Here is a 55,678-nt window from a genome sequence, read left to right as displayed (position 1 = left end):
CCGCCATTGTGGGCCCTTTCCCTTGACACGAACTCTGTGCGTGGCACTGTTGACGCCACGGGCACCGGGGGGTGCTTCCAACGGCCGGGACACTGCCGGCCGTCATCGCATCTGGGAGGACAAAGCTGTGAGGTACACAAGTGCGGGAAATATCGCAATGAGGGCAGTGACGACGGCGGCGGTAGCCGCCGTCGTCGTGTCCGGAACGGTTTCGGGCGCAGGACCGCAACCGTCAAACCGGATACCGGCTACCAGCACCGTAGAGGGCGGAGACCACGGCGGCGGGAATGGAAACGGAAACGGCGGCGGAGAGGATTCTCCGTCCGCCCAAAACGTCATCCTGATGGTCGGCGACGGAATGGGCCCGGGGCAGCGGGAAGCCATCCGGTTGGGGCTGGTGGGTTTGACCGGAGAGCTGGAGATGGATTCCATGCCGTCCGTCGGCAGGGTGCACACCAACTCGGCGGACCCGGAAACCTTTGTGACAGATTCCGCCGCGGCCGCCACAGCCATGGCCACGGGAGTGAAAACCTACAACGGCGCCATCGGCGTCGACCTCAATGAGCAGCCCGTCACCACCGTCCTTGAGGTCGCAGAAGGGCTGGGCAAGGCCACCGGCTTGGTCACCACCAGCACCGTCACGGATGCCACACCGGCCGCAATGGGCTCCCACGTCCTGGACCGTGACGAACAAAGCGCCATTGCCCGGCAGTTCCTGGAGAGCAGCCGGCCGGAAGTGATCCTGGGCGGCGGTGAGGACTACTGGTATCCCGCCGGAAACGCAGGCCGGCACCCGGACAACCCCGCAGAAGATCCCGCAGAGGAAAGCGCCGGCACTGAAGGAAACCTGGTGGAGCGGGCCCAGTCCCTTGGCTATGAATACGTGTCAGATTTGCAGGGGCTGCAGGACGCCGGTTCCGGAAAACTGCTGGGCCTGTTCGCCAATGAGGAAATGTTCCAGTACGGCGACGACGTCGAGGAACGGTACCAGCCCACAGTCCCGCTGACGGCAATGACCGCCAAAGCCCTGGACACCCTCGAACCCTCGGAGAACGGCTTCTTCCTGCTGGTTGAGGAAGAAGGAATCGACTCGTTCAGCCACGTCAACGACGCCGAGCTGACTATCACGTCCGGAATCGAGTTCGACCGTTCAGTGGGACTGGCCAAAGACTTTGCGGAGGAGAACGGCGACACCCTGCTGATCGTCGTCGGAGACCATCAGACCGGCGGAATGACCATCGAATCCGTAGATGTTCCGGAACCGGGTGAAGAGCCTGATGAGTCAGGCGACGGCCAGTCGGCCGAAGACGGTCCGCTGCCGGTTGCCAATTCGGACCAGAAATTCATGGTGGATTGGAGCACCGGAGGACACACCGCCCTGGACGTTCCGCTCACGGCCATGGGACCGGGCTCCGAACTGCTGACGGGAGTCTATGAGAACACGCACATCTTTGACACCATGGTTCAACTCATGCGGGCAGGAGACAACTCCGGAGACGGCACTCCCCCTAAGGGACATCCCCGCAAACACGGCTTTGACCTGCAGGCTCACCGCGGAGGCCGGGGCGAGTACACGGAAGAGTCCCTGGCCGGTTTTGCCCATGCACTGGAGCTGGGCGTCACCACGCTGGAACTGGACCTGCACCTGAGTAAAGACGGCAAAGTGGTGGTCTGGCACGATGACACCATCGTTCCCGAGAAGTGCCGGGACACTGTACCGGTCCGGAAGGGCGATCGCAGGTTCCCGTACGTCGGTGACCGCGTAGCGGACCTGACCCTGGCCCAGTTGAAAACCCTCGACTGCGGGTTCCAGCAGCTGCCCGGCTTCCCGGAGCAGGAAGTGGTTGAGGGCAACCGCATTGCCGAACTCCGTGATGTCTACAAGCTGGCCGACTCCTATGACGCCCGGAAAATCCGGTTCAACGCGGAAACCAAGGTTGAGGACGGCCAGCCCGGCGGCCCGGGAATGGAAGCCCTGACGCGTGCCGTGGTCAGCGAGGTCCAGCGCTCTGGCCGGGCACGGTACACCACCATCCAGTCCTTCGACTGGTCCTCCCTGAACCTGGTGAAGAAGATCGCACCGAATCTGACGCTGGTGGCCCTGACCTCAGATGCTGCAGATCTCGGTGTGGGCCAGCCGGGAGCTGCACCCCAGCTGGGCGGGATCGACATCGACGACTACAACGGTTCCGTTGCCCGGGCCGCCGCTGCCGCCGGATATGACGTCCTGTCCCCCATTGCCACCACGGTCACCCCTGAAATGGTCCGGGACGCCCATAAGGCCCGCCTGTTGGTTATTCCGTGGACGGTGAACACCGCCGCAGATATGAATGCCCTGATGGATATGGGCGTTGACGGCATCATCACGGACTATCCGACGGTCCTGCGGTCAGTGATGGAGGAACGCGGACTGAAACTTCCGCGCGCATACAGCCGCACCTAGCCGGAGGAGGACGACGACGGCGGGCGCCTCCCGCCGTCGTCGTCCGGCCGACTGTCACTGACAGCTTTCCCCTGACATCTTGCCACTGAGAGCCAGGCGGGACAGCCGCCCCGCAGCAGCGATGCACAGCAGCGATTCACCAGCACCGAGGAGCCGCATGGAGAAGAGCCCCGACAACCAGGATCCGGCAGCACTGGCCGCGTTGAGCCCTTTCGAGCTGAAGGACCGGCTGATAGCTCTCGCGTCCTCGGACACGGAACGGCTGATGCTGAACGCGGGCCGGGGGAACCCGAACTTCCTGGCAACTCTTCCGCGCCGGGCGTTCCTCGCGCTGGGAGACTTTGCCGTCTCCGAATCCGAGCGTTCGTACTCCTATCTGGACAGCGGGTTTGGCGGGCTGCCGGAGCAGGACGGCATGCTGGGGCGGTTCAACGCGTTCGTGGTGAATGATCCGCAGCGCGTGGGGCTGCAGTTCCTCCGCTCTGCGGTGAGCTACGTCCACGATCAGCTGGGCCTGGACCGGGAAGAGTTCCTTGCCGAAATGGTCTCCGCGTATCTCGGATGCTTCTACCCCACCCCGCCGCGGGTGCTGCCCAAGACCCAGGAGGTGCTGCGGGCTTACCTGGGCGAGGAACTCTTTGGCGGCGAGGTCCCGGCGGGAACGTTCGATGTCTTCCCCACCGAAGGCGGCACGGCCGCCATGACCTACCTTTTCTCCAGCCTTGCCGTGAACGGACTGGTGGTTCCCGGCGACAAAGTCGCACTGGCCACGCCCATCTTCTCGCCGTACCTGGAGATTCCGCTCCTGCCGGATTACGGGCTGGAAGTGGTCTCCATCGTGATGGACGAATCACAGGACTGGCAGCTTCCCGAGTCGGAACTGGAGAAGCTTCTGGATCCGGACGTCAAAGTGTTCTGCCTGGTCAATCCCAGCAACCCTCCCTCGGCCAAACAGCCGCACGCGGTCCTGGACCGGCTGTCACGCCTGGTGGCGCAGCAGCGTCCGGACCTGATCATCATCACCGACGACGTCTACGCCACCTTTGCCGATGACTTCGTCTCGGTCTTTGCCGTCTGCCCGCGAAACACGATCTGCGTGTACTCATTCTCGAAGTACTTCGGTGCCACCGGCTGGCGGCTCGGAACCATCGCCCTGCACCGGGAGAACGTCATCGATGAACTGCTGGCAACCCTGCCGGAGGCTGAAAAGCAGCGGCTGGACACCCGCTACTCGTCCCTGACCACAGACGTCCCCGGACTCAAATTCATCGACCGCATCGTCGCGGACAGCAGATCGGTGGCACTGAACCACACCGCAGGACTGTCCGGTCCGCAACAGCTGCAGATGGTGCTCTTTGCACTGCACGGCCTCATGGACCGGCTGGACCGGTACCAGGATGCCGCCAAGGCACTGATCCGCGGCCGGTACGCCACCCTGTACCGGAGCATGGGGATTCCTCCCACTCCGCAGCCCGACGACGTGGGGTACTACAGCCTGATCGACCTGCAGAAACTCGGGGCACGCCTGTACGGATCCGAATTCGCCTCCTGGCTGGGGACGCAGGAGGATCTCGGGCTGCGGTTCCTGCAGCGGCTGGCCTCGGAAACCTCAGTAGTGCTGCTTCCGGGGAAGGGGTTCGACGTCGTCGGCCCCTCGGCCCGCGTGTCCCTGGCCAATCTCACGGACTTTGAGTACCGGGCCATCGGTGCCGCAACCCGGCGCATCGTGGAGGATTACCACAACATGTTTTCAGCGCAGGGTTCGGAGACGTCAGACGGTCCCTGAAGCAGGGATAAACCGGTAGCCCATGCCGTGTTCGGTCAGCAGGTGCACGGGAGCCGCCGGATCTGCTTCCAGCTTGCGCCGCAGCTGGGCCATGTACAGGCGCAGGTAGCCGGTGTCCGTGGTTCCGGGTCCCCACACATCCGTGAGCAGGGCAGGCTGGGTGATGAGGCGGCCCGGATGCTGCAGCAGGGCTTCGAGCAGCCGCCACTCGGTGGGAGTCAGCCGGATGGCCGAGCCGTCCGAGACGCGGGCCACGGCCTTGGCGGCCAAATCCACCCGGACGTCGCCGAAGACTACCTCGGACTGCTCGGGGGCGGCTTGGGCACGGCGGGTCAGGGCGCGGATCCGGGCCATCAGTTCTTCAGTGGAGAAGGGCTTGGTGACATAGTCATCGGCCCCCAGGTCCAGGGCGCGGACCTTGTCGGAGGAATCGGTCCGGCCCGAGATCACCAGGATGGGTGCGTGGCTCCAACCCCGCACCGCTTCAATGACTTCCATGCCGCTGAGCCGGGGCATGCCCAAATCCAGGACAATGAGGTCCGGATGGGTCTCCACCGCCTTGCGCACGGCCGCTGCGCCGTCGGCCGCCGTCACCACCTCATATCCGTATGCGGAAAGGGTGATGCGCAGGGCACGGAGGATCTGGACATCGTCGTCGGCCACGAGGATTTTCATGCTGCACCGGATCCATGGGCGGCGGCTGCAGGCGCTGTGGATTCGGGCCCGGCAGACGCCGGGGCAGCTGCTCCGGATTCTCCGCCGGCGGGAGCCTCCGGCAGGGAAAGCACCATGGTCAGCCCGCCTCCGGGTGTGTCCTCGGTTTCCAACGTCCCCATCATTCCTTCCATGAAGCCTTTGGCCAGTGCCAGGCCCAAGCCCAGGCCGGTGAGATTGTCGGTGTCACCCAGCCGCTGAAACGGCATAAAGACTTCGTCGAGGCGCTCGGGGGGAATCCCCGGTCCACAGTCTATGACGCGCAGTTCCACCCGCCCGGCAAATGCGCTTGCCGCCAGCACCACCTTGGTGCCGGCCGGCGAGAAACGTACGGCGTTCGCCAGCAGGTTGACCAGCACCCGCTGCAGCAGCACCGGATCGGCCATGACGGGAGGCAGGTCCGGCGGAATCTCCAGTTCCACTTCTGCCGGACCCAGGTTGAGTTCCTCGAGCGCCGGAAGCACAGCATCGGCGGTGTCCAGCGGCAAGAGGCTGACGCCGAGCACCCCGGCCTGCAGCCGGCTGACATCCAGCAGGGATGTCACCAGCTCCGACAGGGTGGCCAGTGATTCCTCGGCGGTGGCCAGCAGCTCGGCACGGTCCTGCTCGCTCCACTGCACGTCCGGTGCCCGCAGCCCGGTTACTGCAGCGGTGGCTGCCGTGAGCGGCCGGCGCAGATCGTGGCCGACGGCGGCCAGCAGTGCGGTGCGCACCTTGTCCGCGGCCGCGAGCGAGCCCAGCCCCTCGGCCGTCTGCGTGAGGTCGCCGAAGTCCAGTGCCGCTTCCAGCTGGGCCGTAATCACGGCCAGCAGCCTGCGGTCAGTGGCTTCAAGGTCCCGGCCGCGCAGCTCCAGGGCTGCCCGCTGGCCCACCGGCAAAACCAAAGCGGCGTCGCTTTGTGAGGTGACCGTACCGGCAGCGGCGAGTTCCGCGCCGTCGGCCACCAGCCGCACCGACTCCAGGCTGAAAGCTTCCCTGGTCCGCCCCACCAGGGCGGCCAGGGCATCTTCGCCGCGCAGCACGTTTCCGGCTACGGAAGCCAGCAGCTCGGACTCTGCGGCGGAACGGCGTGCAGCCCGGGAACGCCGGGCCGCACGGTCCACCACAAAGCTCACCAACATCGCATTGACCAGATACAGCCCCAGTGCCAGCATGTGTGCCGGCGTCGCGATGGTCACCGTGTACAGCGGCTGGATGAAGAAAAAGTCCAGGGTGATGCCGGAGAGCAGCGCGGCGAACAGCGCCGGCCACAGTCCCCCCACCAGGGCCACGAGGATCACCAGCAGCTGATAGCTGAGCACATCGCCGGTGATGGTCTGCGGCGTGCTCACAGAAACCAGTGACCAGGTCAGGAGCGGCCCGCCGGCCAGCGCCAGCGCCAACCCCCACAGCCGGCGGCGAATCGTCAGTGCACCGCCGAGCCGCGGCAGGACAGACCGTCCTCCGGCCGCGGCGTGGTTGACGATATGCACGTCGATGTCCCCGGATTCGCGCACCACGGTGGCGCCGATGCCCGGGCCGGTGAGCAGGGCCTGGATCCGCGGCCGGCGGCTGACACCGATCACGAGTTGGGTGGCATTGACGCCGCGGGCAAAGTCCACCAGTGCGTGGGGAATGTCCGAGCCGACCACCTGGTGGAAGGTGCCGCCGAGTTTCTCGGCCAGCGCCCGCTGGGAGGCGAGCTCGCCCGGATTTACGTCCCGCAGTCCGTCCGGGCTGTTGACGTGCACGGCCAGCAGCTGTCCGCCTGCGGACCGGGCAGCGATCCGGGCTCCCCGGCGCAGCAGGGTCTGTCCCTCCGGTCCTCCGGTCAGGGCCACTACAACCCGTTCCCGTGCCTCCCATTTGTTGCGGATTCCGTTTTCGGCACGGTACTTGTTCAGCGCACTGTCCACCTCATCCGCCAGCCACAGCAGCGCCAGCTCGCGCAGCGCCGTGAGGTTGCCCAGCCGGAAATAGTTGGACAGCGCGGCATCCACCCGTCCCGCGGGATAGATGATGCCCTGTGAAAGCCGGCCGCGCAGCAGCTGCGGCGCGATGTCCACCAACTCCACCTGGTCCGCCGACCGGAGCACCGAATCCGGCACCGTCTCGCGCTGGACGGTGCCGGTGATCTGTTCGATGACGTCGTTCAGGGACTCGATGTGCTGGATGTTGACGGTGGACAGGACGTTGATGCCGGCGTCGAGCAGCGCACGGACATCCTGCCAGCGCTTGGCATGGGCCAGCCCGGGGGCGTTGGTGTGGGCGAGTTCGTCCACCAGCGCGTAGTCCGGCCGCCGGGCGAGGACGGCATTCAGGTCCAGTTCCGACAGGGCCAGTCCGCGGTGGTTAACCCGAACCGGCGGAACTGTTTCCAGGCCTTCAGCCATGGCCGCCGTGGCGGCGCGGCCGTGGGTTTCCACGACCGCCACCGCCACGTCCCTGCCCTCATCCCGCAGGCGCCGCCCTTCTTCGAGCATGGTGTAGGTCTTGCCGACTCCGGGCGCAGCGCCAAGGAATACCCGAAGTTGTCCTCGTGTCATTCCCTAATTGTCCGACTCCGAGAGGGCAATGTTCAGCTTCAACACGTTGACGGTCGGTTCTCCCAGCACTCCCCCGTCCCGGCCCTCCACCGCGGCGTCCACCAGCGCCCGCACATCGGCGGGTTCCAGGCCGCGTTCCGCCGCCACCCGGTTCACCTGGAGCCGGGCGTACTCAGGGCTGATGTCGGGATCCAGGCCCGACGACGACGCCGTCAGGGCGTCCGCAGGCACGTCCTCGGGATCCACGCCCTCCAGCTCGCTGACCGCGGCGCGCCGCTCATCGATTGCCGCAGCCAGATCCGGGTTTGTGGGGCCCAGGTTGGAACCGCTGGAGGCACCGCCGTCGTACCCGTCGCCGGCGGCGGAGGGCCGGGACTGGAACCACTCAGGCAGGGCGGCGCCGTCCGCATCGGTGAAGGACTGGCCGATGAGGGCGGACCCCGCGTCCTCCCCGTTCACGGAGACCACCGAGCCGTTGGCCTGGTGATTGGCCACCACTTGCCCCACACCCGTCACCGCCAGCGGATAAACGATTCCCAGTGCCGCTGTCAGGACCAGGACGCTGCGGACCGCCACTCCCACCTGGCGCGCCGACGTTCGTGCAGTACTCATGATGCTTCCTGTTCGTTGTGTTTGGAGGTGTTGGGGCCGGTCATCAGAACCCCGGAATCAGGGCCACGGCGAGGTCGATGAGCTTGATGCCGATGAACGGCGCCACCACCCCGCCCACACCGAAGACCAGCAGGTTCCGGGTCAGCACTCCGGAGGCACCGGCTGCCCGGTACTTCACGCCGCGCAGCGCCAGCGGAATCAGGGCAATGATCACCAGGGCGTTGAAGATGACCGCGGAGAGGATTGCCGACGCCGGAGAATGCAGGCCCATGACGTTCAGGACGGCCAGTCCCGGGAAAACGCCCATGAACATGGCGGGAATGATCGCGAAGTACTTGGCCACGTCATTGGCGATCGAGAACGTGGTCAGTGCCCCGCGGGTGATCAGCAGCTGCTTGCCGATCCGGACAATATCGATCAGCTTGGTGGGGTCCGAGTCCAGGTCCACCATGTTGCCGGCTTCCTTCGCTGCCGACGTTCCGGTGTTCATGGCCACGCCCACATCGGCCTGGGCCAGGGCGGGGGCATCGTTGGTGCCGTCCCCGGTCATTGCCACCAGCTGGCCGCTGGCCTGTTCCCTGCGGATCAGAGCCATCTTGTCCTCCGGAGTGGCTTCGGCCAGGAAGTCATCCACCCCGGCTTCCGCGGCAATCGCCTTGGCGGTGCGCGGATTGTCTCCCGTGATCATGACGGTGCGGATACCCATCCGCCGCAGCTCGGCGAAGCGGTCCTTCAGCCCGTCCTTGACCACGTCCTTCAGGTGCACGACGCCGAGAATCCGGGCGCTGCTGCCGGACTGCCCGCCGTCGGGCTCCCGAATGGCCACCACCAGCGGCGTACCGCCGCCGGCAGAGATCTTGTCCACCTGGTAGGTCAGGTCGGACAGTACATCGACGTCAATTCCGCCGGACTCGGCCACCCAGTCCATGATGGCCGAGCCTGCGCCCTTCCGGACCTGCGTTCCGTCGGGATAGTCCAGCCCGCTCATGCGCGTCTGGGCGGTAAACGGAACGCTGACGGCGTCGACGTCCTTGACCGGAGTGACGCCCATGCCGGCGGCAAGGTCCACAATCGATTTGCCCTCGGGAGTGGGGTCCTCCGCCGAGGACAGTACTGCGGCGAGGATCAGCTTGTTGCGGTCCGCTCCTGCCACCGGGATGAATGCGGCAGCCTGCCGGTTGCCGTAGGTGATGGTGCCGGTCTTATCCAGCAGCAGGGTGGTGACGTCACCGGCGGCTTCAACGGCGCGGCCCGACATGGCCAGCACGTTGTGCTGGACCAGCCGGTCCATGCCGGCAATGCCGATGGCCGAGAGCAGTGCACCGATCGTTGTCGGGATGAGGCAGACCAGCAGTGCCACCAGCACCGGAATGCTGACCGCTGCGCCGGCGTATCCGGCCAGCGGATTCAGCGTCACCACCACCACCAGGAAGATCAGGGACAGGGTGGCCAGCAGGATGTCCAGGGCGATCTCGTTCGGCGTTTTCTGCCGGGCTGCCCCTTCCACCAAGCGGATCATCCGGTCCACGAACGTCTCACCGGGCTTGCTGGTTATCCGCACCACAATGCGGTCCGAGAGCACCCGGGTTCCGCCGGTGACCGCAGACCTGTCGCCGCCGGATTCGCGGACCACCGGAGCGGATTCGCCGGTAATCGCGGATTCGTCCACGGAGGCAATGCCGTCGATGATGTCACCGTCGCCGGGGATGATCCCGCCGGCGGTGACCACCACGACGTCGTCGAGCACCAAATCAGCGGACGCAACTTCTTCCACTGCGGCGCGGGACGCGGAGGGGTCGCCGGCTGCGTCGTAGCCGGTCACCCTCTGGGCCGGAGTGGTGGTCCGGGTGGCCCGCAGTGAAGCCGCCTGGGCTTTGCCGCGGCCTTCGGCAACGGATTCCGCCAGGTTGGCGAAGATGACGGTCAGCCAGAGCCACGCCGCAATCAGCCAGGTGAAAGCGCCGGGCACGGTGCTGCCGCCCGAGGTTCCTGCGTCGCCGGTGATGGACTCCGCCACTGCAATGACGGTAATCAGCGCGGCGCCCACCTCCACAATGAACATGACGGGGGTGTGCCACATGATGCGCGGATCGAGCTTGCGCAGGGCGCCGGGAAAAGCCTTCCCCAGCTGTGCGGCGGAGAAACCGCCGCGGGCAGGTGCCCTGTCCTCCGGGGAGGCTGACGGGTTTCCGGCCGGGTCCTCGGACTGCGGGCGGTCCGGCGAGTGCCGGCCGGTTTTGTCGGTTTTGCTTGTCACTGTGGACATGGTCAGAGCAACCCTTCCGCCAGGGGACCCAGCGCGAGTACGGGAAAGAAGGTCAGGGCAGTCACGATGACAGTGACGCCGCACAGCATGAGCACGGCCTGGGGCCGGTGGGTGGGAAGTGTTCCCGCAGTGACCGGGACGCGGTCCTGTGCAGCCAGCGAACCGGCCAGGGCCAGCACAAAGATCATCGGCAGGAACCGGCCCAGCAGCATGGCCAGACCCAGCGCGGTGTTCAGCCACGGTGTGTTCGCCGTCAAGCCCGCAAACGCCGATCCGTTGTTGTTGGCCGCCGAGGTGAAGGCGTACAGCACTTCGCTGAAGCCGTGCAGTCCGGGATTGTAGATGGAGGTCCCGGTGATGTCCTCGCGGATGCCGGGGACGGCGAAGCTCAGTGCCGTGCCGGCCAGGACGAGGGTGGGCATGGTCAGCAGGTAAAGGCTGGCGAGCTTGATCTCGCGGGGGCCGATCTTCTTGCCCAGGTATTCGGGCGTGCGCCCCACCAGGAGCCCGGCGATAAAGGAGGCCACCAGAGCGAGGATCAGCATGCCGTACAGGCCTGATCCCACCCCGCCCGGAGCCACTTCGCCGAGCATCATGTTCAGCATGGCCATCATGCCGCCCAACGGACTGAAGCTGTCATGCATCGAGTTCACGGCACCTGTGGAGGTGGCCGTGCTGGTGGTGCCGAACAGGGTGGATCCGGCTATGCCGAACCGCTGCTCCTTGCCTTCCATGGAACCGGCCAGAGCCGATGAAGCAGAGTATTCGAGGGCTGTCATGGCCGTGAGGGAAGCGGTGAAGATGGTGGCCATGGCCGCCAGGATCGCGTAGCCCTGCTTCCGGTCTCCGATCATGGTTCCGAAGGCGCGCGGCAGGCTGAACGGAATGACCAGCATCAGCACCACCTGCAGCAGGTTGGTCCAGGCGGACGGGTTCTCGAACGGGTGCGAGGAGTTTGCGTTGAAGAATCCGCCGCCGTTGGTGCCCAGGAGCTTGATGGCTTCCTGGGAGGCCACCGGACCGCCCGGAATCGTCGAGGTGCCGCCGGCGAGGCCGGTTACGGAGGTGAAGCCGTTGAAGTTCTGGATGACGCCGCCCAGAAGCAGCAGCAGCGCACTGACAAAAGCGATGGGCAGCAGCAGCCGCACCACAGACCGAGTCATGTCCGTCCAGAAGTTGCCGATCGTCGCTTCCTTCCGGGACGCGAAGGCCCGGACGAGGGCCACGGCTACGGCCAGGCCCACAGCTGCCGAAAGGAAGTTCTGTACAGCCAGTCCTGCCATCTGGACCGTGTAACCCACCGTCACTTCCGGTGAATAGGACTGCCAGTTGGTGTTCGCCACGAAGGATGCTGCCGTGTTGAACGCGAGGCCTTCGGGTACGGAGGGCAGGCCCAGTGATCCCGGCAGCAGATGCTGCAGGCGCTGGAGCATGTAGACCGCCAGCATGCCGACGGCGGAGAAGGCCAGCACGCTGCGCGTGTACGACTGCCAGGACTGGCGGGAATCCGGATCAACGCCAATGACCCGGTAAAAACCGCGTTCCACTGCCAGATTTTTGGTGGAGGTGTAGAACCGGGCCATGTAGTCGCCCAGCGGCCGGTAAAGCGCTGCCAACAGCAGTGCCACCAACAGGAAAGAGGCCACTGCCGGCCAAACGCCCATCAGAACCGCTCCGGACGAATCAGCGCGGCCACCAGATAGACGGCTGCGGCAACTGCCAGGGCAAGGGCCAGGAAGTCGAAGAACATCACAGCTTTTCCACCGCCCGGATGCCCAGGGCAAGGGCGGCGAAGAAAACCGCCGTACCGAGCACAATAACTACGTCAAGCAAGGGAGACTCCCGGGGTTCGTTCGCATGGTGCCGGACAGGCAGCATGGGCGCATCAGCGCCTTTTCGATTAGAACCCTAGTCAGAGGCGCTTTTTGGAGTCCTTACGGATTCCTCACGCCCCGGGGGTGAACCATAACGAAATACTCTTCCGGGAGTTGGAAGACCTTTGCGGGTACTCCGGTTCCGGGCCCCGGATGACCGTGCAGACGATTGTTAGGATCAGGCATGGAAAAGTTGCCCGAGGGTATTCAGGAATCATCGAACTACCGCCCCTGCGAGCCCCTGCGTCCCTGGGAGGACACCCGCATTGCCGGTGCTGACCTCGCTCTGGCCATCAAAGGTGCCCGAGCCGAAGGCGCCGTTGTTCGCCTCATCAATGGAGAAAATCTTTCCAAGGATGAAATCATCGCCTTCGGCCGCCTGAACGCGCTGTGCGTTCTGAGATGGTACGAGCCGCTGGTGAACCTGCTCGGTCCGCGCAGCCCGGAGTTGCTCCCGCAGCATGCCGATCTGGTCCGCAAGCACACCAAGCTTTTCCGGAGCCGGCCGGGTTCAGGCGGAAGCACGTCATCAAGCGATGAGGCCGCGGCTTTCGCCGCACCGCTGGCAGCGCAGCTGCATCTGTTTATTGATCATCACCGCGGGGACCTTGGCCTCTGTTTGGAGGGCATGAGCGAGGAGGAAGCGCGCACTCCCCTGGTCCCCTCCAAGACGACGCTGCTGGGACTGGTCAAACACGCGACCTTCGTGGAGCAGATCTGGTTTGATGAGGCCATTACCGGCCACTCCAGAGCTGATATCGGCTGTCCTGCCGGCCCGGACGAATCCTTCGACCTGCTTCCGGAAGACACCATCGGCTCAGTGCTGTCCGAATACCTCCGGGTCTGTGCGCAGTCGCGCAAAGCAGCAGCGGGCCGGGACCTTGACGACATTGTGTACGGGAACCGCCGCGGACCGCTGCCGATGCGGTGGATTTATCTTCATGTTCTCCGCGAACTGGCGCAGCACTGCGGCCACGCGGACATTCTGCGCGAACAGATTATTGCTCGCCGCAGCCGCGTGACCGCCTAACCGCCTAACCGCCTAACCAGACTAAGCGCCTGACCGGACTGACCGGCTAAGCGCCTGACCGGACTGACCGGCCTGACCGGACTACGAACCGACCCCGGCATTCGCCCCGGCCAGTACAACCCAGCCGCCGGCCGGAAGCGACAGCTGCCCGGACTGAGGGTTCAGGCCGCCCTCGCCGGCCAGCACCGCGCCGGCTGTGTTCGGTACCTGAAGAACAGTCTCCGCGTCCGCAAGGTTCAATGCGGCGAACAGGGAATTGCCGCCGTCGTACACCTCGTAGACGAGCTGCTCGTTGCTGAGCGAATGCACCCGGGTCCGGGCCGCCTGCACCCAGGAATGGCGGCGGCGCAGCCCGATGAGTTCCTGGTGCAGCCGGTACAGCGGCTGGCCCACCGCGGAAAGCTCGTCCGGCGAGGCGGGGAAGGAAGGGCGGACGTCGTCGTCTCCCCCGGCCCGGTCCTCCTTGACGCCGCGGTAGCCCTGCTCGTCGCCGTAGTAGACGGAAGGGGTGCCCGGAAGGGTGAAGAGCAGCACCAGGGCCTGGGCCAGCCGGAAGGCGCTTTGCCCCGGGGCCGGTTCCAACCGGCTGGCAATGCGGGTGACATCGTGGTTGCCCACGAAGGTGAGCGGCACAAAGGTGTCCAGAAACGTGTTGTGCCGCTCCAGGGCGGCAGCCAGTTCATAGAAGTTGGCGTCCGCGAGAGAACTCCAGATCGCTTTCCAGAGTTCGTACTGGGTCACCGAGTCCAGCGTTCCGTTCGTTACGTCAGCCGGATAATCGCCGTGAATGTACTCACCCACAAAATAGGCGTCCGGGAATTCGGCACGGACATTGCGCAGCACCCGCGCCCAGAACGACGACGGCACCGCGTACGCCGCGTCCAGCCGCCATCCGTCGGCTCCGCGGCGCAGCCAGTGCTTCATCACATCGGCAACAAAGTCCGCCACTGCCGGTTCGTCATGATTCAGGGCCACCAGCTGGTGGTGGCCTTCAAAGTCCGCATAACCGGGCTCAGTTCCGGGTGTCCACCCGTTGGGCCAGGTGAAGGAGAACCAGTTTGCCGTCGCTGCGCCGGGTCCCTGCTCCAGAGCCTCGGTGAAGGGCCCGAAGGAGCGGCCGACATGGTTGAAGACGCCGTCCAGCAGCACCCGGATGCCGCGGGAGCGGGCTTCGCGGATGAGTTCGTCAAAGTCGCTGTCATCGCCGAGCCGCGGATCAATCCGGTAGTAGTCGGCGGTGTCATAGCCGTGGGTCTCCGAGGCGAACACCGGCCCCAGAGCCAGGCCGGAGGCACCCATTTCCACGATGTAGTCCAGCCAGGGGATGAGGCGGGCCAGCCGGTGGCGGGGCTCCGCATCCGCAGGCAGCGCCGTCTGCTCCGCGCCGGTGAAGCCCAGCGGGTAGACCTGCCACCAGATGGCGTGCTGCACCCAGTCCGGTGTTGTCCTCATTAAAATTTCCCTTCAGCCGCCAATGTTCCTGGAGTCAATGTCCCTGTACCAGTGTGTCATCAGCGAACTGGCCCGGACACCAAAAGGAGGGGACGGCGTCGTCCGACACCGTCCCCTCCTTCGTTTCCCTTCAGCTACAGCCCCGGGAAAGCAGCTGCCTTAGGCATCCACAACAATGGCCGTGATGGCCGGCGTGCGGTTGTAGAAGCGGCGCATCCAATTGGCGGTGGAGCGCTCGATGATGGCTTCGGGCTCCTCGCTGCGCCCGCCGCGGCCGCGGCCGGCGGCGTCGTTGATGGCCTTCTCGATGGCGGCTTCAGCCTTCTTGATGTCGCCCGGGCTGCAGGCGAAGCCCTTGATGAAGAGCTCCGGCGGCTCGGCAACCGTATTGGTGTCCGGATCGATGAGGGCCAGGACGGTGACGGAACCCTGCTCGGAGAGCTGCATGCGCTCCTTGAGGTCATCCTCGGTGGTGTGGCCGACGCTGTCGCCGTCCACGAAGACCAGGCCCACGGGGATCTTGCCCGAGACCGAGGCACGGCCGCGGCGCAGGTCAACGGTCACGCCGTCTTCGGCAATAACGACGTCGCGCGGGTCCATGCCGGTGGCGACGGCGATGGCTGCGTTGGCCTTCAGGTGGCGCCATTCGCCGTGGACCGGCATGACGTTGCGCGGCTTGACGATGTTGTAGCAGTACGCCAGTTCACCGGCGCTGGCGTGGCCCGAAACGTGGACCTTCGCGTTGCCCTTGTGCACCACGTTGGCGCCAAGCTTGGTGAGGGAGTTGATGACACCGTAAATGGCGTTCTCGTTGCCCGGAATCAGCGAGCTGGCCAGCAGGACGGTGTCGCCCTCGTGGATGCGGATCGCGTGGTCCTTGTTGGCCATGCGGGACAGTGCGGCCAGCGGCTCGCCCTGCGAACCGGTGCAGATCAGCACCACCTTGTGGTCATCCGAGCGCTGCAGCTGCTTGAAGTCCACCAGGAGGCCCTTGGGGATGTTCAGGTAGCCCAGTTCCTCGGCGATGGTCATGTTGCGGACCATGGACCGGCCCACAAACGCAACCTTGCGCTTGTAGCGGTCGGCAGCGTCAATGACCTGCTGGATGCGGTGGATGTGGCTGGCGAAGCTGGAGACGATGATCCGGCGCGGTGCGGTGCGGAACACTTGGTCGATAGCGGGAGCAAGTTCCTTCTCCGAGGCCATGAAGCCGGGAACATCGGCGTTCGTGGAGTCGGTGAGGAACAGGTCCACGCCTTCGGCGCCGAGCCGGGCGAAGCCGGCCAGGTCGGTGATGCGGCGGTCCAGCGGGAACTGGTCCATCTTGAAGTCACCGGTGTGCAGGACCATGCCGGCCGGCGTGCGGATGGCAACGGCCAGGCTGTCCGGAATGGAGTGGTTGACGGCCACGAATTCGAGGTCGAATCCGCCCATGGTGCGGCGGTCGCCTTCCTTGACCTGGATCAGCTTCGGGGTGATGCGGTGTTCCTTGAGCTTGGCTTCAACAAACGCCAGGGTCAGCTTGGAGCCGATCAGGGGGATGTCCGCACGTTCGCGCAGCAGGTAGGGAACCCCGCCAATGTGGTCTTCGTGGCCGTGGGTCAGGACAACACCCACAACGTCATCCAGGCGGTCCCGGATGTAGGAGAAGTCCGGCAGGATCAGGTTGACGCCGGGGTGGATTTCTTCGGGGAAAAGCACGCCGCAGTCAACGATCAGCAGTTTGCCGTCGTATTCAAATACGGTCATGTTTCTGCCGATTTCACCGATGCCACCAAGCGCAACAATGCGCATGGTTCCATTGGCGAGTTCCCGGGGGGCTTTCAAGGCGGCAGGTGTTCTATTCACGGATGGTGTTTCTTTCGTCGGGTACGGGTTGTACTGGGGTGCTGCGGCACAGCGCTGCGGCACCAAAAGGTCAAAGGGTCCGTTCTGTGGCCAACTCCGCCGGGCCCGCGCAACCGTGCGCATCCCGGGCCGCAGACCGCCGTCGTTTTTGCTGCTCAACGAACGGGGATCCGCACGGGCGGAGTGGTCCAAAACCTATGGACATCTCTTATCATCTCATTTTCCTGCCCCATTACCGCATCGGCCTGATCACACGCCGGGAACGGGCCGTCCAGAGTGCCCCGGCGCGGTCACATCTCCTGGTCCCGCGGCGGTTCTGCTGCGGAGCAGCGCTGGACTGCGCGCAGCCCCTGCTCCAGTGCCCGCAGGTCCTCCAGCGGCAGGCGGGCAAGGATGTCCGGGTTCAGTTCGGGCCGGGCGGCCATGAGGCGGCGAACGAGCACCAGCCCCAGCGGCGTTGCCCGGATCCGGCGTATCCGCCGGTCCATTTCATCCGGTGTGCGGGTGGCCGCTCCCTGCGCAACGAGGCGGTCAACCAGTCCGGACATGGAGGCCAGGGACACTCCGAAGGTGTCGGCCAGTCCCCTGCCCGTGGCGCCTTTTTCCGTGGTGGCCAGCACCGCCAGCACCTTCAGCTGCGCGATGGTCAGCTCCGTGGAGAGAAGCGAATCAAGCAGGACAGGAAGCGTGGTCGCCTGGAAAGCGGCTCCCAGGCCCTCAAGGCTTTGCACCAGCCGCAGCCGTTCCTGTTGGGCATCGCTTCCGTCACTCATGTCCTCACCGTAGTTGGCAGCGGCGGTTCGGGAAACATTGAGGAAAATGGTTAGGCTAGTCCTAACCATTTTCTCAATGGTTGAGTACACGGCTTCCCGGATGGGCGGGGGCCCGCCGGGAATGCTCTCATGCAACGTTAGGACTACACATGAGTACGCATCACCCTGTTCCGGCTGTCTCCGCTAAAGCGCCGCAGGAAGGCCCGGATGTCGAGAAGCTGCGGGCCCGGTACAAAGCCGAACGTGACCGGAGGATCAAGCCCGACGGCGCCGCCCAGTACCAGCCCGCCACCGGCACGTTCGGGTACTACGCCACCGATCCCTACACCGAGCGCAGTGAGCGGATCCCGTTGAACGACGCGGTGGAGGTGCTGGTCATCGGCGGCGGCTTCGGCGGACTGGTCACCGGCGCGCGCCTGCGGCAGGCCGGGATTGACAGCCTTCGCATGATGGACGAAGCCGGCGACTTTGGCGGGACCTGGTACTGGAACCGTTACCCGGGCATCCGGTGCGACATTGAGTCGTATGTTTACCTGCCGCTGTTGGAGGAAGTTGGCGGCATGCCCAGCGAGCGGTACGCGCCAGGCGAAGAAATCCGCAGGCACGCCGTCGCGATCGCAGAAAAGTTTGACCTGTACCGCGATGCCCTCTTTCACACCCGCGTCACCTCTCTGGTGTGGGACCAGGAGACCCTGGAATGGATTGTTGAAACAGACCGCGGCGACCGGATGCGGGCACGGCATGTGATCACTTCCTCCGGAACCCTCACCCAGCCCAAGCTTCCGGGCATTCCGGGGATTGACTCCTTTAAGGGCCACACGTTCCACACCAGCAGGTGGGACTACGGCTACACCGGCGGGGATCAGTTCGGCAACATGCACAAGCTTGCGGACAAGAAAGTTGCCGTGGTCGGCACCGGGGCAACCGGCGTCCAGGTAGTGCCCATGGTGGCGCGCGACGCCGAGCAGCTCCTTGTCTTCCAGCGCACCCCGTCCTCCGTGGACGTCCGCGACAACCGCCCCACTGATCCGGACTGGGCTGCGTCGCTGAAGCCGGGCTGGCAGCACGAACGCATGGAGAACTTCCTTGCCGTGGTCTCCGGGGAACCGGTGGAACATGATTTGACTCAGGACGGCTGGACTTCGGTTCCGCAGCTGCACCGCAAAGTGGTCAGCGGCGCCGTCGATACGAGCGTGTCGGCAGAAGAGCGGGAGCGCATCGACGAACTGGTGGACTTCGCCAAGATGGACGAAATCCGCTTCCGCGTGGATCAGGTCGTCACCGATCCTGCCACAGCCGAAGCGCTGAAGCCGTGGTACCGCTACATGTGCAAGCGGCCCACCTTCAGCGACTACTACCTGCAGTCCTTCAACCGTCCGAATGTCACGCTGGTGGACACTGCTGACACCGGCGGGATCACCCGCATGACCGAGACTTCCATTGTGGTGGGCGACGACGAATATGAGGTGGACTGCGTCATTTTTGCCACCGGGTTCGACGTCGGCGTCTCCGGCGTCACTTCCGGCGCACTGCCGGTGACGGGCCGGGACGGACGCACGCTGCTGGAGGCGTGGAGCCGGGGTCCGCGGACGCTGCATGGTTTCTACACCCACGGCTTCCCCAACCTGTTCCACCTCGGGTCACTGCAGAATGCCAACGCGGTTAACTTTGTGCACATCCTGGTGGAACAGGCCAATCACATCGCGGCCGTCATATCCGCGGCCCGTGAGGCGGGTGCCGACGTCGTTGAACCGACGGCCGACGCCGAGGAGCAGTGGTGCCGGACCATCCGGGAAACCGCGCTGAACAACCAGCAGTTCCAGGCAGAATGCACTCCGGGGTACTACAACCGCGAGGGTAATCCCCCGCCCGTCAGCTTCTCCTACGGGCCGGGCCCGGTGGCGTTCCACCGTCTGCTGCGGCAGTGGCGCAGCGAGGAAATCTCGACCGTGTTTGGTATTCGGCAACACCAGCAGGCTTAGCAGGCGATCCGCCCGTACAGGGCACACAAAAAGGCCCCCGGTCAGCAGCACAACGCTGCCGGCCGGGGGCCTTTGGTCACCGGGCTAGCGCCCCACCTTGCCGAACAGCGAGGCAATGGGTGCCAGAACCAGGGGGCGGGCAGCGAACCAGCCTCCTGCGATGACCAGCAGCGAGGCGAAGAACATCCAGAAGCCAAACCAGTTCACCGCATCCTGGCCGCCGTACATGTGGTTCAGGTTGCGCAGTGCGCCCGTTGAGAGCACCAGCGCCACGTGCACGATGATGAACGCGACAAAGTAGAGCATCACGGGGAAGTGCAGAGCCCGTGCCGCCTCGATGGGGAACGCGGTGCTGAGCCGCTTCGCCTTTGCAGGCCACATGGCGGACATGCGGTACCCCGTCACAGCAGCCAGTGGAGCAGCAATGAAGATCGTGACGAAGTAGGCAAGCACCTGCAGGCTGTTGTAGTTGACCCAGCCGTTCTCGGTGGGCCAGTCCAGGGATACATACTGCAGGGCAGCCGAAAGGGCATTCGGGAAGACGCCCCAGCTGGTGGGGATGACCCGCATCCATTGGCCGGTCACCGCGAGGAGAACGGCAAACACAACACCGTTGACCAGCCACAGGATATCCAGCGACTGGTGCAGCCACAGCGTGATGCTGATCTTCTTCGGGTTCTTGCCCCGGTTGGGGGTCCACGAGGCCGGCGGGCGGCGCTGCGTGCGGACCTGCCATCCCGACCGGATGATCAGGACCATCAGGAACACGTTGAAGAAGTGCTGCCAGCCCAGCCACGCCGGAAGTCCCACGGGAGCGCCGTGCGGAAGTTCAGTTTCACCGGGATACCGGGTGAGGAAACCCTGTACCGACTCCAGTGTCACGAGCCATCGGGCCAGCAGCACGACGACGGTCAGCAGCACCAGCAGGCCTGCCGCTGCCAATCCGGCCCGCCCCAGGCGGCTGCGCCCTGCCGGTGAACCTCCGGACTGGGCGGCAGGTTTTGCAGGTGCGGCGTTTTGAGCCGAAGGATTCAGCGGCGCTCGCGTGCGGGAGGCCGGGGCGGCTGGAGCTTTCGCAGCGGATGAAGTCTCCGCAGCGGGTGAAGTCTCCGGCGCAGCAGCTGCAGCAGCAGCAGTTCCGGATCCCGAGGACGCAGCAACAGGAGTCGACGCCGGACGCGGCATTCCCTGACGCCTCCCCGCCGCCGGTGCCGCGGCGGTGGGTGCTGCAGACTCCGTGACCACTGCAGAATCCCCGGGAGCTGCAGAATCCGTGGGAACTGCAGCAGCCGGGCTTGCCTGAGCAGATCCCGGACGAGGCAAGCCCTGACGCCTGCCCGCCGCCGGTGCCGCAGTCACCGGCGTTGCAACGTCCGGCGTTGCTGCGGTGGGAGCCTGGGCCGACAGCGGAGCCTCAGTGGACGGCGCAGCCTCAGAAGAAGCGGCCGGCACTGTGGGAGCGCCTCCCGTTGTTGAACCTCCGGGACGGGGCAGGCCCTGCCGGCGCGATGGTGTCCGCGGCGGTGTCGGGGTTCCCTGTTGTTCCGGTTTCACGGATCCGTTCACTGAACCGTTGGCAGAACCATTCACTGCTGCAGGCGTTGTTCCAGGCGTTGCTGCCGGCGTTTCAGCGGAGGCAGCAGGGGGCGCAGCGGGGTTCTTCTTAGCGGGGGCGCCGGCCCCGGGTCCGCCGCCGGGAACCCGGGGAAGCCCCTGCCGGGTCAACTGGCTGCCCGTTTCGCCTCGATCGCCTTGACCAGCTGCGGCACAACAGTGAATACGTCACCCACCACGCCAAAGTCGGCGATCTCAAAAATGGGGGCGTCCGCATCCTTATTAATGGCGATGATGGTCTTAGCGGTCTGCATTCCTGCCCGGTGCTGGATGGCGCCGGAGATGCCCAGTGCAATGTACAGCTGCGGCGCAACGGTGACACCGGTCTGGCCAACCTGGAAGGTCTGCGGGACATACCCGGCATCGACTGCCGCACGGGAGGCTCCAACGGCGCCGCCCAGCGCGTCCGCCAGTTCCTCGACGAGGACAAAGTTCTCCATGGAGCCCAGTCCGCGGCCGCCGGAAACAACCACCTCGGCGCCACGCAATTCAGGACGGGCGGAGACGACGGAGGTTTCCTCGTAGCTGGAGACAGTCGCGTCCGGCACGCCGGAGGGCTGCACAGCGAGCAGTTCAATATTGGCTTCCCGGGCCTCGGCACGGACGCTGGAGGAACCCTGGCGCAGCGTGATCACCAGGGAGCCGGTGGTTGCTGCCGAATCCACGGAGTAGGCGCCGCCGTAGACCGAGTGGTGGGCAACGATGCCTTCCTCGTCCCGGGAGATGCCGACGGCGTCGGCCGCCATGGCGGAGCCTGAGCGGGCCGCGAAGCGCGCCGCTGCGTCACGGGCCTGGATGGAGTTCGAGACCAGGACTGCCTCAGGAGTAACGGCAGCAGCTGCTGCACTGAGGGCGTCGACCACCGGAGAGACCATGGCGGTGTCCAGCTCGGCCGATTCGGAGATCAGGACGCGGGCCGCACCGAGCGCGGCCAGCTCTGCTCCAAGGATGTCCGCGGTGCCCGGGGCAGCAACGGCGAGGACAACTGGTGTGCCCACCGCTGAGGCGGCACCGATTACTTCTGCAGCACTGGAGCGCAGCTTGCCCGACGGCGCGACGTCAACGAGTACGAGAACGGAGTCTGTGGGGTAGCCGGTCATTCTGAGCGTCCTTTGATGAGTCGGTTCTGGGAGAGGAATTCGGCAATCTGCTGGCCGGCGTCGCCGTCGTCGTCAATCTTGACTCCGGCGGTGCGTGCCGGACGCTCTGCCACAGCGAGGACGATGGACCGGCTGGCGGACTCATCGAGGGCTAGGCCGAGGTCAGTCAGGGCGAGGGTGTCGAATGGCTTCTTCTTTGCAGCCATGATGCCCTTGAAGTTTGAGAAGCGTGCGTCCGGAAGTGCCTCGGTAATCGAGATGACGGCCGGAAGGGCAGCGCTCACGTCGTAGGTGCCCGACTCGAGGGTCCTGCGTCCGGCAACGCCCGTCTTCGTGATGTCCACTGAACTCAGTGAGGTCACTCCGGCTACTCCGAGCAGCTCGGCAAGCATGGATGGAAGGACTCCGCCGCCGCCGTCGGTGGAAATGTTGCCCGCGATGACCAGGTCAAAACCGATCTGGCGGACGGCTGCGGCGAGCACCTCGGCGGTGAGGGTCATGTCCGCGCCGAGCAGGGCGTCGTCCTGAACGTGCACGGCGCGGTCGGCTCCCATGGCCAGTCCCTTGCGCAGGCTGGCCGGCACCGTTGCCGGGCCCACGGCGAGCAGGACCACTTCGGCGTCCTTTTGGGTGTCGCGGTACGTCAGCGCCACTTCGAGTGCGCGCTCGGTAATCTCGTCCAGCACCAGTTCACTTCCGGCCCGGTCCAGCAGACCGGTCTCCAGGTTCAGGGTGCGGTCCCCCCAGGTGTCCGGAACTTCCTTCATTAGAACAACAATTCTCATCATTTTCCCTCTCGCATCGTCGTCAACGATTCCTTGTTGATGGTCTCCAGGACCTCAGTCACCGCTCGGCGGACGTCGCCGCGATCGTATCCCAAAAGTGTCATTTGTTTGTGATCGGGGTCATACATCAGGATAATTCCGCCAGGCTGCGCCATTACCCGAACACCGCCAGTCCGTCGCTGATGACGGTGCGCTCCCCCGCCAGTGCCTCGAACCGGCCTCCGTCCCACGTCCGGACCGTCAGATCGTCTCCGGGGAAGACGACACCGGCAAACCGGCCCGCCAGCTGGACCAGGTCCGCCGGATGGGCTCCGGCGAGGCGGGCCAGCGGGAGTGTGGCCCCTGCCAGTGAGGCCAGTCCGTGCAGGATGGGGCGGTCCTGGCCGATGCCCCGAGCTGCCTGCGGATCAATATGGATGGGGTGCCGGTCGCCAAGGAGCCGGTAGAGTGCCGCCTGATTGGGACTTGAGGAGAAGCCTGTGCTGGCGCTGGGAACACCTGCCGGTGCGGCAGTCCGTCCCGGGCCGCGGTCTCCGCCGAAACCACCGAAGCCGGGGGCAAAGATGGTCCAGGTTGCCGCGAAGTATTCGCACTCCACCAGCACGTTGAACACGGCGGCCGAGCCCTTGTCCCACACCTCTCCCACTCGCGCGCTGAGGGTAAATTCTCCCGAACGCGGCAGCGGTTTGAAGACCGCCAGCTCCTGGGAGCCGTGGACCGCCCGGGTGTCGAAGGCGCCCTGCTCAGCAAGAACATCGGGGGCCCACTGTGCCAGCGTCAGCCCGAAGGGGGGCAGGACACGCAGGCGGTCTTCGAAAACCAGGTCCAGATCGCTGGCCGAAGCCCCGACGGCCAGGGCGTACAGGATGGCGTCGGTCTCGGTGTAACCAACGGTGCGCTCCCCCAGCGGTTTGCCGGCCCAGGCTGCCGCCGTCGCACTGCGATCAGTCTTCGTGCGGTCAGTCGTACTGCCCCCAGTCTTGGTGCCGGCACTCATGAGCCGTAGACCGCCTCGGGTGCGGCGGCGTCGGCGAGCAGCTTCTCGATTGCCTCACCGGCTGCCGCTGCTTCCCACCGTTCCCCGGCGTCAACGGCGGGGCCGTGGTTCCAGCCCTCCTCGATGCAGATTCTGCCGCCCTCAATTTCGATCACGCGGCCGGTGACTGCTGCGGAGGAAGCAGCGCCAAGCCAGGCCACAACCGGTGAAACATTCGCGGGATTCATGGCGTCAAAGCCGGATTCCGGGGCGGCCATGGTTTCGGCAAAGGCCCCTTCGGTCATGCGGGTGCGGGCCGAGGGGGCAATGGCGTTCACGGTTACGCCGTACCGGGCCAGCTCGTGGGCAGCGACCAGGGTCAGTCCGGCAATGCCTGCCTTGGCTGCCGAATAGCTCGCCTGGCCGACACTGCCCTGCAGTCCGGCGCCCGAGGAGGTGTTGATGACGCGGGCGTCCGGCATCCGGCCGGCTTTGGCTTCGCCGCGCCAGTATTCGGCGGCGTGGCGCAGCGGTGCAAAGTGGCCCTTGAGGTGCACGCGGATCACGGCGTCCCATTCCTCTTCCGAGGTGTTCACCAGCATGCGGTCCCGGACAAAACCGGCGTTGTTGACGAGGATGTCCAGGCGGCCGAAGGTTTCAATGGCCTGCCGGACGAGTCCGGCGGCCTGCTCAAAGTCGGCGACGTCGGCGCCGTTGGCCACCGCCTCTCCGCCCTCCGCACGGATCAGCGCCACGACGTCGTGGGCGGGGCCCGAGGCCTCCGGAACGCCGTTGAGGGTGGTGCCGAGATCGTTGACAACAACCTTTGCGCCCTGGCGGGCGAGCTCGAGGGCATGCTCACGTCCCAGCCCGCGGCCCGCCCCGGTCACGATGGCGACTCGTCCTTCACAGATGCCGGTCATGTCTTGCTCTCCTTTGAGATTGTTGCGGTGCTTGGAGTGTACCGTGTACCAAGCAAATGCTAGGGTATCAAGCAAACGTTAGGTAGGTACCAGATGTCAATCACATCGAAGATGCACCACGACGGAGTGCGTGCCGTAACAATGGACTATCCCCCGGTGAACGCACTGCCCGTGGCGGGCTGGTTCGCCGTCGCCGAAGCGCTGCAGGCCGCCGGCGAAGATCCCGACACCCGAGTGGTGGTCCTGCGGGCCGAAGGACGCGGCTTCAATGCCGGCGTCGACATCAAGGAGATGCAGGCCACCGAGGGTTTCAATGCCATCCTCGCGGCCAACCGGGGCTGCTACCTCGCCTTCAAAGCCATCTACGAATGCCCCGTGCCCGTCATTGCAGCGGTCAACGGCTTCTGCCTCGGCGGCGGCGTGGGCCTGGCCGGAAGCGCCGACGTCATCGTTGCCGGCGACGATGCCTACTTCGGTGTTCCGGAAGTGGACCGCGGCGCACTGGGGGCAGCGACACACCTCTCCCGCCTCGTGCCGGCACACCTGCTCCGCACGCTCTACTTCACCAGCCGCACCATTACGGCGCAGCGGCTGGCCGAATTCGGCAGCGTTGCCGAAGTGGTTCCCGCCGACCGGCTTGATGCAGCAGCATTCGCGATTGCCGATGAAATCGCCTCCAAGGACACCCGGGTGATCCGGGCAGCGAAGGAAGCCCTGAACGGCATCGACCCCGTGGACGTAGTGAAGAGCTACCGCTGGGAACAGGGTTTCACCTTTGAGCTCAACCTCCGGGGCGTTGCCGATGAACTGCGCGACGACTTCGTCGCCGCCGCCCCCTCGGCCGAGTGAGCAGCAAGGTCCTCGCTGCGGAGGACATTTCCGGGCTGTTCAGCGACGGCATGACCATCGGCATCGGCGGCTGGGGCTCACGGCGCAAACCCATGGCCCTGGTACGGGCCCTGGTTCGTTCCGGCGTTCGGGGCCTCACCGTCGTCAGCTTCGGCGGACCGGATGTGGGGGTGCTGTGTGCCACCGGACAGGCCAAGCGCGTGGTGTTCGGCTTCGCCACCCTCGACTCGATTGCCGTTGAGCCGCACTTTGCCGCCGCCCGGCAGGCAGGTGCTGTCGACGTCGTCGAACTGGACGAATCCCTGCTGGTCTCCGGGCTCCGCGCCGCCGGGCGCCGGCTTCCCTTTGTGGTGACGCGCTCCGGACTCGGATCCGATGCCCTCGCGGGCAATCCGCAGATCCGCACCGTCACTTCCCCCTACGACGACGGCGAGGAGCTGGTCGCCATGCCCGCAATCCCACTGGACCTGGCGCTGGTGCACCTGAACCGCGCCGATGAACTCGGCAACGCTGCATGCCTGGGGCCGGATCCGTACTTTGACGATCTGTTCGCCCGTGCCGCGGACCGCACCGTGGTGAGCGCGGAGGCGGTCGTTTCCACGGCGGAACTGACCCGGGATGCGCATCCTTCCACGCTGCTGCTGAACCGCACCATGGTGGACCACGTCGTCGAGGCTCCGCACGGCGCGCACTTCACCTCCTGCCTGCCGGACTATCCGCGGGACGAGGAGTTCCAGCGGACGTATGCGCAAGCAGCAGCATCGGCGCCGGCATGGCAGCAATTCCGTGCCCGTTACCTCGATGTGGACGACGGCGCCTACCGGGCGAACGCGGGCATCGCGGGTCTTTCGGGAGTCGGCAATGAATGACATCACCAGGGCCGAAGTGGCCGTTGCCGCCTGCAGCGATCTGTTCCGCGGGCAGGCGGAGATCCTGGCCAGTCCTGCCGGCATTGTGCCGACCATCGGCGTCCGTCTGGCACTGCTGACCCATGCTCCCGACCTGATGATCAGCGACGGCGAGTCGACCATCCTGGGCGACGTTCCCGCCGTCGACCGGCCGAGCACCGTTTCCGCCGGCTACCTGCCGTACCGGGAACTGTTCGAACTGATCGCTGCAGGCCGCCGCCATGTAGTGATGGGCGGCGCGCAGCTTGACCGCATGGGCAACCAGAACCTGTCGGCAATTGGGGACCATGCCAAACCCGCCAAGCAACTGCTCGGAACCCGGGCGGCCGCCACGAACACCGTCAACCATATGACCAGCTATTGGATGCCCCGCCACAGCCGCCGGACGTTCGTGGAGAGCGTGGACTTTGTAACCGGCGTCGGCAATGACAGGGCACGTGCGGCGGGTCCGTCAGCTTCCCGCTTTCACCGGCTGCACCGGGTGGTGTCGAATCTTGGCGTCTTCGATTTCAGTGCTCCGGACGGCGGCATGGCCCTGGTTTCCGCACACCCCGGCGTGGGCCTTGATGAGATCCGGGCCGCCACCGGGTTCCCGCTGCACACCGCGGGAACCGTTTCAACCACCCGCCTTCCGGATGAGCGGGAACTGCAGCTCATCCGCGAGGTTCTCGACCCCCGCAAGCGCAGAGAAGACGAGGTCCCAGCATGAGTACCGAGAACCGCATCAAGACTCCCCTGACCGAGCTCACCGGCGTCGAGCATCCGATTGTGCAGACCGGCATGGGCTGGGTGGCCGGACCGCGGCTGGTCACGGCCACGGCGGAGGCGGGCGCCCTGGGCATCCTGGCCTCGGCCACCATGACGCTGGACCAGCTGGAGCACGCGATTGTGGAAGTGAAGAGCCACACCGACAAGCCGTTCGGCGTCAATCTGCGTGCCGACGGCGCCGATGCCCCGGAGCGCGTGGATCTGATGATCAAGTACGGGGTGAAGGTGGCCTCCTTTGCCCTGGCTCCGAAACGGGAACTGATCGAGAAGCTGAAGGAAAACGGGTCCGTGGTGATCCCTTCCGTGGGAGCGGCGCGGCATGCCGAGAAGGTGGCCGCCTGGGGTGCGGACGCCGTGATGGTGCAGGGCGGGGAGGGCGGCGGCCACACCGGAGCCATTCCCACCACGCTGCTGCTGCCCTCGGTGGTGGATGCCGTGGATATTCCGGTTATCGCCGCCGGCGGCTTTTTCGACGGGCGCGGGCTGGCCGCGGCTCTGGCTTACGGTGCCGTGGGCATCGGCATGGGCACCCGGTTCCTGCTCACCAGTGACAGTTCGGTGCCCGAAGACATCAAGCAGCGCTACCTCAGCTTCGGGCTGGACGGCACGGTGGTCACCACCAAGGCGGACGGCATGCCGCACCGGCTGCTGCGCACCGAATTCGTCAAGGGACTCGAAGACGGCGGCCCGCTGCGCCAGCTGCTGCCGGCACTGCGCCGGTCGGTGCAGTTCAAGGAAATGTCCGGACAGTCCTGGCTGGGTCTGGCGAAGGACGGCATCTCGATGAAACGCGGCACCGGCAGAAGCTGGAACCAGATGATGCTCGCAGCCAACACGCCGATGCTCCTGAAGGCCGGACTCGTGGACGGTGACACGACCGCCGGAATGCTGGCGGCCGGGCAGGTTGTCGGGGTCATCAACGAGCTGCCTTCCTGCCGGGAACTCGTGGACCGCATCATCGACGAGGCCGTGGAGCGTCTGCGGGCGAACAGTGCAGCGGTGGTTGCCTAAGCCGGGTGGTCCAGGCACAAAAGGGAGGGGCGTAGCAGCCGATCCGGCTGCTGCGCCCCTCCCCTGTCTGTTTTGCTGCTCTGTCTGTTTTGCTGCTCAGTTCACAGCCGCTCGATGATGGTGACGTTGGCCTGGCCGCCGCCCTCGCACATCACCTGTAGCCCGAACCGTCCGCCGGTGCGCTCCAGTTCGTTGAGCAGCGTGGCCATGATGCGCGTCCCGGTGGCTCCGATGGGATGCCCGAGGGCGATGCCGCCGCCGTTGACGTTGATCTTTTCCTGGTCGATGCCCAGTTCCTGCGACCAGGCCAGCACCACGGAGGCAAAGGCTTCATTGCACTCGAAGAGGTCAATGTCCGAGACCTTCATGCCGGCCCGCTCCAATGCGTAATCGGTGGCGCGGATCGGGCCGGTGAGCATCCAGACCGGGTCGTCGGCCCGGACTGAAATGTGATGGATGCGTGCCCGCGGCGTCAGCGAATGCGTCGCCAGCGCAGCTTCCGAGGCAATCAGCAGGGCGCTGGCCGCATCAGTGATCTGTGACGCCACCGCGGCGGTGATCCGGCCGCCTTCGGTCAGGACCGGAAGGGTGGCCATCTTTTCCAGCGAGGTGCCCCGGCGCGGTCCCTCATCCCGGGACAGTCCGGCAATCGGAATAATTTCACGGGCAAAGCGCCCCTCATCGGTGGCCGCGATCGCCCGCAGGTGGCTTTGGAGTGCGAACTCTTCCATCGCCTCACGCGAGATGTTCCACTTTTCCGCGATCATCTCGGCCGAACGGAACTGCGAGACCTCCTGCGTTCCGTAGCGTGCCACCCATCCGGGGGACTGCGCGAAGGGCGTGGTAAATCCGTACTGTTCGCCAAGTGTCATGGCTGCCGAGATGGGGATGGCGGACATGTTCTGCACTCCCCCGGCAACAATCAGGTCCGCGGTTCCGGACATGACTCCCTGGGCGGCGAAATGCACGGCCTGCTGGCTTGATCCGCACTGCCGGTCAATGGTGACGCCGGGGACATGGTCCGGCATTCCGGCCACCAGCCAGGCGGTCCGGGCGATGTCACCGGCCTGCGATCCCAAGGTATCGGTACAGCCGAAGATGACGTCGTCAACGGCTCCCGGGTCGATTCCGGTGCGTTCCACCAGCGAGGAAATAACGGAGGCGCCGAGGTCTGCCGAGTGGATGCCGGCCAGGGATCCGCCCCTGCGCCCGCCGGGCGTACGGACTGCGTCAACAATATATGCGGTACTCATGCGGTTATTCCCCTTAGGCCTGTTGGCTGCTGACGGACACAACTTCGCCCGTCATGTATGACGAGTAACCGCTGGCGAGGAACACCATGACGTTGGCGATCTCCCACGGCTCCGCCGCACGGCCAAAGGCCTCGCGGGACGTGAGCTGCTCCAGCAGTTCCTCGGAGGTGACCTTCGCCAGGAACGGATGCATGGCCAGGCTCGGAGAGACCGCGTTGACCCGGATTCCATGCGGTGCCAGGTCGAGGGCGGCGGAACGGGTGAGCGCCATGACCCCGGCCTTGGCAGCGGCGTAGTGGGCCTGCCCTTCCTGGGCGCGCCAGCCGATCACCGAGGCGTTGTTGATAATCACGCCCCTGACGTCATTGCGCACCATGCGCCGCGCCGCTGCACGCACACTGCGGAAGGTGCCGTTCAGGGTGACATCCAGGACCTTGGACCACTGTTCGTCAGCCATCTCCAGGATGGAAACGGTGCCGCCCAGCCCGGCGTTGTTGATCATCACGTCCACGCCGCCGGCATCTTCGGCAACGTCCAGCAGGGCTTCAATCTGTTCTTCCACAGTGACATCGCAGACCGCCCAGCGGACGCGTTCGGCTCCGAACTCGGCACCGAGCTCGGCTGCGGATGATTCCAGCCGGCCGGCGTGCGTGTCGCCCAGCACCACCAGGGCTGCGCCTTCTTCCAGGCAGCGGCGGGCCGCCGCTGCGCCGATTCCGGCACCGGCGGCCGCGGTGACGACGACGCGGCGTCCGGTCAGCAGCCCGTGGCCGGCAACGTAGGCGGGAACGGGCTGTGCAACGCGTGCTTCAATCATGCGCGTGCCTCCTTAGGCAGGCCGAGCACACGCTCAGCAATAACGTTTCGTTGGATTTCGTCCGAGCCGCCGTACAGGGTGTCCGCCCGGCTGAACAGGAAAAGGGTCTGGAGCGCGTCCAGTTCATAGGGCTCGCAGGCAACGGTGAGGCCTGCGGGTCCGGCGACGGCCATGGCCAGTTCGCCGAGCGATCTGTGCCACGGCGCCCAGAGCAGCTTGGTGATCGAGGCTTCGATGCCCTGCTCCCCGCTGAGTGTGCGCAGCCCGTGCAGGCGCAGCATCTCCAGCCCCATCCGGGCCGAAACAATCCGGTCCTGAATGATCGGATCATCAATGGCACCATTGCTGCGGGCCAGTTCGACGACGGAATCCAGTTCCTGCTGGAACGCAATCTGCTGTGCCAGGGTGGATACGCCGCGTTCAAGACCCAGGGTTCCCATCGCCACGGACCAGCCGGCACCGGGTTCTCCGACCACGAGATCCCCGTCGGTGACGGCGCCGTCGAAGAACACTTCATTGAATTCCGAGGTGCCGGTCAGCTGCAGGATCGGACGGATCTCCACGCCGGGCTGGTTCATCGGCACCAGCAGGTAGGAGAGCCCGTTGTGCTTGCGCGGCCCTGACCCCGTGCGGGCAATAACAAAGCACCAGTTCGCGTTGTGCGCGAGTGAGGTCCAGACCTTCTGTCCGTCAATGACCCACCGGCCGTCCTCAAGCCGGGCCTTGGTGGAGACGTTGGCCAGGTCCGACCCGGCGCCGGGCTCGGAATAGCCCTGGCACCAGAGATCCTCCACGGCCACAATGCGCGGCAGGAAACGCTCCTGCTGCTCCTTGGTGCCGAAGGCAATCAGGGTTGGCCCGAGCAGTTCCTCCCCGAGATGGTTAACGCGTGCCGGTGCATCCGCCCTGGCGTACTCCTCGTGGAAGATCACCTGCTGCAGCAGGCTCAGGCCGCGTCCGCCGTATTCCCGGGGCCAGCCCACGCAGCTCCAGCCGTGCGCCGCCAGATGCCGGTTCCACTCGAGGCGCTCCTCGAAAGCTTCGTGCTCCCGGCCGGATCCGCCGAGCCCGCGCAGCTGCGCAAATTTCCCGACGAGATTGGCTTCCAGCCACCCTCGGATCTCCCGACGAAACTCGTCGTCCTCCGCTGAAAAGATCAGATCCACGAAACACCTTTCATCGGCCACCGTCATTGGTCATAAAGTCGAGCTTCGCCTATGCTAGCAAAACAAGCACTTGTTTGGTGAAGTGTGTCACAGGTAGAAGTGTCTCAGGGAGGAGCCACGATGAAGAAGGACGATTCCGACGAAGTTGTAACCTACGAGGTGCGCGGATCCGTCGCCGTCGTGCGGCTGAACCGGCCCGAATACCGCAACGCACAGAACTCGAAGGTCACTTACGCACTGGACGCAGCGTTCACCGCAGCGGTGGAGGACGATGCCGTAAAGGTGATCGTGCTCGCCGGCAACGGAAAGCACTTCTCGGCCGGACATGACATCGGCTCCCCTGAACGGGACATCGACCAAAGCTTCGAGCGCAAGGCAGTGATGTGGTGGGACCACGTGGGCGCGTCCGGCGTCGACTCCCGTCTTGCCCGAGAATCCGAGGTGTATCTGGGCATGTGCCGCCGCTGGCGGGAGATTCCCAAACCCATGATTGCCATGGTCCAGGGTGCCTGCATTGCCGGCGGGCTGATGCTGGCCTGGTCCTGTGATTTCATCGTGGCCAGCGAGGATGCCTTCTTCTCCGACCCGGTGGTCCGCATGGGCATTCCGGGGGTGGAGTACTTCGCCCACCCCTGGGTGATGAACCCCCGCGCAGCCAAGGAGTTCCTCTTCACCGGAGACCGCTTCACCGCGCAGCGCGCCCATGACCTGGGCATGGTCAACCATGTGGTGCCGCGCGGGGAACTCGAGGACACGGTGATGGCCATGGCCGAACGCATCAGTGCCATGCCCCGGCTGGGACTGGCGCTGGCTAAGAAGGCCGTCAACCAGTCGGAGGACCTGCAGGGCATGCGCGCCGGAATGGACTCCGTCTTCGGACTGCACCACGCGGCCCACGCCCACAACGCGGAGGTCGGCGCGGACTCGCTGGCCGGGATGAACATTCAGGGCATGCGAAGCGCGGCGGTGGCCAAGTGAACCTCGACCTGACCGAAGAGCAGCAGGCCTTCGCGGCCGAAGCGCGGGCCTGGCTTGCCGAAAACGTCCCGTCCGCGCCGCTGCCGTCCATGGATACCGAAGCGGGTTTCGCCGCCCACCGCGAGTGGGAAGCCCGTTTGGCGGAAGGCCGCTGGTCGGCCGTTGCCTGGCCGGAGGAATTCGGCGGCCGCAGCGCCGGCCTCGTGGAATGGGTGCTCTTTGAGGAGGAGTACTACCGTTCCGGTGCACCCACGCGCGTGGCCCAGAACGGCATCTCGCTGCTGGCCCCCATCCTTTTTGAACACGGTACTGATGACCAGCGCAGCCGGTATCTGCGGGCGATGACAGACGGTTCCCTGATCTGGGCGCAGGCCTGGTCCGAACCCGGCGCCGGCAGCGACCTTGCCTCCATCCGCAGTACCGCCCGCCGGGACGACGAGCGCGGAGGCTGGCTGCTCAGCGGCCAGAAGACCTGGAGCTCGCGCGCCGTGTGGGCCGACCGCGGCTTCGGCCTGTTCCGCAGCGACCCCGCCGCCCAGCGACACCGCGGCCTCACCTACTTCCTGTTTCCGATGGATGCCCCGGGCCTGACGGTGCGTCCCATCGCCCAGCTGGATGGTTCCACCGGTTTCGCCGAACTGTTCTTCGAGGATGTCTTTGTTCCCGATGCGGACGTCCTCGGAGCACCGGGCGACGGGTGGCGCGTCGCCATGAGCACCGCCGGCAATGAACGCGGCCTCTCACTGCGCGCACCGGGCCGGTTCTGCGCCGCCGCGGACCGGCTGATCGATCTTTGGGCCACGCAGTCGCACGAGGATCCGTTTGCCCAGGACGCCGTCGTCGACGCCTGGATCAAGTCCGAGGCCTACCGCCTGTACACCTGGGGCACCGTGAGCACGCTGCAGGACGGCGGGGACCTCGGCGCCGAAGGCAGCGTCAACAAGGTGTTCTGGTCGGAACTGGACATTGCGCTGCACGAAACCGCACTGACCCTGCTCGGTCCCGCAGCCGAACTGCGCGGGGCGCCCGGCGCAGCCGGCGGCCGGTGGATGGATGACTACCTGTTCTCCATTGCCGGGCCCATCTATGCCGGCACCAACGAAATCCAGCGCAACATCATCGCAGAACGTCTACTCGGCCTCCCCCGCGGCGGCGACGGCAGGAGAGTGTCTTGAAATTCGTACTGAGTGAAGAACAGCAGTCGCTGGCCGGTGCCCTCGACGAAATCATCGAAAGCGCCGGCGGAACCAAGGTGGCACGGACTTGGGCGGAGGGGAACACCGAACCCGGCCTTGCACTGTGGAACCAGCTCGCCGAGCTGGGCCTGTTCGGCCTGTGCGTGGCGGAGGACGACGGCGGCATGGGCGGCACCGCCGTGGACCTCGCCGTTGCCTTTGAACGGCTGGGCTATCACGCAGTCCCCGGACCCTACATTGAAAGCGCGGCGCTGCTGCCTGACCTGGTGGACTCCAGCGTGCTCGGCGGCATCCTGGATGGAACGCTGATTGCCACGGCTGCCGTACAGGACCTCGTTCCGTACGCTCTCGACGCCGCGGCCAGCAGCCGCTGCTTCGTCGTCGGCCCCGATTCCCTGTCCGGGGCATCCGCCGGGCCCGGCACCGCCTCCGTGGACCGGACCCGGACACTGAGCGAACTCACCGCCGTCGGCGACCCCGAACCGCTGGAACCGGAGCAAAGCGCGCTGGCCGTGGACCGGGCAACGCTGGCCTGCTCGGCAATGCTGCTCGGGGCCGGAGAGCGGCTCCTGGAAGAAGCGGTCAGCTACGCCAAGATGCGCGAGCAGTTTGGCCGCGCCATCGGCGAATATCAGGCCCTCAAGCACCAGCTCGCCGATGTTCGGATTGCCCTCACATTCACACGCCCGCTGATGTACGGCGCAGCCCTGGATCTCGGCGGGCCCGACGGCGCCCGCAGCGTATCTGCAGCCAAGGTGGCCGCCGGCGATGCCGCGGCCCTCGCGGCACGGGTGGCGCTGCAGGTCCACGGCGCCATCGGTTACACCGAGGAACACGATCTGGGACTGTGGATCACCCGGGTCCGCGCACTGCTCGGTGTCTGGGGAACTCCCCGCCACCACCGGTCCCGCATCGCCTCCCTTCTGCTCTCCCCCGCCGCACCCCCGTCCGCTGAACTCTCCCACCACTGAGGACACCATGGATTTCTCACTGACCGATGAGCAGAATGAGCTCGTCAAAACCGTCCGCGCCGTGCTGAGCCGTCACGCCTCCTCCGCTGCGGTGCGCAGCGCCGCCGGGTCGGAGGCCGGTTACGACGCCGGCCTCTGGCGCACCCTGGCCGAAGAGGTGGGCGTGGCCTCGCTCGCCATTCCGGAGGAATACGGCGGAGCCGGATTCACATGGTTCGAAACCGGCCTGGTCCTGGAAGCCCTCGGATACAACCTTGCACCCAGCCCCCTGCTGGCCTCCGGGGTGCTGGCCGCAGCTGCCATCCTGGAGGCAGATGATGAAGCGGCCCGGGAGCGGCTGCTTCCGGGCCTCGCGGAAGGCAGCAGCATCGCCACCCTGGCCTGGGCGGATGAGCGCGGCGCCTGGAGCACCACGCGCTCCGGCATCGTTGCCACCGCTGAAGCCGCCGACGCCGGTGGGCAGTGGACGCTGAACGGAACGGCAACCCTGGTGCTCGACGGCGTCAGCGCCGATACGCTGATTGCCGTTGCGGCTACCGCCGAGGGGGTGGGCCTGTTCGAAGTACTGGATCCTGCGGCGGTCCAGCGGGTGAACACTCCCGCCGTCGACACGACCATCCGGTTCGCAACACTGACCTTCAATCAGGTTCCGGCCCGGGCCCTCCGGCTCGATGCCGAAAACTCGCTGGAGAAGATTCGCGACATCGCCATCGTGGCAGTGAGCTGCCTGCAGGTGGGGACGGCGCAGCGCGGACTGGACATGAGCGTTGAATACTCCAAGCAGCGCGTGCAGTTCGGCCGGGCCATCGGCTCCTTCCAGGCGCTGAAACACCGGATGGCGGACATGCTCGTGCAGGTGGAGACAGCCCGCACCACTTCGTGGGCCGCAGCATGGTCTGCCGGAACGGATGCCGCCGATCTGCCGGAGCGGGCGGCATCGGCAGCCGCCTGGTGCGCGGATGCCCTGGAAGCCGTCGCCGCCGAAACGGTGCAGATCCACGGCGGCATCGCGATCACCTGGGAGCACGACGCACAGCTCATCTTCAAGCGGGCCCATTCCACCGGCCAGCTGTTCGGGTCGGCCCGGGACCACCGCCGCCGCCTGGGCATGATGCTGGGGATCATCCCCAGCAGGCAGGCCGTGCTAGTCTGACAGCCAAACAAGCGCTAGGTTTCGCAATGATGCGGGAAAAGAGGAGCGGATGCCCAACAAGAGAATCGGACTTACTGAGGCGGTTTCGTCCATCGAGTCGGGAATGACCATCGGCATCGGCGGATGGGGGTCACGCCGCAAGCCCATGGCCGCGGTCCGGGAGCTGCTGCGCAGCGACGTCACCGACCTCACCGTCGTCGCCTTCGGCGGTCCGGATGTTGGCCTTCTCGTGGCCGCCGGCAAGGTGCGCAAGCTGATCTACGGCTTCGTCTCGCTGGACAGCATTCCCCTGGACCCGCTCTTCACCGCAGCGCGCGAACGCGGCGATCTGGAAATCAACGAATACGACGAGGGTATGTTCGTGACCGGCCTGCGGGCCGGGGCGCAGCGCCTCTCCTTCCTGCCCACCGTGGCCGGAATCGGCTCCGACGTCCTGGCCGCCAATCCGCACCTGAAAACCGTGGCCTCCCCGTACTCGGACGACGAGTACATCGCGGTCCCCGCCATTGAACTGGACGTTGCCCTGATCCACGTCAACCGGGCGGACAGCGGCGGCAACGCCCAGTTCCTCGGTCCGGACCCCTACTTTGACGATCTGTTCGCAATGGCAGCCAAGCGCACCTTTGTGACCACCGAACGGATTGTCGAAACGGACGCCCTGCTGGATGAGGGCTCGTTCCACACCCTGATGCTCAGCCGCATGTACGTCACCGGCGTCATCGAGACCCCGCACGGCGCGCACTTCACCACCTGCGAGCCGGACTACGGCCGGGACGAGGCGTTCCAGCGGCACTACGCCAGCTCGGCAAAGGACCCCGAGACCTGGCGGAAGTTCGTTGCCGAGTTCCTCAGCGGTGACGAGGCAGGCTACCAGGACGCCGTTGCCCGATTCCATGCCGTACAGGAGAAATAGAAATGACCGCAGAAGCCACCATCGCAGAAATCTGCATTGCGGCATGCTCCGACACCTACCGGGAGTCCGGAGAGCTGCTCGCCCACGCCGTCGGGACCATTCCCACCATCGGAGCCCGGCTGGCCAAACTCACCCATTCACCGGACCTCGTGCTGAGCGACGGCGAGGCTTTCATGATGAGCGAGCCGCCGCCCCTGGGAAAGGCCGCAGCCGCCGGCGGAGTGATCGAGGGCTGGGCACCGTTCAGCCGCATCTTTGACATAGTGGCCACCGGCCGGCGCCAGAGCATGATGGGTGCCAGCCAGATTGACCGCTACGGCAACCAGAACATTTCACTGATCGGCGACTGGAACAAGCCCAAGCGCCAGCTCATCGGGGTGCGCGGCGCTCCCGGCAACACCGCCAATCACCGGGTGGACTACTGGGTCTCCCGGCACAGCACGCGCCTGTTTGTGGAGACGGTGGACATGGTCTCCGGCGTCGGCAATGACCGTGCGCGGGCTGCAGGACAGGTGCTGCGGTTCCATCACCTTGGGGTCATCGTCACCAACCTGGCGGTGCTGGGCTACGACGACGGCGGCCGGGTGACCGTCCTGTCCATCCATCCGGGCGTGGATCCGCAGGCCGTGGCGGACAACACGGGCTTCCACCTGGACGTCGGGGGTGCTCCGCTGACGCGGGTCCCCACGGACGAGGAGCTGCGCCTGATCCGCGAGGTCCTGGATCCCCGCGGAGCCAGGACCCGCGAAGTCGCGAACTAGCTCTTCCCTCCGGTCAGTCCTGCAGGAGCCCGGAATGGATCAGTTTCAGGAAGTTGCGGCCGGCACTTTCAGCAGAGTGCCGGCCGCCGGGGCGGAACCAGCGCACCGTGGACCAGACGCCGTCGCGGATGAAGCGGTACGTCATGGCGGAGTCAAGGTCGGCGCGGAAGACACCCTCGCGCTGGCCTTCCTGGATCACGTCCTGCCAGATCGTTTCAATCCGGGCGCCTTCCTCGGCGACAAACTCGAAGCCGGGAAGGTTGGCCAGAAACGCCGCCTCATTCTGGTAAATGCCAACGGCATCCGGTTCTTTCTCGATGGTGAGAAAGGCAGTCCGGACGAGTTCGTCAAAGACGTGCCGCGGCCCGCCGCCGGCGGCGGCAATCTCCTCCGACCGCTGCCGCAGTCCACCCTGGAAGGACCGCAGGATTTCCTCCAGGATCGCTTCCTTGGAGGAGAAGTGATGGTAGAGGCTGCCCGAGAGAATGCCCGCTTCATCGGCAATGTCACGCACCGTCGTCGCGGAGTATCCGCGGGTGGCTATCAGGCGGGCGGCAATGGCCAGCAGTTGTTCCCGCCGGTCGGGAGCCTGCTCGCCGGCACCGGATTCCGGTTTTTTGCGCGTTGCCATCATTTCTCCTCATGTACGAATTCACCCAAGCATTTGCTCAATTCTCCCGTATTTTAGGCACGTTAATGTATTAGCCGCGCCATTGCGTTTTTTGTCACATGGAATGAAAGGATTCCTCGATGCATCTTTCTGACGCTCGGACCATTCCCCAGCTGCTTGCCGACATGGCGAGGCTCGGCGACCACCCCGCCGTGGTCTCCGGTGACACCGCCGTTTCCTATGGTGAACTCAGCGGACGGATCGGCGAGGCCGGGCGCGCCTACCTGGCACACGGTGTAGGCCCCGGCGACAGGGTGGGGCTCTGGGCCCCCAACCGCCTGGAATTCATTCTCGCCATGCTGGGTGCGCAGTCGATCGGAGCGGCGGTGGTGCCCCTGAATACCCGCTACACGGGCCATGAGGCGGCCATGATCCTGCGGCGCTCCGGCGCTTCGGTGCTCGTGGTTGCCGACGAATTCCTGGGCCGGCAGCCGCTGGACGCACTGCGCGCCGCGGCCGGGGACCGCGACGGCGACGGCGACCACGACGGCGCTGGGCATGAGGCGCCTGCTGTTCCGGTGCCCGGCCTGCCTGCGGTGCGGCTTGTCGTACGGCTGGACGGCACAGCGGACGAGCCCGGCGAAAGCACCTGGAAGTCCTTCCTCGCCGCCGGTGCCGGCGAGGAGGAACGCTTCACGGCCGCTTCCTCCGCCGTGCATCCCGACGACGTCGTCGACATCCTGTACACCTCCGGAACCACCGGCCTGCCCAAGGGGGTCATGAGTGCGCATCGGCAGACACTGGGCGTTGCCCGGGCCTGGGCAGCGGGTGCAGAGCTGTCCGCCGAGGACCGGTACGCCGTCGTCAACCCGTTCTTCCACGGCTTCGGTTACAAAGCGGGCGTGATCGCTGCGTTCCTGGCCGGGGCAACAATCTATCCGGTGGAGACCTTCGATGCTTCGGCGCTGCTGGACCTGGTCCAGAAAGAGCGCATCAGCGTCCTGCCCGGCGTGCCCACCATCTTCACCTCGCTGCTGAACCACCCGGACCTGAAGACCTACGACACCTCATCCCTGCGTTTCGCCATTGCGGGCGCGGCAACGGCCCCGGAGTCACTGTTCCGGGACATGTCGGAAGTGCTCGGTTTTCGAACCGTGGCACAGGCGTACGGCATGACCGAATGCGTGGTGGCAACACTGTCCCGGCCCGGTGAGTCCCTGGAGCATGCAAAGCAGACCACGGGACCGGCAGTCGACGGCGTCGAAATCCGCGTAGCCGATGCAGCCGGGAACGACCTGCCTGTTGGTGAAGACGGCGAAATCCTGCTCCGCGGCGACAACGTCATGCTGGGGTATTTCGATGACCCCGAGGCCACGGCCAACGCCGTGGATGACCAGGGCTGGTTCCACACCGGTGACATTGGCCGGCTGGACGAGCACGGATGCCTGAAGATCACCGACCGTTTGAAGGACATGTTCATCGTGGGCGGGTTTAACGTCTACCCGGCGGAAATCGAAAACGTGCTCCGCCAGCATCCGGCCGTGAACGAATCCGCGGTGGTGGGCATTGACGACCTGCGCATGGGATCGGTGGGCCGTGCCTACGTTGCCCTGCTGCAGGATGCAGATCCGAGGCCCACGGCGGATGATCTCCTGGCCTTCTGCAAAACCCGCCTGGCCAACTACAAGCTGCCGCGCGAATACGTGATCGTCAACGAATTTCCCCGCAACGGCACGGGCAAAATCATGAAGTCGGAACTGCGGGGCCTGGAACCGGGCGCCGGCTGAGCGCCGGCGGGGATCGCAGCAGAGAAAGTGGGCGGCTCACTGGAACCCCGGCTACCGGCAACGGGTTTGTTCGGCCGCAGATGAGGTACACAATGGACTCCGGATCCCTCGGGTCCCCTACCTACTTCTCTCGGAAACGGCAGTTACACATTTTGAGCAACCTCAAACCCGGCGCTTTCCAGCCGGACACCATCAAGCCCTGGCCCGCCCTCTGGTCCCTGGTCATCGGTTTCTTCATGATCCTGGTGGACTCCACCATCGTTAATATCGCCACCCCGGCCATCATGGAGGACCTGGGCGCCGGCCTGGACCAGGTCATCTGGGTGATCAGCGCTTACCTGCTGGCCTACGCGGTGCCGCTGCTGATCACGGGACGGCTGGGCGACCGTTTTGGCCCGCGCCGGGTCTACCTGATCGGCCTGGTGGTCTTCACCCTGTCCAGCCTCTGGTGCGGCTTCGCGCACAGTGTGGACGCCCTTATCGTGGCGCGTGTCTTCCAGGGGTTCGGTGCCGCGCTGATGACCCCGCAGACCATGTCCGTGATCACCCGCATCTTCCCGCCGGAAAAGCGCGGGACCGCACTGGGGCTGTGGGGCGCCACAGCCGGCGTCGCCACCCTTGTTGGCCCCATCCTGGGCGGCGTCCTGGTGGACGCGCTCGGCTGGGAATGGATCTTCTTCATCAACGTCCCCGTCGGCGTCGTCGGCTTCATCCTGGCCTACCGCCTGGTTCCGAAGCTCTCCACCGCCGTACACCGCTTCGACTACCTCGGCGTGCTGCTCAGCGCGGCGGGCATGTTCGCGCTGGTCTTCGGCATCCAGGAAGGCGAGAGCTACAACTGGGGCACCATCGCCGGACCCGTCTCCGTCTGGTCGCTGATCATCGCCGGCGTCGTCCTGCTGGCCCTGTTTGTCCTCTGGCAGCGCCTGAACCGCGCCGAACCGCTGCTTCCGCTGAAGCTCTTTCGGGACCGCAACTTCTCCCTGGCCAACATCTCCATCACCGGCATGGGCTTCGCTGTGACCGCCTTCTCCCTGCCCCTGATCCTCTTCGCCCAGAACGTGCGCGGTCTGAGCCCCACCCAGGCCGCCCTGCTGCTGGCCCCGATGGCGATTCTGTCCGGCGTCCTGGCGCCGATAGCCGGCAAAACCGTGCAGCGCGGCAACCCCAAGTTCATTGCCGTGTTCGGTTTCGCCGCCATGGCGGCGTCGCTGATCTGGCTCGGCGCCCTGCTCAGCCCGGATGTGCCGTACTGGCAGCTGGTGCTGCCGATGCTGCTGATGGGCCTGGCGAACGCCTGCATCTGGCCCTCCGTGTCACTGACCGCCACCCGCAACCTGGCGCCCGACGTCGCCGGCGCCGGGTCCGGCGTCTACAACACCACCCGCCAGTTCGGCGCAGTGATCGGCAGCAGCGCCATTGCCGCAGTCATGACGTCACGGCTGACCGCCCACCTGGGCGGCGCCGCGGCCGACGGCGGGACGGCGCCGGCCGCGGGTGCCTTCCCGGAGGCGCTGAAGGCCGGGTACTCCGAGGCCATGGGCCAGTCGCTGTACCTGCCTGCAGCGGTGATTATCGTGGCACTGCTGGCCTCACTGTTCTACGCCAAGCCGGCGCCGGAACTGACGTCCCGCGGCGCCGGCCGGGAACGCGCCAAGAACACCGGTGCCGCGGCGGCCGCAGCCAAAAGCACGGCGGAGTAGGGTCGGGGCCGCAGCAGCGTTCGCGGCCCTGATTCCCTTTTCGTTAACTCAGCCGCTCCAGGACCATCGCCATGCCCTGCCCGCCGGCCACGCACATGGTTTCCACCGCAAACTGCTCGTCGCGCTCCTGCAGGGCATGGATGGCCGTGGTGGTCATGCGTGCACCGGTCATGCCGAACGGATGGCCCAGGGCAATGGCCCCGCCGTTGACGTTGACCTTGTCCGGGTCGATGCCGATGTCATCAATGGACGGCAGGACCTGGGCGGCAAAGGCTTCGTTGAGTTCCATGATGTCCATGTCGGAAATGGACATCTTCGCGTTGGCCAGGGCCCGGCGCACGGCTTCGACCGGGCCCAGTCCCATCAGTTCCGGCGTCAGGGCCGCAACCCCGGTGGATACAATCCGCGCCAGCGGGGTCAGGCCCAGCTCAGCGGCGCGCCGGTCGCTCATAATCACCAGAGCAGCGGCGCCGTCGTTCAGGGGGCAGCAGTTGGCGGCCGTGACGGTGCCGTGCTCGCGGAACACCGGCTGCAAAGCGGAGAGCTTCTCGAGCGTGACGCCGGCACGCGGGCCGTCATCCTCGGAGACCACAGTTCCGTCAGCCAGGGTGACCGGCGTGATGTCTGTCTTCCAGAAACCGCGGGCCGCGGCCGCCTCGGCGCGGTTCTGGCTGCGCACCGCCCACTCGTCCTGTGCGGCACGGGAGACGCCGCGCAGCTGGGCAACGTTTTCCGCGGTGTCACCCATGGCAATGTAGATGTCCGGCAGCTCGCCGCGTTCGCGGGGATCGCTCCAGCGTGCCTCCGGGTCCTTGGCCTGGGCGGCGGTGCGGTTCATTGCATCGAAGTACGCCGGGTTCTTGGTGTCCGGCATGCCGTCGGATTTGCCGAGGCCAAAGCGGGACACGGTCTCCACGCCGGCGGAGATGAACACGTCGCCCTCCCCTGCCTTGATGGCGTGCAGCGCCATTCTCGTGGTCTGCAGCGAGGAGGAGCAGTACCGGTGCACGGTGGTTCCGGGAACGCTGTCCAGGCCAAGCTGCATGGCAACCATGCGGGCAATGTTGTAGCCCTGCTCCCCCGCCGGCTGCGCGCATCCCATCATCAGGTCCTCGATGCCGGCCGGATCCAGTCCGGGAACGGCGTCGAGTGCCGCACGGACCATCTGGGCCGCGAGGTCATCGCCGCGCATTGCCCGCAGCGAGCCCTTGTGGGCGCGGCCAATCGGCGAACGGACTGCAGAAACAATAACCGCTTCGGTCATCAGTGTGCTCCTTCTGGTTCGGTGAGGTTCAGTACATCTGCGTTGGGAGTGTGCGCCAGGAAGGCCGGCCACTCGCCGCCGCCGTCGACGTCCAGGACGGCACCGGTGATGTGGCTGGAGAGCGGCGACGCCAGCATGACGACGGCGTCTCCGATCTCCCGGGGATCGGCCAGCTTTCCGCGGGGAATCGTTGCCGCCACCCGGGCATAGCTTTCAGCGTCGCCGTAATGGTCCGCGGCGCCTTCAGTGGCCACGAGCCCGCAGCTGACGGCGTTGACCCGGATGTGCGGCGCCCACTCCACCGCGAGGCTGCCGGTCAGGTTCTCCAGTGCTGCCTTTGCGGCACCGTAGACGGCTGTGCCCGGGCTGGGCCGGCGGGCACTGATGGAGGTGATGTTGACAATCGATCCGCCCTGCTCCTGGCCCATCATCACCGGGTGCACGGCGCTGACCACATGTGCGGCGGAGAGGAAGTTCAGTTCAGTGATGGCCCGCTGGTACCGTGCGGAACCGCTTTCGAAACGGCCGAAGGGCGAGCCGCCTGCGTTGTTGACCGCCACGTCAATGCGCCCACGGCGCTCGACGACGTCGGCCACCCAGGCACGCACCTGCTCGTCGTCGCGCACGTCCAGGCGGCTGAAGTGAACCGAGGGCGATGCAAGCCCGGGAAACTTCGGATCCGGCTCTGACCTGCCGCAGGTTTCCACCACGGCGCCGGCCGCGACGAAGGCGTCCACAATGCCGGCCCCCACGCCGCGGGCGCCTCCTGTGACAAGTACGACCCATCCTGAGAGATCGATTGTGATCGACATCGGTTTCCTGCCCTCTTCTCGCAACGGTGCGGATGGTTTACCGTACCAAACAAGTGCTTGTTTGTCGCGTGGTGATACGGTCTGACCCCACAAGGTCAGGGAGGACGGGAAAATGGCAGGTATTTCGGAAACAACGACGGGTGAACGCCCGCCACTGCTGCATGAGCACACCCGGCGGCTGAGCTACGCGGACACCGATCCGGCCGGGATTCTCTACTACGCGGCCTGGTTCCCCCGCATGGAAGCGCTGCTAACGGAATGGCTGTTCCTGCAGGACCTGCGTCAGGACACCCTCCTGGAGAGATTTGGCTGGTGGACCGTCTCACGGGCAACGCACTGCGACTACCTCGCCGCCGCCCGCCTCTTCGATGAGATCACCATCGAACTAAGGCTGGGCGAGATCGGCACATCCTCGGTGCGCTTCGACTTCGACATGCGGCGCCGTGCCGATGAGACCCTGGTGGCCACAGCCTCCACTTGGCTGGTTACGGTGTCAGCGGACCAGCGTCCCGTCCGCATCCCCGAGATCCTGCGCCAGTGCCTTGCCGGCTGACCCCTGATGATCCGCCAGCAGCTGCTCCAGCCGGCCGCTGCGCGCCAACTCCAGGTGCATCTCGGTCTGGCGGAGGGCCGAGTACAGGAAGAAGCCCTCAAGCCGGTCCCGGCCCGGAGTCCAGTGAAGGCGCTGCGCGTACTCCCACACCGGGGCGTTCCCCAGCTCCGGCAGCAGGTCCGCCACGGAACGGGTGCGGCGCAGGTGGTGGGCGGCAATATCTTCGGCGCGCGCGGACAAACCGCGGAAACGGTACTCGTGGCCGGGCAAGACCTCGTAGTCGTTCCACCGCCGCATCCTCTGCAGCGATGCCAGGAAATCAGGAAGCGGGTGGGCATCGGGAAGGGCACCCAGACCCACGCCGGAGTAGATCTGCGGCAGGACGTGGTCACCGCCGTACACGACCTGCCGGTCATTGTCGGCGAAACACAGATGCCCTCCGGTGTGGCCGGGCGTCGCCAACGGCAGCAGACGGTGGCCGCCCAGGTCCAGCGTTTGAGCATCCTCGAGCAAAATGTCCGGTTCAACATCAGCGAACATTGGTGCCCGCCTGAAGGAGGCCTCCAGCTCTTCCCGGCGCTCCGCCGGAACACCCCATTCCTTCAGGACCCGCGCATAAGCCTCCCTGTCGCGCCGCCACGGACCCAGCTGATGAGCCAGCACCTCACGTTCGGCCCGGGAGAAGGCAATTTGCGCACCGGTCATGTTCCGGAGCCGGTCAGCGATGCCGAGGTGGTCCGGATGATGATGCGTGGCGATGATCGTGGAGAGCTGCTCGAGCGGCAGGCCGATTGACTGCAGGGATGCGCGGAGGGCGGCCAGGTTTTCCGCCGAGTCCCAGCCCGGATCTAAAAGGTGGAACGCCCTGCCGGAGATCAAAACGTAGGTGAGCGTGTAACTGACGCCAACTCCGGGGATGGGCGCGGCGATGGCCCAGACATCCCGTGCCACCGGCTCCGGCTCCGGCAGCCGCCCGGCCCGCAGGGCAGCATGCTGGGCCGCGCTGGTGGGCCGGACACCTTCAATGCTGATTCTGCCCGCGGTCATGACTGCTCCCAAGGATTGATGCTGCACAGCGAAGCGGAAAACAGCACCTCTCCGACACTCTCCGGTGCCGCGGGGTCGGCGTTGATACTGTGTTCGGCAGTCCGGATGGCTTCTCCGGTGGATACCGGTTCACCGTCCAAATACAGCAGGCGGATGCGCAGTCCGCCCGGAGGTTCCTCCAGCACCCCGCTGAACGGCAGCGTGCCGTGCTGCTGGGGGTGGCTGAAGGAAAAAGTCCAGGCTCCGGCCACTCCGCCGACGTCGAGCAGCTCCGGAATCAGCCGGGTATCCTCCCACGCAAAGCAGTCGTGGGTCCGGCGCCCGTGCGGGTCCGCATAGCGCGTCAGGGTGAGGTGCAGGCCGCGGTTGGGGCGGTAGGGCAGCACATCCGGTCCCACCAGGACCCGAGACGCCGCATAGCCCTTCACTGGACGGAAGAATGCCAGCAGCGGGCGCCGAACGCCCGGAATGATGGGGCCGCGGCCCCACTGGAAAGAGGCTTCACCGAGGCGGTCCCACGCCGCGACGCTCTCCCGGACAGGATCTCGAAACCAGTACATCGCGACGTAGTCCGCGGCGCTGACCGGTGATTTCCCCGCCGGCTCCTGCGGGAAGTCCGGCGCAGGCCCGGAGTCCCCCTCCCGGACCCGGGCCCATCTGTCGCCCCAGGCCACGCCGGGCAGGGCGAGGTTCTCCGGCAGATGGTCCAGCTGGTGCCAGCGGTTGTAGGCCTCGTGCGAGGAGGGAACGGTGAGTTCAACGAACGAAAAAAATGCCAGGTCGGCGAGCATCGGCTTCCCTCTGTAGCGAGCACATGTTTGGTCAGGCTAGCAGGGCGCCCGCCGCCGTGAAGCGGCTGGCCGCCGGTCGCCGTCGTCCGAATTCCACCCAGTGGGACCAACCTCAAGCGCCGTGAAACTTCGCCTAGCGTAAACCGGAACGAGCAGTGACAAATTGAGAGGATGCCGTGCGAACGTACGCAGAAGTGGTTCGAAGCCGCGCACAGGACGAGCATGTCGGCCTTCGTTTTGAGGGGCGGAGCTGGACCTGGGCCGAGGTTGTCGCGGAGGCTTCGGCAAGGGCAGACATTCTGGACGGGATGGAGCCCGGTGCCGGCCGCAGCCAGATCCACGTGGGTATCCTGCTGCAGAACACGCCGGACTTTGTCTTCTGGCTCCTGGCGGCAGCGCTGAGCGGCGACGTAGCCGTGGGCATCAATCCCACCCGGCGCGGCAGCGAACTCACCCACGACATGGCGCACGCCGACTGCGACCTTCTCATCAGCGAACCTCTGTATCTGGAGGCGGAAGACCGCCCGGAGCTGCCGCTGCCGGCCGGCCGTATCTTCGACGTCGAGTCCAAAGATTACGCTCGGCTGGTTGCCGCCCATGCCGGCGCTCCCCTGCCGGCCGAACTTCCCGATCCCGCCTCGCTTTATCTGCTCCTGTTCAGCTCCGGTTCCACCGGAGCCCCCAAGGCAGTGATTTGCACGCAGGGCCGCCTTGGCGCCCTCACCCTGACCATGAAGGACCGCATTTCACTGCACCGCGGGTCGGTCAGTTACCTGCACCTGCCCCTGTTTCACGGACACTCCATCATGATGAACCTTGCCACCGCCGCCGAAGTCGGTGCCACGGTGGTCATGGTCCGGAAGTTCTCCGCCAGCCGTTTTTCCCGAGACATCCGCGAACACGGCGTCACTTTCCTCAACTATGTGGGACGTGTGCTCAGCTATGTGCTCGCCCAGCCCGAGGACCCGGCCGACGGCAAGAACTCCCTGGAGGTCGCCTTCGGTTCGGAGGCATCCCCGGCCGAAGCCGAGGCCTTCCGCAAACGGTTCAACTGCGAACTGCGGGAAGGATTTGGTTCCAGCGAGGGTATTGTCCGCATTGTCCCGGTGCCGGGGGCGCCGTCGGACTCTCTGGGGCTTCCCGCTTCCGGGATGACGGTGGAGATCCGCTCGGACGACGGCGCCGAGTGCCCGCGGGCCCGGTTCGACTCCGGCCGCCGGCTGCTCAACGCGGAGGAAGCTATCGGAGAGATCGTGGTGGTGGGAGCCGGCCCGCGCTTTGAGGGTTACTACAACAATCCCGGGGCGATGGCGGACCGCCTGCGTTTTGGCGGGGAGGACTTCTGGACCGGCGACCTCGCGTACCGGGACGAGGACGGGTACTTCTACTTCGCCGGACGCACCTCCGATTGGCTCCGTGTCGACGGTGAGAATTTCTCCACCGCTCCCGTCGAACGGATCATTTCGGCGTATCCGCCGGTATCCGGTGTCCATGCCTTCGCCGTTCCCGATCCGCAGACCGGCGACCGGCTGATGTGCGCCCTGGTCCTCCGCCCGGGTTGCAGCTTCGATCCGGAAGAATTTGCTGCCTTCCTCGACGCCCAGCCGGCCCTCGGCACCAAGTGGCGCCCCACCTTCGTCCGCATCATCGACAAGGCTCCGGTCACCGCAAACGAAAAGATCGACAAGGCTCCGCTGCGCCGGACGGCGTGGGAGGCCGACGGCGTGTGGTGGGCGCAGGACCGCACCAGCCCGTTCCGGCCGCTCAGCGAAGAGCAGCGCGAGGACATCCGGGCGGAGTTTGTTGCCGCCGGACGTATCAACTCCCTCCCGGCCGCGTCGCAGGACCTCGTCGGGGCAGGTGTCTGATGACAACCATTGACAACTCGGATCGCACCCTCAGCACCCTCAGCGCCGAGGAGCTCCAGCGCTTTGCCGGCACCGTTGCCGAACCTCCCCGCGTTGCCCGTTACGGGGTCTCGGAGGCGATGATCCGCAACTGGGCCGAAGCCCTCGATGACCGGAACCCTGTCTACGTTGACGGCGCCGCGGCACGGGAAACGGGCCGCGGCGGCATCATTGCTCCCCCGGCCATGGTTTCCACGTGGGTCATGTCCGGGTACCGCCGCTGGCGCGACGTCCAGCGCGCCCGGGCTGAGGGCGTGGTGGAAGCCACCCCCTATGCAGAGCTGCTGTTCCTGCTGGACCAGGCCGGATACACCTCCGTGGTTGCCACGCAGATGGAGCAGAACTATGAGCTGGAGCTGACCGTGGGCATGGACATTACCTGCCACATCACGATCGATTCCGTCGTCGGGCCCAAGAAGACCGGACTCGGCGAGGGCTTTTTCATCACGCTCGGAAAACGCTATGAAGACGCCGAACAGCACACCGTTGCCACCGAGAAGTTCACGCTGCTGCGGTTCCGGCCCAAGGAGAACTCATGACAGCCCCAGATACTCAGACAACGCCGGGCACGGCAGTTCCGCCGATCGTCCATACGCAGGACAACGTGTTCTGGTTTGACGCCGCCGCCGAGGGCCGCCTGGTTGTCCAGCGCTGCACCGGCTGCGAAACGCTCCGCCATCCGCCGGCCCCCGCGTGCCCCCGGTGCCGCTCCTTCGAATGGGACTCGGTTGAATCTTCACGGCAGGGCACCCTCCACAGCTGGACCGTGGTGCATCACCCCAAGGACCCTGCCTTCACGTATCCGCTGCTGGTGGGCCTTGTCGACCTGGATACCGGAACCCGTCTGGTGGCCGATTTCGAACCCACTGACCTGGCGGACCTTTCGACTGACTGCGCCGTGGAGGTGTATTTCGCCGAGCACGCCCACGGTGAGATGCTGCCCCGGCTGCGGCTCGCGCGGAACAGCCGGCAGGAAAACGCACAACCGCAGCAAGGAGTGTCAGAAGCATGAACGGATTCGCCCCCGGAGATCAGCTGCCCGAGCTCGACATTCCGGTTGACCGCACCCTGATTGTCGCCGGAGCCATCGCCTCGCAGGACTTCGAAGACGTGCACCACGACCCGGGTGCGGCAGTTCGCCGCGGATCTCCGGACACCTTCATCAGCATCAATACGTCCAACGGCCTGGTGGGACGGTACATCACCGACTGGGCCGGGCCCGGCGCGCGGCTGCTGTCGGTTGCCCTCCGCCTCGGAATGCCCCTGTACCCCGGCGATGTCCTGCACCTCACCGGTGAGGTGCTGCACCCCGCCCGCGAAGCGCAGGACCAGGAACCGGTCACCGTCAAGGTCACCGGTTCGCACACCCGCGGCACCCACGTCACGGCAACCGTCAAGCTGGCCCTGCAGCAGGAGGCCGCAGCATGAGCGGCTTCTCCGGCAAAGCTGCCATCGCCGGCATCGGCGCCACCGAATTCTCCAAGGACTCCGGGCGCAGCGAGTGGCGGCTGGCCTGCGAAGCCGTGCTCGCGGCACTGGCCGATGCCCGGATCGGCGTGGAGGAAGTAGACGGTTTTTCCCTGTTTTCCATGGAAAACAATCCGGAAATTGCCGTGGCCCGGGCCCTTGGCATCCCGGAGCTGAAATTCTTCAGCCGCATTCCGCACGGCGGCGGCGGGGCCTGCGCTCCGGTGCAGCAGGCGGCCATGGCCGTAGCCAGCGGAGTTGCCGACGTCGTCGTCGTTTACCGTGCCTTCAACGAACGCTCCGGCCACCGCTTTGGCTCCGGGCCCCCGCAGTTCGCCTACGCCAACACCACCGACCAGGAGTACCGCAACTGGATCAATCCGTACGGACTGCTGACGCCCGCGGCGCAGGAAGCGTTTCTGGCCCGGCGCTACATGCAGGAGTTCGGCGTGACCAGCGCCGACTTCGGCCAAATATCAGTGCTGTCCCGCAAACACGCGGCCAACAATCCGCGGGCATGGTTCCATAACCGTCCCATCACCATCGAAGACCATCAGGCGTCGCGGATGATTGCTGATCCGCTGCGCCTGCTGGACTGCTGCCAGGAAACCGACGGCGGGCAGGCGCTGGTGATCGTCAGCGCCGAACGCGCCCGGGACCTGCCGCATCCGCCGGCCATCATCACCGCTGCGGCGCAGGGCGTGGGGCCGCAGCAGATCTCGATGAGCAGCTACTACCGCGAGAACATCGACGAGATGCCCGAGGTTGAGCTGGTGGCCCGGCAGCTGTGGCAGCAGGCCGGGCACGGACCCGAGGGCATTGACGCCGCCATCCTGTATGACGCCTTTACGCCCATGGTCCTGCTCCAGCTCGAAGAGTACGGCTTCTGCAAGCGCGGAGAAGCCAAGAACATGATTGCCGACGGCGCATTGGAACTTACCGGCACCCTGCCCATCAACACGCACGGCGGGCAGCTCGGCGAAGGCTACCTGCACGGCGTGAACGGCATCGCGGAGGGCGTACGGCTCATCCGCGGCACGTCGGTCAACCAGCCGCCCAAAGACCTTGCCAACGTGCTGGTCACCGGCGGTTCACCCGTGCCGCACAGTGCACTCATCCTTGCCACCGACCACTGAAGCCCAGGAGCGACAATGAACCCCGATCTTTCACCCGCATCGAAGCAGCTGCGCGCTGACCTGCGTGCCTACTTCGCCCGGACCATCAGCGCGGAGGATGCCCGCGACCTCGTGGAACAGACTGAAGGCGGCCCGACCTTCAGCCGGATCCTGAAGCAGATGGGCGCCGACGGCTGGCTGGGACTTGGCTGGCCCGTGGAATACGGCGGCCGCGGCGAGGATCCCGAGGCCCAGTTTGTGTTTTACGACGAAGTCATCCGGGCCAACGCTCCCCTGTCCCTGGTCAGCCTCAACACGGTGGCCCCCGCGCTGATGAAGTACGGCACGGCGGAGCAGAAGGCGTTCTTCCTGCCGCCGATCCTGGCCGGCGAGCTGATGTTTGCCATCGGTTACTCCGAACCCGGTGCGGGCACCGACCTCGCCTCGCTGCGCACCACGGCGCGGATTGAAGGGGACGAGCTGGTCATCAACGGCAACAAGCTTTACACCAGCGCCGCCATTTTCGCGGACTGGATCTGGCTTGCCGTCCGCACGGATCCGGACGCACCGCGCCATAAGGGTATTTCCGTGGTCATGGTACCCACCACGGCCCCGGGATTCTCCGCCACCGAGATCCACACCGTGGGCGGCATCAGCACCGCCGCCACCTACTACGAGGACGTCCGGGTGCCGCTGAGCAACGTTGTCGGCGAACTCAACGAGGGCTGGCGGATGATCACCAACCAGCTCAACCACGAGCGGGTCGCACTGGCGGCCCGCGGCGGGATCGCCAATGAACTGTTCAGCCAGGTCCTGGAATGGGCGCGCACCGAACCCTACGGTTCCGGCCATGTCCTGGACCTTCCGTGGGTGCGTTCCACCCTCGCTGAGGTGTACGCCCTGCTCTCGGCAACCGAGCTCATGAACCTCCGGCTGGTGGCCGACGTCGCTGCCGGCACCCTGGGCGGCGGCGACGCAGCCGCAGCAAAGGTGATCGGGACGGAAAGCGTGGTGGAGGTGTACGGCAAGCTGCAGGAAGTGCTGGGGGTGGCCGGTCTCCTGCGGACCGGTTCCACTGGCGCCGCCATCAACGGCCGGGTGGAAACACTTGCCCGCCGCGCCCAGAACAATACGTTCGGCGGGGGCAGCAACGAGGTCCTCCGCGATCTGGTTGCCGGGAAGGCGCTGGGAATGACAGTTGCGGCACGCCGCCAGGAGAAGAAGGAAGAGACCAATGCAGTTCGAACTCGATGAGGACCTGCGCGAGGCAGCGCAGCTTGCAGGGGAAGTCTTTGCACAACTGGCCAGCACCGTGCGGGTCCGGGACGTGGAATCGCGGCAGGGCGGCCACGACGAGGAGCTGTGGGGCATCCTCGCTGAAACCGGAATCCTGGGGTTGGCACTGCCGGAGGAACACGGCGGTTCCGGCCTGGGCATGCTGGGCCTCGCAGCGGTACTGGAGCAGCAGGGACGGCGGGTTGCCCCTGTTCCGTTTGCGGCCGCCGTCGCCATGGCCGCCTTGCCCCTGGTGCGCTGGGGAACGCCCGCACAGCGGGACCGCTGGCTTCCCGGGTTCCTGGAGGGAAAGCTCCTGGTGGTGGGAGCCATTGATGCCGGCGTGGACGGTGACAACGCAGTCCGCGGCGAACGCGACGGCGAGGGCTGGCGGATCAGCGGCACGTTGACGGCAGTGCCGGGTGCGCTGCAGGCCGCTGCTCTGCTGGTTCCGGTGATGACGGACGGCGGCGTGATCGCCGTGCTCCTGCCGACGGACCGGGATGGCGTTCAGCGCGAGAGCGTTTCCATGACGAACCATGCAGCTGCCGCGGCGGTCACGCTCACTTCGGTGCAGGTCAGCGCGGACGAGGTTCTTCCGGGCGGCGGGGCGGCCATTGCGCAGGCCCGCACGCTGGGGCGGATTGCCCTGGCCGCCGTGCAGTCGGGGGTCTGCGAGGAAGCAATCGCCATCACCGCGGCGTACACCTCTGAGCGGATCCAGTTCAACCGCCCGCTCTCCGCCAATCAGGCGGTGTCTGCACGCGCAGCGGACGCGCATCTGGACGCCGAGCGCATCAAGCTCACCACCCGGCGGGCTGCCTGGCTCGTTGACCAGAACGACGACGGCGCGGAAGCGGCATCGCTTGTTGCCTCCTGGTGGGCGGCACACGGCGGGCTGCGCGTAGTACACGCCACCCAGCACCTGCACGGCGGCATGGGCGCGGACATTGACTACCCGATCCACCGGTACTTCCTGTGGGGCCGCCAGAACGCATATTCGCTCGGCAGTGCGCCGGTGCTGATGGCCGAACTCGGATCAATGCTCGAGACGGTGCCCATGATCGGAACCCCGGCCTAACCTGGCTTAACGTGCCGAGCGGCCCCGGAAAATTTCTTCCGGGGCCGCTCGGTTTACAGCTGACTTGATGGCAGCCGCCTCGGTCAGCCTTCCGCAGCCGGAGCCGCATCCGCAGTGAAGAACTTCGAGATGTTTGCTGCTTCTTCCCGGACCGTTTCGGCGGGCACCAGGTCCGTTGCCTGTTCGGTGAGCAAATTGGTCCACTTATCGAGGATCTCCTGCGCCTCCCCGGAATCGTAGAGCTCGGTCCGCAGGCTTGCCAGCTTGGACTCGTAGAGAGCCTTGAATTCGGTATCGGCCAGGAAGCGGCTGGCCAGGGCATTATCCATGCTCATCCCGGCACCGCCAGGGATGCCCATGCCCTCCGGCGGCTGCATCCCCTCGGGCGGTGCTGCTCCGTCCGGCAGCTGCATTCCCTCCGGCGGTTGCATTCCCTCCGGCCGCTGCCCGCCGTCGGGCATCTCTGCTCCACCAGGCATGCCGCCGCCGCCCATGGACCCGAAGGTCATGTTCAGGTCCCAGGTGACAACCGTCATCAGACCCGTGCCGGAGTCATAACGCAGATAGGAATTATTGCCGGGCCCGTCGATATCATCCATGTTGCCCATGAGGTCCTGGGCAGCCAGATAAGCGGCGAAAGCGTCAGTGTCGAGATACTCGCCGAGCCGGCTGTTGAAGTCCTCATCGGAAGAGTTGTTGATGAAGTCGAGGAACTTCATGACGGGCTGCAGGTCCTCCTCGCCCGTCTTCTGCTCAAAGACATCCTTGTAGTCCTCGGCATTGTCGCCGCGGTAGCTGTAGTCGCCTCCGCTTTCAGCCTTGTAGATGCTGCCGTCCCCGCCGAAGGTCTCCTCGTTCCATTCCTCATCGTCCGGGCTCTCGATGATCAGACGCAGCTCCTGCTTGCTGTCGTTGACGCTGAACCGTGCGGCGGAGGCCTCGAGTGTTGCAAGATCAGCGGCGCCCGTCAGCTCCAGGGCCAGTGCTTCGTTCAGGGAAGACTCGCTGTTGTTGCCGCGGACCACCAAGTCAGTCCGCCCCTGGTACTGCTGCCCGTCCACGAATTTGTCGGTGCGGATAAGCCAGGGAAGCGTTTCGGGTGAGTCAGACGTGCCGTCCCCGTCGCCGCTGTCCGGCGCCGGTGCCTCGGTCTGTGTTTCGGTTTCGGTCCCAGTTTGGGCTTCAGCCGGTGAATCGGCCCCAGCGGCACCGGGTGGGCCGCCCTGCCCGCCGGACAGGCCCATCAGGCTGGAGTTGCCCTTGAGCCGAAGCCCCACGTTTTCCAGCGTGGTTCCGTCGATCGTCACCGTCGCGGAAATCCAGTCCTTGTCCTGTGACTCGGAGTAGGCAGCGAGCATTGCCTGATAGTCCTCGTCGTTGAAGTGCACACTCACGTCATGCACCTGGCTGTCGTCAAAAAAAGCCACTGCTGCCGATGAGGCTGCACCGGTGGATGTTCCGTTGGAGGATGCGCCGGTGGAATTGCCGGCTCCGGAGGTCGAGCAGGCGGCCAGACCCAGGGCAGCGGCCAGGGCAGTGGCAGTCAGGACGGTGCGCGGCCAGGGGGTACGGACTGCTCTGCTGAGTGCGGATCCGGGGGAAGCCGAAAGGGATGAAAACACGGTGTTGCTCCTTGCAGGGGGAAAGAGAGTTAAACGGCAGTTGCCGGACGCAGCGGAAAATCACGCATGAGAGTGCGGTGCCACCTGTTGGCGGGCAGTCGTGGAGTGAGGGCGGCCAGGCCGGTGGCGAATTTGGAAATGCGGGAGGGACGGACACCGTGTTCCCACAGATGGCGGTCCAGCGCACCGGCGGTGGAGCCCGATTTCGTTTCGACAACCACCTTCCGGTCCAGCGTCCAGCCGGGGCGTCCCGGCAGGGACCAGGTGACATCGGAATCGATGGTGGCCCGGCTTCCTGACCCGGGAAGATACAGAGTGGTCCGCGCGTAACCGGTTTCCAGCACCGGGTGCAAAGCACCAAGATCCGGCAGGGGACCGGCAGCGGCGAGGGTTTCCGCTATGTACTCCAGCCCTTCGGCGGTGATTCGGCTGCGGTCTTCTCCGGCGTAGGGAATCCGCTCCTTGACGGTGGCCGCACGGGCTCCTTCGGTCTTGACCTCAAGGAAACTGGTTGCGCTGTCCACATAGGTTCGGGTGCGGATCTTGTAGCGGCGCCGCCGGCCGTATGCTGCCAGCAGATAGCTGTCCAGTCCGGGAGTATCGAAATACACGGAGTCGTAGGTGAAGGAGCGCCGCCCGTCCATTTCCAGGACCAGTGCACGGTCCGGCAGGGTCCCCAGAATGCGGTCTGCCAGAGCGGCATCCACCAGATATTTGCGGTCCACCCGGGTTTGGAGCGCTGCGGCCCCGTTGAGTTCCTCCAGCCCGACGGCGGGGAGGGTATCGGCGAAGGTCAGCCGCAGGTTCGGACCGGACGCAGGAGCCGTGTTCATGAGATGCGGGCGGGGAAGGCTGGATCCGCCTGCTCGCCGGCGGCGTCGTCGTCGTCGGCCAGAGGCACTGCGCCGGGGACCCGGGAGGACGCGGGATCCGTGGCGGAGCTGAAAGAACCGGACGGAACGGCGGGGATGGAGAACTTGACGTTGACGAACGTCTTGTCATTGACCAGGTCCAGTTCGGTCACGGTGGCAGCATGGATCTTTCCGCCCAGCACCTCGGCCAGGCGGGCATGCAGCTCGTCTTCCCTTGCAATGGCACGGTCCAGGACAACGGTTTGATGCCGGTAGGCCGGGAGGACCCGGGGATGGTCGCCCACAAACATGACGGCCAGGATCAGTGCCATCAGCGCCGGAGCCA

General features: G+C 65.8%; 51 protein-coding genes (1 of these 51 cut by a window edge). 25 read left to right on the top strand and 26 right to left on the bottom strand.

Annotation, left to right across the window (positions count from 1 at the left end; translation table 11 throughout):
- Window positions 1-157: 157 nt before the first annotated feature.
- A complete protein-coding gene (locus tag AC4D2Q_RS10300) occupies window positions 158-2,443 on the top strand; it encodes an alkaline phosphatase (RefSeq protein WP_490946375.1) in 2,286 nt (761 codons plus the stop codon).
- A gap of 157 nt (window positions 2,444-2,600) precedes the next feature.
- Complete coding sequence (locus AC4D2Q_RS10295) at window positions 2,601-4,229, top strand: bifunctional aspartate transaminase/aspartate 4-decarboxylase (RefSeq protein ID WP_490946374.1); 1,629 nt, start codon at window positions 2,601-2,603, stop codon at window positions 4,227-4,229.
- On the opposite strand, the gene AC4D2Q_RS10290 is transcribed toward AC4D2Q_RS10295, so the two are convergent.
- From AC4D2Q_RS10290 to AC4D2Q_RS10260, 7 genes are read right to left on the bottom strand one after another with little or no spacing between them, the layout of a single operon-like run.
- Window positions 4,215-4,904: a response regulator gene (locus AC4D2Q_RS10290; protein WP_490946373.1), complete on the bottom strand. Its 690-nt coding sequence runs from the start codon at window positions 4,902-4,904 to the stop codon at window positions 4,215-4,217. The two genes, AC4D2Q_RS10295 and AC4D2Q_RS10290, sit on opposite strands and share 15 nt — an antisense overlap.
- Window positions 4,901-7,468, bottom strand: a complete 2,568-nt coding sequence (locus AC4D2Q_RS10285) for a DUF4118 domain-containing protein (RefSeq protein WP_490946371.1) — start codon at window positions 7,466-7,468, stop codon at window positions 4,901-4,903. The genes AC4D2Q_RS10290 and AC4D2Q_RS10285 overlap by 4 nt, the downstream gene beginning before the upstream one ends.
- A 3-nt stretch (window positions 7,469-7,471) precedes the next feature.
- The gene (gene kdpC / locus AC4D2Q_RS10280) at window positions 7,472-8,080 is read right to left on the bottom strand and encodes a potassium-transporting ATPase subunit KdpC (RefSeq protein ID WP_490946370.1); all 609 of its coding nucleotides are present in this window, start codon (window positions 8,078-8,080) and stop codon (window positions 7,472-7,474) included.
- Window positions 8,081-8,123: 43 nt separating this feature from the next.
- Window positions 8,124-10,346 carry a potassium-transporting ATPase subunit KdpB gene (gene kdpB, locus AC4D2Q_RS10275; protein ID WP_490946369.1) on the bottom strand — a complete coding sequence of 741 codons (2,223 nt, stop codon included), beginning with the start codon at window positions 10,344-10,346 and terminating at the stop codon, window positions 8,124-8,126.
- A 2-nt stretch (window positions 10,347-10,348) separates the two neighbouring features.
- On the bottom strand, window positions 10,349-12,010 hold the full coding sequence (kdpA, locus tag AC4D2Q_RS10270; RefSeq protein WP_490946368.1) for a potassium-transporting ATPase subunit KdpA: 1,662 nt from the start codon (window positions 12,008-12,010) through the stop codon (window positions 10,349-10,351).
- Window positions 12,010-12,096 (bottom strand): K(+)-transporting ATPase subunit F, encoded by an 87-nt coding sequence (gene kdpF / locus AC4D2Q_RS10265; RefSeq protein ID WP_400932521.1) that lies wholly within the window; start codon window positions 12,094-12,096, stop codon window positions 12,010-12,012. Before kdpF ends, kdpA begins: the two co-directional genes overlap by 1 nt.
- Window positions 12,096-12,224 carry a hypothetical protein gene (locus AC4D2Q_RS10260; protein ID WP_490946367.1) on the bottom strand — a complete coding sequence of 43 codons (129 nt, stop codon included), beginning with the start codon at window positions 12,222-12,224 and terminating at the stop codon, window positions 12,096-12,098. The genes kdpF and AC4D2Q_RS10260 overlap by 1 nt, the downstream gene beginning before the upstream one ends.
- Before the next feature lie 558 nt (window positions 12,225-12,782).
- Here AC4D2Q_RS10260 and AC4D2Q_RS10255 point away from each other — a divergent pair.
- Window positions 12,783-13,250 (top strand): DinB family protein, encoded by a 468-nt coding sequence (locus AC4D2Q_RS10255; protein ID WP_490946584.1) that lies wholly within the window; start codon window positions 12,783-12,785, stop codon window positions 13,248-13,250.
- Between the two features lie 81 nt (window positions 13,251-13,331).
- Here the strand turns inward: AC4D2Q_RS10255 and AC4D2Q_RS10250 are convergent, their stop codons facing one another.
- The 3 genes from AC4D2Q_RS10250 to AC4D2Q_RS10240 form a co-directional block, all read right to left on the bottom strand.
- Complete coding sequence (locus AC4D2Q_RS10250; RefSeq protein WP_490946366.1) at window positions 13,332-14,702, bottom strand: alpha-amylase family protein; 1,371 nt, start codon at window positions 14,700-14,702, stop codon at window positions 13,332-13,334.
- Window positions 14,703-14,861: 159 nt separating this feature from the next.
- The gene (locus AC4D2Q_RS10245) at window positions 14,862-16,496 is read right to left on the bottom strand and encodes a ribonuclease J (RefSeq protein ID WP_490926002.1); all 1,635 of its coding nucleotides are present in this window, start codon (window positions 16,494-16,496) and stop codon (window positions 14,862-14,864) included.
- Window positions 16,497-16,840: 344 nt separating this feature from the next.
- Window positions 16,841-17,323 carry a MarR family winged helix-turn-helix transcriptional regulator gene (locus tag AC4D2Q_RS10240; RefSeq protein ID WP_490946364.1) on the bottom strand — a complete coding sequence of 161 codons (483 nt, stop codon included), beginning with the start codon at window positions 17,321-17,323 and terminating at the stop codon, window positions 16,841-16,843.
- A gap of 149 nt (window positions 17,324-17,472) precedes the next feature.
- Here AC4D2Q_RS10240 and AC4D2Q_RS10235 point away from each other — a divergent pair, with 149 nt between their 5' ends.
- Complete coding sequence (locus AC4D2Q_RS10235) at window positions 17,473-19,305, top strand: flavin-containing monooxygenase (protein ID WP_490946363.1); 1,833 nt, start codon at window positions 17,473-17,475, stop codon at window positions 19,303-19,305.
- Between the two features lie 84 nt (window positions 19,306-19,389).
- Here AC4D2Q_RS10235 and AC4D2Q_RS10230 read toward each other — a convergent pair whose 3' ends face one another.
- Window positions 19,390-20,247, bottom strand: a complete 858-nt coding sequence (locus tag AC4D2Q_RS10230; RefSeq protein ID WP_490946362.1) for a cytochrome b/b6 domain-containing protein — start codon at window positions 20,245-20,247, stop codon at window positions 19,390-19,392.
- A 103-nt stretch (window positions 20,248-20,350) separates the two neighbouring features.
- Between AC4D2Q_RS10230 and AC4D2Q_RS10225 the strand changes: the two genes are divergently transcribed.
- Window positions 20,351-20,497: a hypothetical protein gene (locus AC4D2Q_RS10225; RefSeq protein WP_490946361.1), complete on the top strand. Its 147-nt coding sequence runs from the start codon at window positions 20,351-20,353 to the stop codon at window positions 20,495-20,497.
- Window positions 20,498-21,026: 529 nt separating this feature from the next.
- On the opposite strand, the gene AC4D2Q_RS10220 is transcribed toward AC4D2Q_RS10225, so the two are convergent.
- The 4 genes from AC4D2Q_RS10220 to AC4D2Q_RS10205 all read right to left on the bottom strand — a co-directional run bounded on the left by AC4D2Q_RS10220 (window position 21,027) and on the right by AC4D2Q_RS10205 (window position 24,703).
- A complete protein-coding gene (locus AC4D2Q_RS10220) occupies window positions 21,027-22,019 on the bottom strand; it encodes an electron transfer flavoprotein subunit alpha/FixB family protein (protein WP_490946359.1) in 993 nt (330 codons plus the stop codon).
- Complete coding sequence (locus AC4D2Q_RS10215; RefSeq protein WP_490946358.1) at window positions 22,016-22,804, bottom strand: electron transfer flavoprotein subunit beta/FixA family protein; 789 nt, start codon at window positions 22,802-22,804, stop codon at window positions 22,016-22,018. The genes AC4D2Q_RS10220 and AC4D2Q_RS10215 overlap by 4 nt, the downstream gene beginning before the upstream one ends.
- 154 nt (window positions 22,805-22,958) lie before the next feature.
- Complete coding sequence (locus AC4D2Q_RS10210; RefSeq protein ID WP_490946357.1) at window positions 22,959-23,801, bottom strand: MaoC/PaaZ C-terminal domain-containing protein; 843 nt, start codon at window positions 23,799-23,801, stop codon at window positions 22,959-22,961.
- Window positions 23,798-24,703: an SDR family oxidoreductase gene (locus AC4D2Q_RS10205; protein WP_490946356.1), complete on the bottom strand. Its 906-nt coding sequence runs from the start codon at window positions 24,701-24,703 to the stop codon at window positions 23,798-23,800. Before AC4D2Q_RS10205 ends, AC4D2Q_RS10210 begins: the two co-directional genes overlap by 4 nt.
- A 93-nt stretch (window positions 24,704-24,796) precedes the next feature.
- On the opposite strand from AC4D2Q_RS10205, the gene AC4D2Q_RS10200 reads away from it, so the two are divergent.
- Genes AC4D2Q_RS10200 through AC4D2Q_RS10185 form a run of 4 tightly spaced genes read left to right on the top strand, consistent with a single transcriptional unit; the run spans window position 24,797 to window position 28,239 of the window.
- A complete protein-coding gene (locus AC4D2Q_RS10200; protein WP_490946355.1) occupies window positions 24,797-25,552 on the top strand; it encodes an enoyl-CoA hydratase family protein in 756 nt (251 codons plus the stop codon).
- Window positions 25,549-26,421, top strand: a complete 873-nt coding sequence (locus AC4D2Q_RS10195) for a CoA transferase subunit A (RefSeq protein ID WP_490946353.1) — start codon at window positions 25,549-25,551, stop codon at window positions 26,419-26,421. Before AC4D2Q_RS10200 ends, AC4D2Q_RS10195 begins: the two co-directional genes overlap by 4 nt.
- Complete coding sequence (locus AC4D2Q_RS10190; protein WP_490946352.1) at window positions 26,414-27,169, top strand: CoA-transferase subunit beta; 756 nt, start codon at window positions 26,414-26,416, stop codon at window positions 27,167-27,169. The genes AC4D2Q_RS10195 and AC4D2Q_RS10190 overlap by 8 nt, the downstream gene beginning before the upstream one ends.
- A complete protein-coding gene (locus AC4D2Q_RS10185; protein ID WP_490946351.1) occupies window positions 27,166-28,239 on the top strand; it encodes an NAD(P)H-dependent flavin oxidoreductase in 1,074 nt (357 codons plus the stop codon). The genes AC4D2Q_RS10190 and AC4D2Q_RS10185 overlap by 4 nt, the downstream gene beginning before the upstream one ends.
- Window positions 28,240-28,340: 101 nt before the next feature.
- Here the strand turns inward: AC4D2Q_RS10185 and AC4D2Q_RS10180 are convergent, their stop codons facing one another.
- Genes AC4D2Q_RS10180 through AC4D2Q_RS10170 form a run of 3 tightly spaced genes read right to left on the bottom strand, consistent with a single transcriptional unit; the run spans window position 28,341 to window position 31,475 of the window.
- A complete protein-coding gene (locus AC4D2Q_RS10180) occupies window positions 28,341-29,492 on the bottom strand; it encodes an acetyl-CoA C-acetyltransferase (protein ID WP_490946350.1) in 1,152 nt (383 codons plus the stop codon).
- A 13-nt stretch (window positions 29,493-29,505) separates the two neighbouring features.
- Window positions 29,506-30,309 (bottom strand): SDR family oxidoreductase, encoded by an 804-nt coding sequence (locus AC4D2Q_RS10175; RefSeq protein ID WP_490946348.1) that lies wholly within the window; start codon window positions 30,307-30,309, stop codon window positions 29,506-29,508.
- On the bottom strand, window positions 30,306-31,475 hold the full coding sequence (locus AC4D2Q_RS10170; RefSeq protein WP_490946347.1) for an acyl-CoA dehydrogenase family protein: 1,170 nt from the start codon (window positions 31,473-31,475) through the stop codon (window positions 30,306-30,308). Before AC4D2Q_RS10170 ends, AC4D2Q_RS10175 begins: the two co-directional genes overlap by 4 nt.
- A 120-nt stretch (window positions 31,476-31,595) precedes the next feature.
- Here AC4D2Q_RS10170 and AC4D2Q_RS10165 point away from each other — a divergent pair, with 120 nt between their 5' ends.
- Genes AC4D2Q_RS10165 through AC4D2Q_RS10140 form a run of 6 tightly spaced genes read left to right on the top strand, consistent with a single transcriptional unit; the run spans window position 31,596 to window position 37,447 of the window.
- A complete protein-coding gene (locus AC4D2Q_RS10165; protein ID WP_490946346.1) occupies window positions 31,596-32,453 on the top strand; it encodes an enoyl-CoA hydratase in 858 nt (285 codons plus the stop codon).
- Window positions 32,450-33,628, top strand: a complete 1,179-nt coding sequence (locus AC4D2Q_RS10160; protein ID WP_490946345.1) for an acyl-CoA dehydrogenase family protein — start codon at window positions 32,450-32,452, stop codon at window positions 33,626-33,628. The genes AC4D2Q_RS10165 and AC4D2Q_RS10160 overlap by 4 nt, the downstream gene beginning before the upstream one ends.
- Complete coding sequence (locus AC4D2Q_RS10155; RefSeq protein ID WP_490946344.1) at window positions 33,625-34,620, top strand: acyl-CoA dehydrogenase family protein; 996 nt, start codon at window positions 33,625-33,627, stop codon at window positions 34,618-34,620. Before AC4D2Q_RS10160 ends, AC4D2Q_RS10155 begins: the two co-directional genes overlap by 4 nt.
- A gap of 7 nt (window positions 34,621-34,627) precedes the next feature.
- A complete protein-coding gene (locus tag AC4D2Q_RS10150; protein WP_490946343.1) occupies window positions 34,628-35,773 on the top strand; it encodes an acyl-CoA dehydrogenase family protein in 1,146 nt (381 codons plus the stop codon).
- 49 nt (window positions 35,774-35,822) lie between these two features.
- A complete protein-coding gene (locus AC4D2Q_RS10145; RefSeq protein ID WP_490946342.1) occupies window positions 35,823-36,686 on the top strand; it encodes a CoA transferase subunit A in 864 nt (287 codons plus the stop codon).
- Window positions 36,687-36,688: 2 nt separating this feature from the next.
- On the top strand, window positions 36,689-37,447 hold the full coding sequence (locus AC4D2Q_RS10140; protein WP_490946341.1) for a CoA-transferase subunit beta: 759 nt from the start codon (window positions 36,689-36,691) through the stop codon (window positions 37,445-37,447).
- Between the two features lie 13 nt (window positions 37,448-37,460).
- Here the strand turns inward: AC4D2Q_RS10140 and AC4D2Q_RS10135 are convergent, their stop codons facing one another.
- Window positions 37,461-38,078, bottom strand: a complete 618-nt coding sequence (locus tag AC4D2Q_RS10135) for a TetR/AcrR family transcriptional regulator (RefSeq protein ID WP_490946340.1) — start codon at window positions 38,076-38,078, stop codon at window positions 37,461-37,463.
- 119 nt (window positions 38,079-38,197) lie between these two features.
- On the opposite strand from AC4D2Q_RS10135, the gene AC4D2Q_RS10130 reads away from it, so the two are divergent.
- Window positions 38,198-39,844, top strand: coding sequence for an AMP-binding protein (locus tag AC4D2Q_RS10130; protein ID WP_490946339.1), 1,647 nt, complete (start codon window positions 38,198-38,200; stop codon window positions 39,842-39,844).
- 152 nt (window positions 39,845-39,996) lie between these two features.
- Entirely contained in the window at window positions 39,997-41,547 is a 1,551-nt protein-coding gene (locus tag AC4D2Q_RS10125) for a DHA2 family efflux MFS transporter permease subunit (RefSeq protein WP_490946338.1), read from the top strand.
- A 43-nt stretch (window positions 41,548-41,590) separates the two neighbouring features.
- Here the strand turns inward: AC4D2Q_RS10125 and AC4D2Q_RS10120 are convergent, their stop codons facing one another.
- The gene (locus AC4D2Q_RS10120) at window positions 41,591-42,811 is read right to left on the bottom strand and encodes an acetyl-CoA C-acetyltransferase (RefSeq protein WP_490946337.1); all 1,221 of its coding nucleotides are present in this window, start codon (window positions 42,809-42,811) and stop codon (window positions 41,591-41,593) included.
- Window positions 42,811-43,623 carry an SDR family oxidoreductase gene (locus AC4D2Q_RS10115; protein WP_490946336.1) on the bottom strand — a complete coding sequence of 271 codons (813 nt, stop codon included), beginning with the start codon at window positions 43,621-43,623 and terminating at the stop codon, window positions 42,811-42,813. The genes AC4D2Q_RS10120 and AC4D2Q_RS10115 overlap by 1 nt, the downstream gene beginning before the upstream one ends.
- A gap of 112 nt (window positions 43,624-43,735) precedes the next feature.
- Here AC4D2Q_RS10115 and AC4D2Q_RS10110 point away from each other — a divergent pair, with 112 nt between their 5' ends.
- Entirely contained in the window at window positions 43,736-44,176 is a 441-nt protein-coding gene (locus AC4D2Q_RS10110) for an acyl-CoA thioesterase (RefSeq protein ID WP_490946335.1), read from the top strand.
- Here AC4D2Q_RS10110 and AC4D2Q_RS10105 read toward each other — a convergent pair.
- The gene (locus AC4D2Q_RS10105; RefSeq protein WP_490946334.1) at window positions 44,117-45,223 is read right to left on the bottom strand and encodes an MBL fold metallo-hydrolase; all 1,107 of its coding nucleotides are present in this window, start codon (window positions 45,221-45,223) and stop codon (window positions 44,117-44,119) included. The two genes, AC4D2Q_RS10110 and AC4D2Q_RS10105, sit on opposite strands and share 60 nt — an antisense overlap.
- A complete protein-coding gene (locus tag AC4D2Q_RS10100) occupies window positions 45,220-46,014 on the bottom strand; it encodes a hypothetical protein (RefSeq protein ID WP_490946333.1) in 795 nt (264 codons plus the stop codon). The genes AC4D2Q_RS10105 and AC4D2Q_RS10100 overlap by 4 nt, the downstream gene beginning before the upstream one ends.
- Window positions 46,015-46,190: 176 nt before the next feature.
- Here AC4D2Q_RS10100 and AC4D2Q_RS10095 point away from each other — a divergent pair, with 176 nt between their 5' ends.
- The 7 genes from AC4D2Q_RS10095 to AC4D2Q_RS10065 are packed head-to-tail and all read left to right on the top strand — an operon-like array spanning window position 46,191 to window position 52,859.
- Window positions 46,191-47,882: an AMP-binding protein gene (locus AC4D2Q_RS10095; RefSeq protein ID WP_490946332.1), complete on the top strand. Its 1,692-nt coding sequence runs from the start codon at window positions 46,191-46,193 to the stop codon at window positions 47,880-47,882.
- Window positions 47,882-48,460 carry an FAS1-like dehydratase domain-containing protein gene (locus AC4D2Q_RS10090; protein ID WP_490946331.1) on the top strand — a complete coding sequence of 193 codons (579 nt, stop codon included), beginning with the start codon at window positions 47,882-47,884 and terminating at the stop codon, window positions 48,458-48,460. Before AC4D2Q_RS10095 ends, AC4D2Q_RS10090 begins: the two co-directional genes overlap by 1 nt.
- Entirely contained in the window at window positions 48,457-48,933 is a 477-nt protein-coding gene (locus AC4D2Q_RS10085; RefSeq protein ID WP_490946330.1) for a Zn-ribbon domain-containing OB-fold protein, read from the top strand. The genes AC4D2Q_RS10090 and AC4D2Q_RS10085 overlap by 4 nt, the downstream gene beginning before the upstream one ends.
- Window positions 48,930-49,349: a hotdog family protein gene (locus AC4D2Q_RS10080; protein ID WP_490946329.1), complete on the top strand. Its 420-nt coding sequence runs from the start codon at window positions 48,930-48,932 to the stop codon at window positions 49,347-49,349. The genes AC4D2Q_RS10085 and AC4D2Q_RS10080 overlap by 4 nt, the downstream gene beginning before the upstream one ends.
- Window positions 49,346-50,524 carry a lipid-transfer protein gene (locus AC4D2Q_RS10075; RefSeq protein ID WP_490946328.1) on the top strand — a complete coding sequence of 393 codons (1,179 nt, stop codon included), beginning with the start codon at window positions 49,346-49,348 and terminating at the stop codon, window positions 50,522-50,524. The genes AC4D2Q_RS10080 and AC4D2Q_RS10075 overlap by 4 nt, the downstream gene beginning before the upstream one ends.
- A 15-nt stretch (window positions 50,525-50,539) precedes the next feature.
- Window positions 50,540-51,757: an acyl-CoA dehydrogenase family protein gene (locus tag AC4D2Q_RS10070; RefSeq protein ID WP_490946327.1), complete on the top strand. Its 1,218-nt coding sequence runs from the start codon at window positions 50,540-50,542 to the stop codon at window positions 51,755-51,757.
- Complete coding sequence (locus tag AC4D2Q_RS10065; protein WP_490946326.1) at window positions 51,738-52,859, top strand: acyl-CoA dehydrogenase family protein; 1,122 nt, start codon at window positions 51,738-51,740, stop codon at window positions 52,857-52,859. The genes AC4D2Q_RS10070 and AC4D2Q_RS10065 overlap by 20 nt, the downstream gene beginning before the upstream one ends.
- Before the next feature lie 83 nt (window positions 52,860-52,942).
- On the opposite strand, the gene AC4D2Q_RS10060 is transcribed toward AC4D2Q_RS10065, so the two are convergent.
- The 3 genes in view from AC4D2Q_RS10060 to AC4D2Q_RS10050 are tightly spaced (at most 29 nt apart) and all read right to left on the bottom strand, a layout consistent with a single transcriptional unit that may run on beyond the window.
- Window positions 52,943-54,481, bottom strand: coding sequence for a CotH kinase family protein (locus tag AC4D2Q_RS10060; RefSeq protein WP_490946325.1), 1,539 nt, complete (start codon window positions 54,479-54,481; stop codon window positions 52,943-52,945).
- Between the two features lie 29 nt (window positions 54,482-54,510).
- Window positions 54,511-55,314, bottom strand: a complete 804-nt coding sequence (locus AC4D2Q_RS10055; protein WP_490946324.1) for a polyphosphate polymerase domain-containing protein — start codon at window positions 55,312-55,314, stop codon at window positions 54,511-54,513.
- On the bottom strand, window positions 55,311-55,678 hold the 3' portion of the coding sequence (locus tag AC4D2Q_RS10050; RefSeq protein ID WP_490946323.1) for a DUF4956 domain-containing protein. 307 nt of this gene lie beyond the right edge of the window; only the last 368 of its 675 coding nucleotides appear in the window; the start codon falls outside the window, past its right edge; its stop codon occupies window positions 55,311-55,313. Before AC4D2Q_RS10050 ends, AC4D2Q_RS10055 begins: the two co-directional genes overlap by 4 nt.

This window comes from Arthrobacter sp. TJ-178, assembly GCF_058269275.1.
Note: the sequence above shows the minus strand (reverse complement) of the source record. Positions and strands in the feature narration are given on the sequence as shown.

Bases quoted from the DNA above. Each gene is read 5' to 3' on its own strand.
- AC4D2Q_RS10285 (WP_490946371.1), bottom strand. From the start codon at position 7,468: ATGACACGAGGACAACTTCGGGTATTCCTTGGCGCTGCGCCCGGAGTC.
- AC4D2Q_RS10300 (WP_490946375.1), top strand. From the start codon at position 158: ATGAGGGCAGTGACGACGGCGGCGGTAGCCGCCGTCGTCGTGTCCGGA.
- AC4D2Q_RS10070 (WP_490946327.1), top strand. From the start codon at position 50,540: ATGAACCCCGATCTTTCACCCGCATCGAAGCAGCTGCGCGCTGACCTG.
- AC4D2Q_RS10260 (WP_490946367.1), bottom strand. From the start codon at position 12,224: ATGCTGCCTGTCCGGCACCATGCGAACGAACCCCGGGAGTCTCCCTTG.
- AC4D2Q_RS10295 (WP_490946374.1), top strand. From the start codon at position 2,601: ATGGAGAAGAGCCCCGACAACCAGGATCCGGCAGCACTGGCCGCGTTG.
- AC4D2Q_RS10150 (WP_490946343.1), top strand. From the start codon at position 34,628: ATGGATTTCTCACTGACCGATGAGCAGAATGAGCTCGTCAAAACCGTC.
- AC4D2Q_RS10220 (WP_490946359.1), bottom strand. From the start codon at position 22,019: ATGACCGGCTACCCCACAGACTCCGTTCTCGTACTCGTTGACGTCGCG.
- AC4D2Q_RS10120 (WP_490946337.1), bottom strand. From the start codon at position 42,811: ATGACCGAAGCGGTTATTGTTTCTGCAGTCCGTTCGCCGATTGGCCGC.
- AC4D2Q_RS10190 (WP_490946352.1), top strand. From the start codon at position 26,414: ATGAATGACATCACCAGGGCCGAAGTGGCCGTTGCCGCCTGCAGCGAT.
- kdpF (WP_400932521.1), bottom strand. From the start codon at position 12,096: ATGTTCTTCGACTTCCTGGCCCTTGCCCTGGCAGTTGCCGCAGCCGTC.
- AC4D2Q_RS10105 (WP_490946334.1), bottom strand. From the start codon at position 45,223: ATGACCGCGGGCAGAATCAGCATTGAAGGTGTCCGGCCCACCAGCGCG.
- AC4D2Q_RS10140 (WP_490946341.1), top strand. From the start codon at position 36,689: ATGACCGCAGAAGCCACCATCGCAGAAATCTGCATTGCGGCATGCTCC.
- AC4D2Q_RS10290 (WP_490946373.1), bottom strand. From the start codon at position 4,904: ATGAAAATCCTCGTGGCCGACGACGATGTCCAGATCCTCCGTGCCCTG.
- AC4D2Q_RS10185 (WP_490946351.1), top strand. From the start codon at position 27,166: ATGAGTACCGAGAACCGCATCAAGACTCCCCTGACCGAGCTCACCGGC.
- AC4D2Q_RS10200 (WP_490946355.1), top strand. From the start codon at position 24,797: ATGTCAATCACATCGAAGATGCACCACGACGGAGTGCGTGCCGTAACA.
- AC4D2Q_RS10210 (WP_490946357.1), bottom strand. From the start codon at position 23,801: ATGAGTGCCGGCACCAAGACTGGGGGCAGTACGACTGACCGCACGAAG.
- AC4D2Q_RS10145 (WP_490946342.1), top strand. From the start codon at position 35,823: ATGCCCAACAAGAGAATCGGACTTACTGAGGCGGTTTCGTCCATCGAG.
- kdpB (WP_490946369.1), bottom strand. From the start codon at position 10,346: ATGTCCACAGTGACAAGCAAAACCGACAAAACCGGCCGGCACTCGCCG.
- AC4D2Q_RS10215 (WP_490946358.1), bottom strand. From the start codon at position 22,804: ATGAGAATTGTTGTTCTAATGAAGGAAGTTCCGGACACCTGGGGGGAC.
- AC4D2Q_RS10175 (WP_490946348.1), bottom strand. From the start codon at position 30,309: ATGATTGAAGCACGCGTTGCACAGCCCGTTCCCGCCTACGTTGCCGGC.
- AC4D2Q_RS10090 (WP_490946331.1), top strand. From the start codon at position 47,882: ATGACAACCATTGACAACTCGGATCGCACCCTCAGCACCCTCAGCGCC.
- AC4D2Q_RS10165 (WP_490946346.1), top strand. From the start codon at position 31,596: ATGAAGAAGGACGATTCCGACGAAGTTGTAACCTACGAGGTGCGCGGA.
- AC4D2Q_RS10240 (WP_490946364.1), bottom strand. From the start codon at position 17,323: ATGAGTGACGGAAGCGATGCCCAACAGGAACGGCTGCGGCTGGTGCAA.
- AC4D2Q_RS10250 (WP_490946366.1), bottom strand. From the start codon at position 14,702: ATGAGGACAACACCGGACTGGGTGCAGCACGCCATCTGGTGGCAGGTC.
- AC4D2Q_RS10055 (WP_490946324.1), bottom strand. From the start codon at position 55,314: ATGAACACGGCTCCTGCGTCCGGTCCGAACCTGCGGCTGACCTTCGCC.
- AC4D2Q_RS10080 (WP_490946329.1), top strand. From the start codon at position 48,930: ATGAACGGATTCGCCCCCGGAGATCAGCTGCCCGAGCTCGACATTCCG.
- AC4D2Q_RS10065 (WP_490946326.1), top strand. From the start codon at position 51,738: ATGCAGTTCGAACTCGATGAGGACCTGCGCGAGGCAGCGCAGCTTGCA.
- AC4D2Q_RS10135 (WP_490946340.1), bottom strand. From the start codon at position 38,078: ATGGCAACGCGCAAAAAACCGGAATCCGGTGCCGGCGAGCAGGCTCCC.
- AC4D2Q_RS10085 (WP_490946330.1), top strand. From the start codon at position 48,457: ATGACAGCCCCAGATACTCAGACAACGCCGGGCACGGCAGTTCCGCCG.
- AC4D2Q_RS10115 (WP_490946336.1), bottom strand. From the start codon at position 43,623: ATGTCGATCACAATCGATCTCTCAGGATGGGTCGTACTTGTCACAGGA.
- AC4D2Q_RS10245 (WP_490926002.1), bottom strand. From the start codon at position 16,496: ATGCGCATTGTTGCGCTTGGTGGCATCGGTGAAATCGGCAGAAACATG.
- kdpA (WP_490946368.1), bottom strand. From the start codon at position 12,010: ATGGGCGTTTGGCCGGCAGTGGCCTCTTTCCTGTTGGTGGCACTGCTG.
- AC4D2Q_RS10205 (WP_490946356.1), bottom strand. From the start codon at position 24,703: ATGACCGGCATCTGTGAAGGACGAGTCGCCATCGTGACCGGGGCGGGC.
- AC4D2Q_RS10075 (WP_490946328.1), top strand. From the start codon at position 49,346: ATGAGCGGCTTCTCCGGCAAAGCTGCCATCGCCGGCATCGGCGCCACC.
- AC4D2Q_RS10180 (WP_490946350.1), bottom strand. From the start codon at position 29,492: ATGAGTACCGCATATATTGTTGACGCAGTCCGTACGCCCGGCGGGCGC.
- kdpC (WP_490946370.1), bottom strand. From the start codon at position 8,080: ATGAGTACTGCACGAACGTCGGCGCGCCAGGTGGGAGTGGCGGTCCGC.
- AC4D2Q_RS10235 (WP_490946363.1), top strand. From the start codon at position 17,473: ATGAGTACGCATCACCCTGTTCCGGCTGTCTCCGCTAAAGCGCCGCAG.
- AC4D2Q_RS10110 (WP_490946335.1), top strand. From the start codon at position 43,736: ATGGCAGGTATTTCGGAAACAACGACGGGTGAACGCCCGCCACTGCTG.
- AC4D2Q_RS10100 (WP_490946333.1), bottom strand. From the start codon at position 46,014: ATGCTCGCCGACCTGGCATTTTTTTCGTTCGTTGAACTCACCGTTCCC.
- AC4D2Q_RS10130 (WP_490946339.1), top strand. From the start codon at position 38,198: ATGCATCTTTCTGACGCTCGGACCATTCCCCAGCTGCTTGCCGACATG.